The organism is Streptomyces cyaneofuscatus, from assembly GCF_042718795.1.
In the GTDB taxonomy this organism is placed as follows: Bacteria; Actinomycetota; Actinomycetes; order Streptomycetales; family Streptomycetaceae; genus Streptomyces; species Streptomyces cyaneofuscatus_A.
On the sequence record NZ_JBHXOX010000018.1, the window covers coordinates 1 to 54,882 of the forward strand.

General features: G+C 71.3%; 56 protein-coding genes and 2 pseudogenes (1 of these 58 only partly in view). 33 read left to right on the forward strand and 25 right to left on the reverse strand.

Annotation, left to right across the window (positions count from 1 at the left end):
• The 3 genes from ACFWRT_RS21100 to ACFWRT_RS21110 form a co-directional block, all read right to left on the reverse strand.
• Nucleotides 1–162: DUF2637 domain-containing protein (locus tag ACFWRT_RS21100; protein WP_380950392.1), on the reverse strand; the 162-nt coding region annotated here is incomplete at its 3' end.
• 180 nt (nt 163–342) lie between these two features.
• Nucleotides 343–1,197, reverse strand: a complete 855-nt coding sequence (locus ACFWRT_RS21105) for a DUF3558 domain-containing protein (RefSeq protein ID WP_380950372.1) — start codon at nt 1,195–1,197, stop codon at nt 343–345.
• 131 nt (nt 1,198–1,328) lie between these two features.
• Nucleotides 1,329–2,219 (reverse strand): DUF3558 domain-containing protein, encoded by an 891-nt coding sequence (locus tag ACFWRT_RS21110; RefSeq protein ID WP_380950371.1) that lies wholly within the window; start codon nt 2,217–2,219, stop codon nt 1,329–1,331.
• Between the two features lie 183 nt (nt 2,220–2,402).
• Between ACFWRT_RS21110 and ACFWRT_RS21115 the strand changes: the two genes are divergently transcribed.
• Entirely contained in the window at nt 2,403–3,596 is a 1,194-nt protein-coding gene (locus tag ACFWRT_RS21115; RefSeq protein ID WP_380950369.1) for an RtcB family protein, read from the forward strand.
• A 48-nt stretch (nt 3,597–3,644) separates the two neighbouring features.
• On the opposite strand, the gene ACFWRT_RS21120 is transcribed toward ACFWRT_RS21115, so the two are convergent.
• Nucleotides 3,645–4,403, reverse strand: a complete 759-nt coding sequence (locus ACFWRT_RS21120; protein ID WP_380950368.1) for an SDR family NAD(P)-dependent oxidoreductase — start codon at nt 4,401–4,403, stop codon at nt 3,645–3,647.
• Between the two features lie 210 nt (nt 4,404–4,613).
• On the opposite strand from ACFWRT_RS21120, the gene ACFWRT_RS21125 reads away from it, so the two are divergent.
• Nucleotides 4,614–5,153, forward strand: coding sequence for a hypothetical protein (locus tag ACFWRT_RS21125; protein WP_380950391.1), 540 nt, complete (start codon nt 4,614–4,616; stop codon nt 5,151–5,153).
• Nucleotides 5,154–5,174: 21 nt separating this feature from the next.
• Here the strand turns inward: ACFWRT_RS21125 and ACFWRT_RS21130 are convergent, their stop codons facing one another.
• Nucleotides 5,175–5,909, reverse strand: a complete 735-nt coding sequence (locus ACFWRT_RS21130) for a Mut7-C RNAse domain-containing protein (RefSeq protein WP_380950366.1) — start codon at nt 5,907–5,909, stop codon at nt 5,175–5,177.
• An 83-nt stretch (nt 5,910–5,992) separates the two neighbouring features.
• Complete coding sequence (locus tag ACFWRT_RS21135) at nt 5,993–6,823, reverse strand: AraC family transcriptional regulator (RefSeq protein ID WP_380950365.1); 831 nt, start codon at nt 6,821–6,823, stop codon at nt 5,993–5,995.
• Nucleotides 6,824–6,903: 80 nt separating this feature from the next.
• On the opposite strand from ACFWRT_RS21135, the gene ACFWRT_RS21140 reads away from it, so the two are divergent.
• A complete protein-coding gene (locus ACFWRT_RS21140) occupies nt 6,904–7,482 on the forward strand; it encodes a TIGR03086 family metal-binding protein (protein ID WP_380950364.1) in 579 nt (192 codons plus the stop codon).
• On the opposite strand, the gene ACFWRT_RS21145 is transcribed toward ACFWRT_RS21140, so the two are convergent.
• The 3 genes from ACFWRT_RS21145 to ACFWRT_RS21155 form a co-directional block, all read right to left on the reverse strand.
• On the reverse strand, nt 7,412–7,732 hold the full coding sequence (locus ACFWRT_RS21145) for a hypothetical protein (RefSeq protein WP_380950362.1): 321 nt from the start codon (nt 7,730–7,732) through the stop codon (nt 7,412–7,414). The genes ACFWRT_RS21140 and ACFWRT_RS21145 overlap by 71 nt on opposite strands.
• A 150-nt stretch (nt 7,733–7,882) precedes the next feature.
• A complete protein-coding gene (locus tag ACFWRT_RS21150) occupies nt 7,883–9,373 on the reverse strand; it encodes a DUF2252 domain-containing protein (RefSeq protein WP_380950361.1) in 1,491 nt (496 codons plus the stop codon).
• A 128-nt stretch (nt 9,374–9,501) separates the two neighbouring features.
• Entirely contained in the window at nt 9,502–10,086 is a 585-nt protein-coding gene (locus ACFWRT_RS21155) for a hypothetical protein (RefSeq protein ID WP_380950360.1), read from the reverse strand.
• Nucleotides 10,087–10,381: 295 nt separating this feature from the next.
• On the opposite strand from ACFWRT_RS21155, the gene hemL reads away from it, so the two are divergent.
• The 8 genes from hemL to ccsB all read left to right on the forward strand — a co-directional run bounded on the left by hemL (nt 10,382) and on the right by ccsB (nt 20,068).
• A complete protein-coding gene (hemL, locus tag ACFWRT_RS21160) occupies nt 10,382–11,689 on the forward strand; it encodes a glutamate-1-semialdehyde 2,1-aminomutase (RefSeq protein WP_380950359.1) in 1,308 nt (435 codons plus the stop codon).
• Nucleotides 11,686–12,378, forward strand: a complete 693-nt coding sequence (locus ACFWRT_RS21165) for a histidine phosphatase family protein (RefSeq protein WP_380950358.1) — start codon at nt 11,686–11,688, stop codon at nt 12,376–12,378. Before hemL ends, ACFWRT_RS21165 begins: the two co-directional genes overlap by 4 nt.
• 252 nt (nt 12,379–12,630) lie before the next feature.
• Nucleotides 12,631–14,076: an enterochelin esterase gene (gene fes / locus ACFWRT_RS21170; protein WP_380950357.1), complete on the forward strand. Its 1,446-nt coding sequence runs from the start codon at nt 12,631–12,633 to the stop codon at nt 14,074–14,076.
• Nucleotides 14,077–14,207: 131 nt separating this feature from the next.
• On the forward strand, nt 14,208–15,503 hold the full coding sequence (locus ACFWRT_RS21175) for a polysaccharide deacetylase family protein (RefSeq protein WP_380950355.1): 1,296 nt from the start codon (nt 14,208–14,210) through the stop codon (nt 15,501–15,503).
• A gap of 67 nt (nt 15,504–15,570) precedes the next feature.
• Nucleotides 15,571–16,173: a TlpA family protein disulfide reductase gene (locus ACFWRT_RS21180; protein ID WP_380950354.1), complete on the forward strand. Its 603-nt coding sequence runs from the start codon at nt 15,571–15,573 to the stop codon at nt 16,171–16,173.
• Between the two features lie 37 nt (nt 16,174–16,210).
• A complete protein-coding gene (locus tag ACFWRT_RS21185; protein WP_380950390.1) occupies nt 16,211–17,026 on the forward strand; it encodes a cytochrome c biogenesis CcdA family protein in 816 nt (271 codons plus the stop codon).
• Between the two features lie 4 nt (nt 17,027–17,030).
• Nucleotides 17,031–18,989 carry a cytochrome c biogenesis protein ResB gene (gene resB / locus ACFWRT_RS21190; RefSeq protein ID WP_380950353.1) on the forward strand — a complete coding sequence of 653 codons (1,959 nt, stop codon included), beginning with the start codon at nt 17,031–17,033 and terminating at the stop codon, nt 18,987–18,989.
• The gene (gene ccsB / locus ACFWRT_RS21195; protein ID WP_380950352.1) at nt 18,986–20,068 is read left to right on the forward strand and encodes a c-type cytochrome biogenesis protein CcsB; all 1,083 of its coding nucleotides are present in this window, start codon (nt 18,986–18,988) and stop codon (nt 20,066–20,068) included. Before resB ends, ccsB begins: the two co-directional genes overlap by 4 nt.
• Nucleotides 20,069–20,135: 67 nt before the next feature.
• On the opposite strand, the gene ACFWRT_RS21200 is transcribed toward ccsB, so the two are convergent.
• The gene (locus tag ACFWRT_RS21200) at nt 20,136–21,473 is read right to left on the reverse strand and encodes an aldehyde dehydrogenase family protein (RefSeq protein WP_380950351.1); all 1,338 of its coding nucleotides are present in this window, start codon (nt 21,471–21,473) and stop codon (nt 20,136–20,138) included.
• Between the two features lie 143 nt (nt 21,474–21,616).
• Nucleotides 21,617–22,027 (reverse strand): PLD nuclease N-terminal domain-containing protein, encoded by a 411-nt coding sequence (locus tag ACFWRT_RS21205; protein WP_380950389.1) that lies wholly within the window; start codon nt 22,025–22,027, stop codon nt 21,617–21,619.
• A gap of 157 nt (nt 22,028–22,184) precedes the next feature.
• Between ACFWRT_RS21205 and ACFWRT_RS21210 the strand changes: the two genes are divergently transcribed.
• Both ACFWRT_RS21210 and mqnP read left to right on the forward strand, forming a co-directional pair.
• Entirely contained in the window at nt 22,185–23,642 is a 1,458-nt protein-coding gene (locus ACFWRT_RS21210) for a menaquinone biosynthesis decarboxylase (protein ID WP_380950350.1), read from the forward strand.
• The gene (mqnP, locus tag ACFWRT_RS21215) at nt 23,639–24,559 is read left to right on the forward strand and encodes a menaquinone biosynthesis prenyltransferase MqnP (protein ID WP_380950349.1); all 921 of its coding nucleotides are present in this window, start codon (nt 23,639–23,641) and stop codon (nt 24,557–24,559) included. The genes ACFWRT_RS21210 and mqnP overlap by 4 nt, the downstream gene beginning before the upstream one ends.
• Before the next feature lie 21 nt (nt 24,560–24,580).
• Here the strand turns inward: mqnP and ACFWRT_RS21220 are convergent, their stop codons facing one another.
• A complete protein-coding gene (locus ACFWRT_RS21220) occupies nt 24,581–25,213 on the reverse strand; it encodes a rhomboid family intramembrane serine protease (protein ID WP_380950388.1) in 633 nt (210 codons plus the stop codon).
• A gap of 120 nt (nt 25,214–25,333) precedes the next feature.
• Here ACFWRT_RS21220 and ACFWRT_RS21225 point away from each other — a divergent pair, with 120 nt between their 5' ends.
• Nucleotides 25,334–26,017: a UbiX family flavin prenyltransferase gene (locus ACFWRT_RS21225; RefSeq protein ID WP_380950348.1), complete on the forward strand. Its 684-nt coding sequence runs from the start codon at nt 25,334–25,336 to the stop codon at nt 26,015–26,017.
• A 40-nt stretch (nt 26,018–26,057) separates the two neighbouring features.
• On the opposite strand, the gene ACFWRT_RS21230 is transcribed toward ACFWRT_RS21225, so the two are convergent.
• Nucleotides 26,058–26,204, reverse strand: coding sequence for a hypothetical protein (locus tag ACFWRT_RS21230; protein ID WP_018512700.1), 147 nt, complete (start codon nt 26,202–26,204; stop codon nt 26,058–26,060).
• A 121-nt stretch (nt 26,205–26,325) separates the two neighbouring features.
• Here ACFWRT_RS21230 and ACFWRT_RS21235 point away from each other — a divergent pair, with 121 nt between their 5' ends.
• The 6 genes from ACFWRT_RS21235 to ACFWRT_RS21260 all read left to right on the forward strand — a co-directional run bounded on the left by ACFWRT_RS21235 (nt 26,326) and on the right by ACFWRT_RS21260 (nt 31,808).
• The gene (locus ACFWRT_RS21235; protein WP_010063935.1) at nt 26,326–26,781 is read left to right on the forward strand and encodes an Lrp/AsnC family transcriptional regulator; all 456 of its coding nucleotides are present in this window, start codon (nt 26,326–26,328) and stop codon (nt 26,779–26,781) included.
• Between the two features lie 94 nt (nt 26,782–26,875).
• On the forward strand, nt 26,876–28,039 hold the full coding sequence (mqnE, locus tag ACFWRT_RS21240) for an aminofutalosine synthase MqnE (protein ID WP_380950347.1): 1,164 nt from the start codon (nt 26,876–26,878) through the stop codon (nt 28,037–28,039).
• Nucleotides 28,040–28,158: 119 nt separating this feature from the next.
• Nucleotides 28,159–28,695: a GNAT family N-acetyltransferase gene (locus ACFWRT_RS21245; protein WP_380950346.1), complete on the forward strand. Its 537-nt coding sequence runs from the start codon at nt 28,159–28,161 to the stop codon at nt 28,693–28,695.
• Between the two features lie 102 nt (nt 28,696–28,797).
• Nucleotides 28,798–29,091, forward strand: a complete 294-nt coding sequence (locus ACFWRT_RS21250; protein ID WP_380950345.1) for a DUF4229 domain-containing protein — start codon at nt 28,798–28,800, stop codon at nt 29,089–29,091.
• A gap of 435 nt (nt 29,092–29,526) precedes the next feature.
• Complete coding sequence (locus ACFWRT_RS21255; protein ID WP_380950343.1) at nt 29,527–30,924, forward strand: dicarboxylate/amino acid:cation symporter; 1,398 nt, start codon at nt 29,527–29,529, stop codon at nt 30,922–30,924.
• Between the two features lie 233 nt (nt 30,925–31,157).
• A complete protein-coding gene (locus tag ACFWRT_RS21260; protein WP_380950341.1) occupies nt 31,158–31,808 on the forward strand; it encodes a TetR/AcrR family transcriptional regulator in 651 nt (216 codons plus the stop codon).
• A 15-nt stretch (nt 31,809–31,823) separates the two neighbouring features.
• Here the strand turns inward: ACFWRT_RS21260 and ACFWRT_RS21265 are convergent, their stop codons facing one another.
• The 3 genes from ACFWRT_RS21265 to ACFWRT_RS21275 are packed head-to-tail and all read right to left on the reverse strand — an operon-like array spanning nt 31,824 to nt 34,490.
• A complete protein-coding gene (locus tag ACFWRT_RS21265; protein ID WP_380950340.1) occupies nt 31,824–32,207 on the reverse strand; it encodes a VOC family protein in 384 nt (127 codons plus the stop codon).
• A gap of 40 nt (nt 32,208–32,247) precedes the next feature.
• Nucleotides 32,248–33,141, reverse strand: coding sequence for a MaoC family dehydratase (locus ACFWRT_RS21270; RefSeq protein ID WP_380950387.1), 894 nt, complete (start codon nt 33,139–33,141; stop codon nt 32,248–32,250).
• 5 nt (nt 33,142–33,146) lie between these two features.
• On the reverse strand, nt 33,147–34,490 hold the full coding sequence (locus ACFWRT_RS21275) for a 3-oxoacyl-ACP reductase (RefSeq protein ID WP_380950339.1): 1,344 nt from the start codon (nt 34,488–34,490) through the stop codon (nt 33,147–33,149).
• Between the two features lie 154 nt (nt 34,491–34,644).
• Between ACFWRT_RS21275 and ACFWRT_RS21280 the strand changes: the two genes are divergently transcribed.
• Together ACFWRT_RS21280 and ACFWRT_RS21285 are read left to right on the forward strand one after the other, a co-directional pair.
• On the forward strand, nt 34,645–35,904 hold the full coding sequence (locus ACFWRT_RS21280; protein ID WP_380950338.1) for an acetyl-CoA C-acetyltransferase: 1,260 nt from the start codon (nt 34,645–34,647) through the stop codon (nt 35,902–35,904).
• Between the two features lie 74 nt (nt 35,905–35,978).
• Nucleotides 35,979–37,907 (forward strand): AMP-dependent synthetase/ligase, encoded by a 1,929-nt coding sequence (locus tag ACFWRT_RS21285; protein ID WP_380950337.1) that lies wholly within the window; start codon nt 35,979–35,981, stop codon nt 37,905–37,907.
• Between the two features lie 82 nt (nt 37,908–37,989).
• Here the strand turns inward: ACFWRT_RS21285 and ACFWRT_RS21290 are convergent, their stop codons facing one another.
• On the reverse strand, nt 37,990–38,436 hold the full coding sequence (locus ACFWRT_RS21290; RefSeq protein ID WP_380950336.1) for a PIN domain-containing protein: 447 nt from the start codon (nt 38,434–38,436) through the stop codon (nt 37,990–37,992).
• Nucleotides 38,433–38,675 (reverse strand): type II toxin-antitoxin system Phd/YefM family antitoxin, encoded by a 243-nt coding sequence (locus ACFWRT_RS21295; protein WP_380950335.1) that lies wholly within the window; start codon nt 38,673–38,675, stop codon nt 38,433–38,435. The genes ACFWRT_RS21290 and ACFWRT_RS21295 overlap by 4 nt, the downstream gene beginning before the upstream one ends.
• A 210-nt stretch (nt 38,676–38,885) precedes the next feature.
• On the opposite strand from ACFWRT_RS21295, the pseudogene ACFWRT_RS21300 reads away from it, so the two are divergent.
• The 7 genes and pseudogenes from ACFWRT_RS21300 (at nt 38,886) to ACFWRT_RS21330 (ending at nt 45,038) form a co-directional block, all read left to right on the forward strand.
• Nucleotides 38,886–39,411: pseudogene (locus tag ACFWRT_RS21300) on the forward strand (MepB family protein).
• A 438-nt stretch (nt 39,412–39,849) separates the two neighbouring features.
• Nucleotides 39,850–41,049, forward strand: coding sequence for a MarR family transcriptional regulator (locus ACFWRT_RS21305; RefSeq protein ID WP_380950334.1), 1,200 nt, complete (start codon nt 39,850–39,852; stop codon nt 41,047–41,049).
• A 253-nt stretch (nt 41,050–41,302) separates the two neighbouring features.
• Nucleotides 41,303–42,697, forward strand: a complete 1,395-nt coding sequence (locus ACFWRT_RS21310; protein WP_380950333.1) for a Mucin-2 — start codon at nt 41,303–41,305, stop codon at nt 42,695–42,697.
• Nucleotides 42,698–42,817: 120 nt separating this feature from the next.
• A complete protein-coding gene (locus ACFWRT_RS21315) occupies nt 42,818–43,045 on the forward strand; it encodes a hypothetical protein (protein ID WP_380950332.1) in 228 nt (75 codons plus the stop codon).
• Between the two features lie 64 nt (nt 43,046–43,109).
• A pseudogene (locus ACFWRT_RS21320) lies at nt 43,110–43,313 on the forward strand (M20/M25/M40 family metallo-hydrolase); the annotation flags it as partial.
• A 90-nt stretch (nt 43,314–43,403) separates the two neighbouring features.
• Nucleotides 43,404–44,027, forward strand: coding sequence for a TOPRIM nucleotidyl transferase/hydrolase domain-containing protein (locus ACFWRT_RS21325; protein ID WP_380950386.1), 624 nt, complete (start codon nt 43,404–43,406; stop codon nt 44,025–44,027).
• 141 nt (nt 44,028–44,168) lie between these two features.
• Complete coding sequence (locus ACFWRT_RS21330; protein WP_380950331.1) at nt 44,169–45,038, forward strand: M23 family metallopeptidase; 870 nt, start codon at nt 44,169–44,171, stop codon at nt 45,036–45,038.
• Nucleotides 45,039–45,132: 94 nt separating this feature from the next.
• Here ACFWRT_RS21330 and ACFWRT_RS21335 read toward each other — a convergent pair whose 3' ends face one another.
• Nucleotides 45,133–45,645 carry a hypothetical protein gene (locus tag ACFWRT_RS21335; protein WP_380950330.1) on the reverse strand — a complete coding sequence of 171 codons (513 nt, stop codon included), beginning with the start codon at nt 45,643–45,645 and terminating at the stop codon, nt 45,133–45,135.
• 331 nt (nt 45,646–45,976) lie between these two features.
• Here ACFWRT_RS21335 and ACFWRT_RS21340 point away from each other — a divergent pair, with 331 nt between their 5' ends.
• Nucleotides 45,977–46,198, forward strand: a complete 222-nt coding sequence (locus tag ACFWRT_RS21340; RefSeq protein ID WP_380950329.1) for a DUF397 domain-containing protein — start codon at nt 45,977–45,979, stop codon at nt 46,196–46,198.
• 29 nt (nt 46,199–46,227) lie between these two features.
• Here the strand turns inward: ACFWRT_RS21340 and ACFWRT_RS21345 are convergent, their stop codons facing one another.
• Together ACFWRT_RS21345 and ACFWRT_RS21350 are read right to left on the reverse strand one after the other, a co-directional pair.
• Nucleotides 46,228–46,557 carry a hypothetical protein gene (locus ACFWRT_RS21345; RefSeq protein ID WP_380950327.1) on the reverse strand — a complete coding sequence of 110 codons (330 nt, stop codon included), beginning with the start codon at nt 46,555–46,557 and terminating at the stop codon, nt 46,228–46,230.
• Nucleotides 46,558–46,778: 221 nt separating this feature from the next.
• Complete coding sequence (locus ACFWRT_RS21350; protein WP_380950326.1) at nt 46,779–47,081, reverse strand: DUF6087 family protein; 303 nt, start codon at nt 47,079–47,081, stop codon at nt 46,779–46,781.
• Nucleotides 47,082–47,459: 378 nt separating this feature from the next.
• Between ACFWRT_RS21350 and ACFWRT_RS21355 the strand changes: the two genes are divergently transcribed.
• The gene (locus ACFWRT_RS21355) at nt 47,460–47,636 is read left to right on the forward strand and encodes a hypothetical protein (protein ID WP_380950325.1); all 177 of its coding nucleotides are present in this window, start codon (nt 47,460–47,462) and stop codon (nt 47,634–47,636) included.
• A 37-nt stretch (nt 47,637–47,673) separates the two neighbouring features.
• On the opposite strand, the gene ACFWRT_RS21360 is transcribed toward ACFWRT_RS21355, so the two are convergent.
• From ACFWRT_RS21360 to ACFWRT_RS21375, 4 genes are all read right to left on the reverse strand, one after another.
• On the reverse strand, nt 47,674–48,774 hold the full coding sequence (locus ACFWRT_RS21360; RefSeq protein ID WP_380950324.1) for a glycoside hydrolase family 43 protein: 1,101 nt from the start codon (nt 48,772–48,774) through the stop codon (nt 47,674–47,676).
• Nucleotides 48,775–48,996: 222 nt separating this feature from the next.
• Entirely contained in the window at nt 48,997–49,386 is a 390-nt protein-coding gene (locus ACFWRT_RS21365) for a VOC family protein (protein ID WP_380950323.1), read from the reverse strand.
• Nucleotides 49,387–49,521: 135 nt separating this feature from the next.
• Nucleotides 49,522–50,346 carry an NAD-dependent epimerase/dehydratase family protein gene (locus ACFWRT_RS21370; protein WP_380950322.1) on the reverse strand — a complete coding sequence of 275 codons (825 nt, stop codon included), beginning with the start codon at nt 50,344–50,346 and terminating at the stop codon, nt 49,522–49,524.
• Between the two features lie 230 nt (nt 50,347–50,576).
• Complete coding sequence (locus ACFWRT_RS21375) at nt 50,577–51,908, reverse strand: COG1361 family protein (RefSeq protein WP_380950320.1); 1,332 nt, start codon at nt 51,906–51,908, stop codon at nt 50,577–50,579.
• A gap of 401 nt (nt 51,909–52,309) precedes the next feature.
• Here ACFWRT_RS21375 and ACFWRT_RS21380 point away from each other — a divergent pair, with 401 nt between their 5' ends.
• Together ACFWRT_RS21380 and ACFWRT_RS21385 are read left to right on the forward strand one after the other, a co-directional pair.
• Nucleotides 52,310–54,574, forward strand: coding sequence for a hypothetical protein (locus ACFWRT_RS21380; RefSeq protein WP_380950319.1), 2,265 nt, complete (start codon nt 52,310–52,312; stop codon nt 54,572–54,574).
• A gap of 291 nt (nt 54,575–54,865) precedes the next feature.
• Nucleotides 54,866–54,882, forward strand: partial view of an LLM class F420-dependent oxidoreductase gene (locus tag ACFWRT_RS21385; RefSeq protein ID WP_380950385.1) — the beginning only. The gene runs 892 nt beyond the window's last position; only the first 17 of its 909 coding nucleotides appear in the window; the start codon lies at nt 54,866–54,868; its stop codon lies beyond the right edge, outside the window.

Genomic DNA, 54,882 nt, shown 5'->3' on the forward strand with positions numbered 1-54,882 from the left:
GATGGGGAACACCAGGGAGAACTGGCCGAACCCCTTGGCCTCGGCCAGCTCGCGCACGGCCGCGTAGGAGCCCGCGAAGCCGATCGCGGCGATGATCACCGCACCGGCGACGACGATCCCGATGAGTATCCGGTGTGTGCGTGTCAGCGGTATGGCGGCCACCGGCGCTCCCCTCCCCGACTTCTGCTCTCCGCCCGGCATCCACGTCCGGCGCTGGCACAGCCTGGCACATGTGTGCGAGTCGTGTTGCTCGGGGAGGGGCGGAGCCCGTCCCTCGGCGGAGGGACGGGCTCCGGAAAACGCTGCGCGGCCTGGGAGTTCGGGGTTCCGGGCCGACTCAGGTCACGACTTGGGCGTGGCCTTCGACGTGGGCTTCGCGGCGCCCTTCGCGTCGTCCTTCTTCTCTTCCTGCTTCTCCTTCTTCTTGGCGTCCCCGGCCGACGGGGAGGCCTTGGCGCTGCCGGCACCGGCGGTGGCGTCGACCTTGCCGACCGCTTCCTTCGCCGCCTTCTGGGCGCCCTTGAGGATGTCCGCCGCGGAGGGGGTCTTCGCTCCCGCGTAACCGGCGCCGTTGTACGTCAGGGTGACGACGACGTTGCCGGTACGGGCCACGACCGTGGCGTACTCGAAGTCCTCGTCCGTCTTGTTGAGCTTGTACGTGATCGCCGTGGCCGCGTCGCCGATGCCGGGGGCGGCGGCCGTGGCGGCCTTCTGCGCGCCCTCGCTCGCCTTCTCCTTGGCCACCCGCTTCGTGTAGTCCTCGGTGGCGCGCGCGGCGCCGCTGCCGAGCGACTGGTCCGAGTCGAAGCGGGTGAAGGCGACGGAGAGCCAGCGGTACTGGGAGCCCTTGACGCCCTTGTCGTCCAGCCCGTTCCACGAGCAGCTACCGCGCACCGAGAGGTCGCTGGAGCGGCCGGCGGCGCCGCCCTCCTTCTTGGCCTCGGGCACCAGGTCCTTGACCGTGTCCTTCGCGATCGAGGTGCAGGCGTCGGGCAGGTCGGTGAACTTCGCCGGCTCGACCGCGGGCTTCGTCGGCTCGGCGGCCCCGGCGGAGTCGGACGACGAGGAGGAGGAGCCAGCGTTCTTCTCGGCGTCGGAGTCGGACCCGGAGTCCGACGAGCAGCCGACGGCTACGAGCATCACCGGAACGGCGGCGCAGGCGAGTATGCGGGACAGTCGCGGAGCTGATCGGTGCATGGTTCCTTCACTCGGACGGCACGGAGGTCTCGTTCGTGGTGCCACGTTACGACGGGCGGCGCCCCGGAGGCGCCCTCGTCCCGCACCCGGACGGCCGGCGGACCGGCCGCCCGGAGGGCCCGTACGCGCCCCTATTCGCTGATCACCTCGGCCAGCTTCCGGGCCAGTGCCTGGGCCTTGTCCTGCAGTTCCTTGCTGTCGGGCACCTTGGTGACGAGGGCGGGCTGCTCGCCGTACCGGACGGTGACGATCACGTTCGATGTGCGGAATACCACGCTCACCGTGCGGTGCTGTGCGGTGGAACCTGCCCGAGTGAGCAGATCGTCCAGAAACGCCGCATCTCCGAGCCCGCTGACCACCCGGGGCCGCAGGTCCTCTCCGCCGCTGCCGCCCGGCGTTCCCGGGGTGCCGGAGGAGGGGCCCACGGAACCGGAGGCGGAGGTGCCGGCGGAACCGGAGGCGGAGGGCGAGGGGTCCGCCGGGCCCGTGCCGTCACCGGGCTTCCCGGTCTCCTTCTCCTTCTCCTGGTCCTTCTCCCCTCCCCCCGTGCTGGTCGGCGCGTCCTTCTCCGGGCCCGAGCCGGGCGTGGAGCTCCCCGGCAGCTCGGCCGCGTCCTCCTTCTTCAGGTACAGGGCGCGGGCCCGGTCGTCGTCGCTCACGAGGGGGTCGTACGACACGACCCGTTCGAAGTCGATCGAGAGGTTCCGGGTGGAGTCCGGGGCGTCGGCCTTCCAACTGCACCCGACCTTGCGGTCGGTGTCGTACGTGATGGTCGGCGACCCCCGCAGCGCCTTCTCCTGCTGCTGCCGGGGCAGCTCCGCGACGCCCGGGAGCAGGTCCTTGAGCGTGGAGCCCGGTACGGCGCGGCAGGGCGCGGGCAGGGTCCGGTACTTGCCCGGGGGCGCGGTGGTGACGGTGGGGCCGCCCGGCTTGCTGTCGGCGTCGGTGGCGCCCCCGTCGGAGCCGGCACTGCAGCCGACGGCGAGCGCTGCGAGGAGCGCGACGCCGGGTACGTACGCCATGTGTCGCACCGTCCCAGGCTCCCTTCGGTACGGAAAACATGTTGCCGCTCGGAGGCGGCCGATGGACACAATGTGTATCGCACGCGCCGCTGTGAACGCCGGTCGGCCGACTTGTTTGCCGACCTTGGGCCCGGTTTTGCGCTATCAGTCTTTTCGGGGGAATCTCGGGGGAATCGAGGAGTTATGTCGTACGTGGAGGTGCCGGGGGCGAAGGTCCCCATCCGGATGTGGGCCGATCCGGCGTCGGTCGAGGACGGGGCGATGCAGCAGCTGCGGAACGTGTCCACGCTGCCGTGGATCAAGGGTCTGGCCGTCATGCCGGACGTCCACTTCGGCAAGGGCGCGACGGTCGGTTCGGTGATCGCGATGCAGGGCGCGGTCTGCCCGGCCGCGGTGGGGGTCGACATCGGCTGCGGGATGTCCGCGGTCCGGACGTCCCTGACGGCGAACGATCTTCCCGGCGACCTGTCACGGCTGCGCTCCAAGATCGAACAGGCCATTCCGGTGGGCCGCGGGATGCACGACGAGACGGTGGCCCCGGGGCGGCTGCACGGGTTCCCGACGTCCGGGTGGGACGACTTCTGGGGACGGTTCGACGGGATCGCGGAAGCGGTCAAGTTCCGTCAGGAACGCGCCACGAAGCAGATGGGAACGCTCGGATCGGGCAACCACATGATCGAGTTCTGCCTCGACAGTGACGGGAGCGTGTGGCTGATGCTGCACTCCGGCTCCCGGAACATCGGCAAGGAGCTGGCCGAGCACCACATCGGCATCGCGCAGAAGCTGCCGCACAACCAGGGCATCGTCGACCGGGACCTGGCGGTCTTCATCTCGGACACCCCGCAGATGGCCGCCTACCGTAACGACCTGTACTGGGCGCAGGAGTACGCCAAGTACAACCGCGCGATCATGATGGCGCTCTTCAAGGACGTGGTCCGCAAGGAGTTCAAGAAGGCGAAGCCGGTCTTCGAGCAGGAGATCTCCTGCCACCACAACTACGTGGCGGAGGAGCGGTACGAGGGCGCGGACCTGCTGGTCACCCGCAAGGGAGCGATCCGCGCGGGCTCCGGTGAGTACGGGATCATCCCCGGCTCGATGGGCACCAGCTCGTACATCGTGAAGGGCCTCGGCAACGAGAAGGCGTTCAACTCGGCCTCCCACGGGGCCGGTCGCCGGATGAGCCGGAACGCGGCCAAGAGGCGCTTCACGGTGCGCGACCTGGAGGAGCAGACGCGCGGTGTGGAGTGCCGCAAGGACTCCGGGGTCCTGGACGAGATCCCGGCCGCGTACAAGCCGATCGAGCAGGTCATGGAGCAGCAGCGTGACCTGGTCGAGGTCGTCGCGAAGCTCAAGCAGGTGGTGTGTGTGAAGGGCTGAGGCCCCATTGCCCCAGCCGCCTCACCACCGCCCGGTCCACCGCATCCGCTACAGGGTGCGGTGGACCTTCGTGTTGGAGGCCTGGGCGCGGGGGCGGACGACCAGGAGGTCGATGTTGACGTGGCTGGGGCGGGTGACGGCCCAGCCGATCGTGTCGGCCACGTCCTCGGCGGTGAGGGGGGCGTCCACGCCCGCGTAGACCTTGGCGGCCTTCTCGGTGTCGCCGCGGAAGCGGGTGGTGGCGAACTCGTCGGTCTTGACCATGCCGGGGGCCACCTCGATCACGCGGACCGGGGTGCCGACGATCTCCAGGCGCAGGGTCTCGGCGAGGACGTGTTCGCCGTGCTTGGCGGCCACGTAGCCGCCGCCGCCCTCGTAGGAGGAGAGCGCGGCGGTGGAGGAGAGGATCACGATGGTGCCGTCGCCGCTCGCGGTGAGGGCGGGGAGCAGGGCCTGGGTGACGTTGAGGGTGCCGATCACGTTCGTCTCGAACATCTGGCGCCAGTCGGCGGGGTCGCCGGTCGCCACCGGGTCGGCGCCCAGTGCGCCGCCCGCGTTGTTGACCAGAAGGGCCAGGGAGCGGAAGGCGGTGGCGAACTCGTCGACGGCGGTGCGGTCGGTCACGTCCAGGGCGTAGGCCGTGGCCTCGTGGCCGGCCTCGGTGATCTCGGCGGCGAGCGCCTCGATCCGGTCCTTGCGGCGCGCGGTGAGCACGACCCGGAATCCGGCGGCGGCCAGCGTGCGGGCGGTCGCGGCGCCGATGCCGCTGCTCGCGCCGGTGACGATGGCGATGGGGGTGGCGGTCATGGCGATCTCCTAGGGCAGTTGATCGGTAACGGGGAAAGGATAGGCAGCCGTTGCCCGCCCGGTCCGGGCGTCCCAGGTTCGCGATACGTGACGTACATGACCCGCGTGGGCTGTGTGGGTGGGGGAGAGCGCGTCGGATCTGTCTTTTGGTCTGCTTATCGGGTTTATCCGTATCTTTCGGGCATGGGACTGACGCGTAGAGGACTGCTGATGCCGCTGTCCGCCGCTGCGGCGATCGCGGCGACGACCGTACTGGTGGCGGCCGGGCCGGCCGCTCCGGGCACCACCGCTGACGTGGCGCCCCACTCCGAAGCCGCCCCCGCTCCCGCGCCTGCCTCGGCCCCCGCGCCTGCCTCCGCCCCCGCGCCCCGGGCGGATCTCTCCCACCACGGGCACGTCACCCTCTGGGGGGACCGCATCGCCATCCGGATCCGGTCCGAGAACCGGGGGCCCTCCGATGTGACCGCCTCGACCGTCCGGCTGCGCTTCTCCGTGCCGCTCGCCGCGAGCCAGGAGCTGCCGCACGGCTGCCTCCGGGGCGGCAAGGCGACCGTGCTCTGCGAGACGGGCGGGCTGCGTTCCGCCGGCGGGGCCCGGCAGACCGCGCTCGACCTGACGCCGGCGGGCAGCCCCGACGAGGTGGTCGTACGGCTCGACACCGTCTGGAGCGGCGGGGCGCGGGACACGGACCGCACGAACGACGTGCACGAGGTGCTCGCGCCCGCCACGGGGGACGCGTACGCCTTCTGAGCCGGTGAAGTCCCGGCGGGGCTACGCCGCCGCGCCCCCGAACTCCCGTACCGCTTCGGCCACGATCGTCTCCAGGTGCCCAAGGTGCGCGCCCCGCCAGTACACCCGGGCGCACTCCGTGCACTGCGCGAACACGTCGTACGCCTGCTGGGTGCCGTGCTCCAGCAGGTCGCTCACGGCGTCCTTGTCCGCCACCGCCAGCGTGCCGTTGCAGGCCGTGCAGCGGGTCCACGGGGCGAGGGCCGGGGCGAAGCGGCCGAGGATGTCGCGGAGCTGCTCCTGGGGGCGGTCGCTGTAGACGTACGCCCCCGCCCAGATCTCCCGGCGGCGCAGCAGCCCGCGGTCCCGGGAGAGCAGGACGCGCCGCTCGCGCGCGGAGAGGGCGGCGAGCGCGGGGTCGCCGATGTCCTCGCTCTCGTACGCCGCGTCCACGCCGAGCAGCCGCAACCTGCGGGCCAGCGTGCCCAGATGGACGTCGAGGAGGAAGCGCAGGGGTGCGCCGGGGACCTGCTGGGGGCGCTCGATCGCCGTCACGTCGATGTGTTCGCCCGGCCCGGGGATGTGGGAGCGGTGCGCCGGGGCGCCGTTCACCAGGAGCGGGCCGGCCTCGGTGAGCGGGATGCCGAGGGACTCGATGACATGGCCGAGGGTGGAGGCGCCGTCGGTGGTGAGCGGTGTGGCGCCTTGGCGTCGGTCGTGCGGGACGAAGAGCCGCAGCTCAGGGGCTACTCCGAGGGTGATCTCGGGTCCGTTCACCCGGTCAGGATGCCACCGGGGCGGGGTGCGCTGCCAGGGAATTGGGGGCCTACGGCGGGGGCGCCGCCACGGAATTGGGGGGGCTACGGGGGTGGCGTGGCGTACGCCGTCGGGGGCACGCCCACCGTGGCGGTGAAGTCCCGTACCAGGTGGGCCTGGTCGCTGTAGCCGAGGTCGGCCGCCAGCCGCGCCCAGTCCACCGCCGGGTCGGACTCCGCGCGTTCCAGCGCCTCGTGGATGCGGTAGCGGAGGATGACCCACTTCGGGCCGACCCCGACGTACGCGGAGAAGAGCCGTTGCAGGGACCGCGGGGTCAGGCCCGCGTCCCGGGCGAGCTGCCCGGCCCGGCACACCGAGCGGTCCGTACGCACCCGGTCGGCCAGCTCCATCGCCAGCGTGGCCTGCGGGTCGGGGCGCGGCTCCAGGGCGAGCAGGCAGGCGTCCAGCGCGGCGACCCGGGCGTCCTCGTCGGCCGGGTCCAGGACCGCGCCGACGGGCGGCGGTGTACGCAGCACCTCGGCGGCGTCGACCTGGCGTCCGGTCAGGTCGCTCAGGGCGTGCTCCGGCGCGAACGGGCGGAACCCGCCGGGCCGGAACTGCACCCCGCAGACCCGGCCGCGCCCCGTCAGCTTCCGGGTGAAGAGGCCGAGGCCGATACCCGCCACCTCGGCGTACCCGGCCCGCTCGCGGGCGCTCTCCCCGGCCTCGTACCGCTGGAGGACGAGGTTGACCGACGGGTGCGGGACGACGTGGGCCGCGTACGGCTGGTCGAGGTCCCAGTCGATGAGCCAGTAGTGCTCCAGGTAGGGGCGGAGCGCGGGGGCGGGCTCGCGGCGGCGGAAGCGGACGTGGGTGAACAGGTCCGGGGCGTCCACGATGCCCCGGGTGTCGCGGCGAGGTCCGGCGGCGGCCATGACATCGATCCTAGGGAGCTGGTGGAGGGCTGTCGCGTTTCTTCAAGACGCAGCGGGTCCGGAAAGGGAGCGTGGGAGCCATGACACAGACGATCGGTGCACTGCTGGAAGCCGCCGCGGGCCGGGCCCTGCCCGTCGTGCGGGGGATCGACGACGGGCAGTTGGGCCGCCGTACGCCATGCGCGGAGTACGACGTACGGGCGCTGCTGAACCACCTGTTCCTGGTGGTGGTGAACTTCCAGGCCCTCGCGGCCCGGGAGGAGGCGGATTTCGGCCATCAGCCGGAGTTCGTGACGGGCGACTGGCGGGGCAGGTTCGGTGAGGAGACCGCCCGGCTGGTGGAGGCGTGGAGCGTGCCGGGGGCCGAGGAGGGCACGACCGGGCAGATGGGGCTGCCGGCCCGGACGGTGGGGCTGATGGTGCTGGGCGATCTGACCGTGCACGCGTGGGACCTGGCGCGGGCGACGGGCGCGGAGTTCGTGCCGGATCCGGGGGTGGTCGAGGAGGTGGGGCCGGGGCTGGCGGCCCTGGCGCCGCAGGCCCGGGAGATGAAGGTGTTCGGCGAGCCGTTCCCGGTGGGGTCGGGGGCTACGGCTTTCGAGCGGGTGCTGGCGGTGACGGGGCGGGATCCGGGGTGGCGCCGTCCGGCTGGGAGCTGAGTGCGGCGGGCGGGGCGGTGGGGCAGGGGGCGGGCGGGGCGTCGTAGAGGGGGCCGAGTGCGGCGTACGCGTTGTCCACGATCTCCTCGGCCCGTACCAGCATGGCCTGCTCGGCGAGGCGGGCGGCGTGGCGGGTGTACGGGGACGGTGGCGCCGGGTGTCCGCGGCGCCACCGGCAGGCGCAGGCGGTGTAGAGGCCGCTGGCGAGGAGCAGTGCGGGGATGGAGAGGACCAGCAGCGCGTCGCCCACGGCAGGCCTCCTGGAGGGTCGATGCCGGCCGTAGCCTCGGCTGTCGTCGGTCGTCCTCCTCAGCACCGGCGTTCCGGGCAGGTCTGCTGAAGATCGGACTTCAGCCATTTATTTGGCGTGATCCGACCGAATCGGTGCAGGTGGGCCCTGTCAGGCAGGCGTTCGGGCGGGCGGGTCCGCCGCGGGCAGCCGCCCCGCGCGTACGGCGTCGACGAGGGCCCGGTGGTCGCGCTCGTTCTGGTCGGCGTACGCCTCCGCGAAGGTGGCGAGCGCGCGGTCGAACGTGTCGCCGCCGCCCAGGTACGCGGCGATCGCGACGCGGTCGCCGGACCGGGCATGGGCGCGGGCCAGCGTGGCCCCGCACAGTTCGCCGAACGCCCGCATGTCCTTGGGCCGCATCTTCTCCGGCACGGCGATGCCCTTCCAGTCCCGTAGCTGGCGGACGTAGAAGTCGCGCCGCTTGCCGTCGATGCCGTCCACCCGTTCCCAGCCGAGGAAGATGTCGCTCGTGGCCTGCATCAGCCGCTGTCCCGAGACCACCCGCTCGCCCTGGTTGCGGTACCGGCTGGGGCCGGTGTGCGCGGCGAGTACCGAGGTGTCGGCCTCCTTGGCCTGCAGGAGGAGCGGGTCCCGGTCGTCCCGGCCGAGGAGGAGGAAGATCCAGCACCGGGTGCCGACGCTGCCCACGCCGACCACCTTGCGGGCGACGTCGGCCAGGCGGTAGTCCGCCAGGAGCGTGCGCCGGTCGGAGGCGAGGGTGCGGCCGTACCGCTGGAGCAGGTCGCGGAAGCGGTCCTCCAGGGCGCTGCGTTCGAGGTCGGGCAGCAGGTCGGCGGCCGGGACGAGCAGCGGGGGGTCGGGGGCGATCCTGGGGCGGCCGTCGACCGTCCGGGTGAGCTTGTCGAAGGCCTGGAGGCTGTCGCGGGTACGGGCCTTCGCCATCGCGCGGACCAGGTTGCGGCGGCCGTGCTTCGTCCCGTGGCGCCCGGCGGCCAGGGACTCCAGGAGGTCCGCGTCGATCTTCGCGTACCAGACGCCGAGGTTGCCCGTCTCCGCGAAGCGGATCATCGCCGTGCGGTACGAGCGGACCGTGGCGCGCACGACGCGGGCGCGCTCGGTGTCGTCGAAGCCGCCCGCCCGGCCCGCGATGACGAGGCTCGCCGCGAGCCGTTTGACGTCCCACTCCCAGGGCCCCGGCAGGGTCTCGTCGAAGTCGTTGATGTCGAACATCAGCCGCCTCTCCGGCGAGGCGAGCAGGCGGAAGTTCAGCAGGTGCGCGTCGCCGCAGAGCTGGGCCGTGATCCCCGAGACCGGGCTGCCGGCCAGGTCGGACGCCATGATCGCGGCGGCGCCCCGGTAGAAGCGGAACGGGGACTCCGTCATCCGGCTGTAGCGGATCGGTACGAGCTCGGGCACCCGGGCCGCGGACTGCGCCTCCAGGACCGCCAGCGGGTCGGGGCGGCCGGGGGGCGGCTCGTACCCGGCGTGTCCGGACCGCGGTGAGCGGCGCCGTGCCTCCTTGCCGAGCGCCGCACGCTCCTGGGGTGTGAGGCGGGGCGCGGCCCGCAGGGCGGCGGCGGTGTCGTGGGACCGGGACTTGGACTGGGACCGGGACTTGGACCGGGACTTGGACTGGGACATGGGAGGCCCTCCTGCCTGGTCCCACCGTAGAACCGGCCGGGGACTCGCGCAGGGCGCGCCTCGTGCCGTCGGCGTGCTGCCGCCACGTCACCCGGCTCAGGGCTGGACAGGCGGTACCCGAACCCGGCTCAGGGCCAGACCAGGCAGTACGCCTGGTGTCCCGCGTCATGCAGCCGGTGGGAGAAGTCCTGCCACTCGTGGAGCAACTGGTAGACGTTGAAGGCGTCGCGCGGGCCGCCGCGGTCGGGGACCGTGGACCAGATGAAGGCCGCCGCGCCGACGGACTCCTCGCCGACGCCGCGCAGCGGGTCGACGACGGTCATCGGGAGCTTGACCACCGCGTAGTCGGGGTGGAGGACGACCAGCTCCAGCGGGGGGACCTTGTGCAGGGGTATGCCCTGGATGCCGGTCAGCACCATGGCGGCCACCGTCTCCGGCTTGATCTTGGTGAACATGCCGCCCGTGCCCAGCTCGTCGCCGCCCAGCTCCTCCGGGCGCATCGAGATGGGCACCCGTGCGGCGGTCGCCCCGTCCGGGGCGCCGAAGTACTTGTAGGTCACCCCCATCCCGCCACCGCTCCTGATCCCGGGGGGCGGTGTGCTCTCCGCGCCCCTGCCCTGGGCGTGCTCGGCCTTTCGCCGGTGCCGCCCTCGCCGGGCAGGCTCGGGCCCCAGGTCGTCGGTCCCTTCGCCCACTCCGCCACCGCGATGCATATCTCATCCACCCGACTACTTCTTAGGAGACACAGCCCCCGCCGCGCAACCCGATCATCGTGTCAGTGACCTCCCCCACGGGCGTGCGGTGAAACACCCGTCCGCAAGACCGTGCGTGCCTCTGACACCATGGCATGTGTGAGCTTTCCCTATGTCGCCCCAGTTTCGCAGACGTGAGGGTGCCGACGCTCTTCCGTGATACGGGGGCAGCGCGCTGACTGCTCACCGGTGGCCGGGATTACCTTGGATTCTCCGGCCCGGCCTCCCGACACCCGAATCGCAGATCAGGACCAAAGTGGCGTATTCATACGAAGCCCCAGTTTCGCAGTCGCTGTTCGACCGGGCGTCCGTCGTGACGCCCGGCGGCGTGAACTCACCCGTGCGTGCCTTCCGGGCCGTGGGCGGTACGCCCCGGTTCATGGTGTCCGGCACCGGTCCGTACCTCACCGACGCCGACGGCCGTGAGTACGTCGACCTCGTCTGCTCGTGGGGGCCGATGATTCTCGGCCACTCCCACCCCGAGGTCATCGCCGCCGTCCAGGAAGCCGTCTCCCGGGGTACCTCCTTCGGTACGCCGGGTGAGGGCGAGGTCGCGCTGGCCGAGGAGATCGTGGCGCGGATCGAACCGGTCGAGCAGGTCCGCCTGGTCTCCTCCGGCACCGAGGCGACGATGTCGGCGATCCGGCTGGCGCGCGGTTTCACCGGCCGGTCCAAGGTCGTGAAGTTCGCCGGCTGCTACCACGGTCACGTGGACGCCCTGCTCGCCGCCGCGGGCTCCGGCCTCGCCACCTTCGGCCTGCCGGACACGCCCGGCGTCACGGGCGCCACGGCCGGGGACACCGTCGTGCTGCCGTACAACGACCTGGACACCGTGCGGGCCGCCTTCGCCGCGCACCCCGGCGAGATCGCCTGTGTGATCACCGAGGCCTCGCCCGGCAACATGGGCGTCGTCCCGCCCGCCGACGGCTTCAACGCCGGCCTCAAGGAGCTGTGCGCGGCCGACGGCGCCCTGTACATCTCCGACGAGGTCATGACGGGCTTCCGTACGTCCAAGGCCGGCTGGTACGGCATCGACGGCGTCCGCCCCGACCTGATGACCTTCGGCAAGGTCATGGGCGGCGGCTTCCCCGCCGCGGCCTTCGGCGGCCGTGCCGACGTGATGGCGCACCTGGCCCCGGCCGGCCCGGTCTACCAGGCGGGCACCCTCTCCGGGAACCCGGTCGCCACCGCCGCCGGCCTCGCGCAGTTGCGGCTGCTCGACGACGCGGCGTACGCGAAGATCGACGCGGTCTCCGCCGAACTGCGCTCCCTGGTGGGTGACGCGTTCACCAAGGAAGGCGTCGCGCACACCGTGTCGGCCGCGAGCAACATGTTCTCCGTCTTCTTCACCGACCAGCCGGTGCGGAACTACGACGACGCGAAGAAGCAGGAGGCCTTCCGCTTCACCGCCTTCTTCCACTCGATGCTGGAGCAGGGCGTCTACCTGCCGCCCTCCGCCTTCGAGTCCTGGTTCGTCTCCACCGCCCACGACGAGCGGGCCATCGAGCGGATCGCCGCCGCCCTGCCCGCCGCCGCCCGTGCCGCATCGGAGGCCACCGCATGAGCACCGAGAGCGCCCGCAAGGACATCACCGTGGTGCACCTGATGCGCCACGGCGAGGTGCACAACCCGGACGGTGTGCTGTACGGGCGGCGCACCGGGTTCAGCCTCTCCGAGCTGGGCCGGCAGATGGCCGACCGGGTCGCCGAGCACCTGGAGAAGCGCGACATCACCCATGTCGTCGCCTCGCCGCTGGAGCGCGCCCAGGAGACGGCCGCGCCCATCGCCAAGTCGCACAGCCTGGCCGTGGCCACCGACGAGCGGCTCATCGAGGCCGCCAACGTCTTCGAGGGCAAGACCTTCGGCGTCGGTGACGGGGCGCTGCGGAAGCCGGAGAACTGGAAGCACCTCACCAACCCGTTCAAGCCGTCCTGGGGTGAGCCGTACATCGAGCAGGTCGTCCGCATGATGAGTGCGCTGGACGCGGCCAAGGACGCGGCGCGTGGGCACGAGGCGGTCTGCGTCAGCCACCAGTTGCCGATCTGGATCGTCCGCTCGTTCGTGGAGCGCCGCCGGCTCTGGCACGACCCGCGCAAGCGCCAGTGCACGCTGGCCTCGCTGACCAGCTTCACGTACAAGGGCGACCGGATCGTCTCGGTGGGCTACTCGGAACCGGCCCGGGACCTGGTGCCCGCGCACCTGCTGGCCGGGGCGAAGCCGGTGAAGGGGAAGTCGAAGGCCTTCGGCGCGTAATCCTCGTACGCACGCGCCGTGAGCAGCGCGTGACCTCCACGCGCCGTGAACATACGGGACCGACCGCCACCGCGGTCGGTCCCGTTCCCGTTGCCGGTGGCGTACGGATCGGAAGTGCCGGTGCATTAGATTAGGTAAGCCTAAGCTAAGTTGACTCTGACGAGAACGGTGGAGCGATGACGCACCCTGCCCCGACCACCCGCCCCGACCCGAGACGGGCGCCGCGGTGCGGCCCGGTGAGGCGGCCGGCCGATGAGTGACTGTACGGACGTGGACGCCGCCCCCCGGCCGGTCACCGGCCCCCGCATCGCCCGGCTCGCCCGGCAGCTCGAAGGGGCCCTGGACGCCGAGGCCAGGGACGCCCTCACCGAGGCCTTCTGGGCCGAGGCCGCCCGCACCGGCACCCCCCTCGTCGAGGAGCTCGACGACGCCCCCGGCCACCGCGCCGTCACCTTCCTGTGGCGCGGCCACCGCGCCACCCGCCGGGTCCTGCTGATGGCCCCGGGCATCACCGACCCCGAGCGGCTCGCCGACTCGCTCCTGCATCATCTGCCGGGCACCGACATCTGGTACCTCGGCCACCGGCTGCGCGCCGACCACCGCGGCTCCTACCGAATGGTGGCCGACATCTCCGCCGGGCCCGCCCCCGCCGATCCGGCCCTGCTCCAGCGGCGGCTGCTGGCGCTGCGGGCGCACGGCGGGGCCGATCCGCTCAACCCGGCCCGGCTGCCGACCCGGTGGCGGGACGCGCAGGACTCCGTCTTCGCCCTGCCCGAGGCCCCGCCCCAGCCCTGGGCCGGCCGGCGCCCCGCCGTCGCACGCGGCGGTGTCGAGCGGCACACCGTCGCGGCCGGTGTGCTGGGCGCCGCGCGGGACGTGTGGGTCTACCTGCCGCCGGACGCGCTCCCGTACCGGCCGGCGTACGAGCCGGGGGAGCAGGGCCGGCTGCCGTTGCTGGTGCTCTGCGACGGGGACATGTGGTTCGACCGGCTCGGCCTCCAGGACACGCTGGACGCCCTGATCGCCGACGGGGTCCTCCCGCCGCTCGCCGTCCTCGCCCCGGACGCCGTCGGCACCGCCACGCGCCGGCTGGAGCTGGGCGGGCGGGAGAGCTACGTCTCCTTCCTGGCCGACGAGGTGGTGCCCTGGGCGGGCGCCCGGTGGCCGCTGACCGCGCGGCCGGACCGGACGGTGGTGGCCGGGCAGGGGCTCGGCGGGATGACCGCGCTGTACGCGGGCCTCACCCGGCCCGAGCGGTTCGGCGCGGTCGTCGCGCAGTCCCCGTCGCTGTGGTGGCGGCCGGGCCTGGAGCCCGGGGCCGTGGTGCCGGACGCGGTCGGGACCCCCTGGCTGGCCACGCTCGCCGCCGGACTCCGCGACGGGCTGCCGGGCGGGGCGCGCGGGGCCGCCGTCCACTTCGACGTCGGCCTGCACGAGGGGGCCCTGGCAGAACACACCGAGGCCCTCCAGGCGGTGCTCCGCGCCCGGGGCCACCGGGTCACCCGCAACCTCTACAACGGCGGCCACGACTACGCCTGCTGGCGCGGGTTCCTGGCGGACGCCCTGGTGGAGCTGATGGGCACCGGCCTTGACGTGAACGCGGCAGAGTCGCAGGGTGGGATGGGCCCGCCCGGCCGCCCCGCCGACCGCCCGGCCGTGTGCTCCGCCGGGCTGCCCGGACGCCCCGCCACAAGGTGACCGGACGCCGCGCCACAAGGTAAAGCGTAGAGAAACTCCCCAATTGCACGGAACCGTCGCGTCGCTCAAGGCCTCTCACTGTCCAGCAGTTTGTATGGCCTTGAGATAAAACGACCGCAGATGGGGACGACATGCGCGACATCAATCGAAGGGGACTGCTCGGCGCGGGGCTCGGCACGGCGGCGGCGGTCGGACTCGCCGGCTGCGGTTTCTCCGGTTCCTCCGGTTCGGCGGAGGGCGGCACATCCGGCAGCGGCAAGGGTGACACCGGCGCAGGCACCGGCGGCAAGGGCGACACCGGCACCGGCGGCGGTGGCGAGCGCGGAAACGGTTCGCCGAAGGACAAGGTCCGGCTCATCGGCGACGGCTCCACCGCCGACACCGGGAAGCAGCCGCACCAGCCCGCCGACCCCGTCCCGCTCGAACCCGGCGAGACGCCGCCGCAGTTCGTGATCTTTTCCTGGGACGGGGCGGGCGAGGTCGGCAACGGCCTCTTCCCGCGCTTTCTGGAACTGGCCAAGGACCATGACGCGGCGATGACCTTCTTCCTCTCCGGGCTGTATCTGCTGCCCGAGTCGAAGAAATCCCTCTACCGTCCCCCGAACAACCCCCGCGGCGCCTCCGACATCGGCTATCTCACCGACGGCCACGTCAAGGACACACTGACGTACGTACGGCAGGCCTGGCTCGACGGCCATGAGATCGGCACGCACTTCAACGGGCACTTCTGCGGCGGCTCCGGATCCGTCGAACGCTGGACCCCCGCACAATGGCGGAGCGAGATCGATCAGGCTGTGTCGTTCGTCACGGAATGGCGGACCAACACCGGCTGGGAGAACGAGGACCCGCTGCCGTTCGACTACCGAAAGGAGTTGATCGGCGGCCGCACCCCCTGTCTGCTCGGCCAGGACAATCTCCTGCCGACCGCGAGCAAGCTGGGATGGCGTTACGACGCCAGCTCGCCCGGCGGCCGCCAGACGTGGCCCGTCAAGCGCGGCGGCGTCTGGGATCTGCCGCTCCAGGCCATGCCGTTCCCCGGCCACTCCTTCGAGGTCCTCTCGATGGACTACAACATCCTCGCCAATCAGTCGCAGAATTCGACCAAGGGGATGCCGTCGCGTTATCCGGGCTGGCGCAAGCAGGCCACCGGCGCGTATCTGAACGGTTTCGAGCGCGCCTACACGACGAATCGCGCGCCCTTCTTCATCGGCAACCACTTCGAGGAGTGGAACGGCGGCATCTATATGGATGCCGTGGAAGAAGTGATCAAGAAGACCGCCGGTAAGAAGGATGTGCGCCTCGTCTCCTTCCGGCAGTTCGTCGACTGGCTGGACGCGCAGGATCCCGCCGTCCTCGCCAAGCTCCGCACCCTGGAGGTCGGACAGTCGCCCGCGGGTGGCTGGAACTCCTTCTTTAAACAGGCTTGACAAGGGGCTTTACGGGCACCGAGGGGGGTGCGGGAGATCCCCGGAACTGCCATGCGAAACTTTTCACATGAGCTTTGGCCGCCCGTCCCGACGCCGCTTCACCCTGCTCGCCGCCACCGCCGTAGCCGGTGCCCTGACGCTGTCCGCGTGCGGGGACGGCAACACGGCCCAGGGCGGCGGCAACACCAACTTCGTCACCGGCAAGGGGGGCATCTCCACGGTCGCGAAGGGGGAGCGCCCCGACGCTCCGAAGCTCCAGGGCGAGAGCCTGGACGGCAAGCCGCTCGACCTCGCCGACTACAAGGGCAAGGTCGTCGTGCTCAACGTCTGGGGCTCCTGGTGCGGCCCCTGCCGCCTGGAGGCGAAGTACTTCGCCAAGGTCGCCGAGGAGACCGCCGACCAGGGCGTGCAGTTCATCGGCATCAACACCCGGGACGCGCAGAAGGACCCCGCGATCAACTTCGAGAAGGACTACGGGGTCACCTACCCGAGCTTCTTCGACCCGATCGGCAAGCTCATCCTCCGCTTCCCCAAGGGCACCGTGAACCCGAAGGCCATCCCGTCCACCGTGGTGGTCGACCGGGAGGGGAAGATCGCGGCCCGCACGCTCCAGCCGCTGGACGCCGAGCAGCTGCACGCGATGATCGACCCGATCATCGCGGAGAAGTGATCCGGTGATCCCGCTCGCCGCGTACAACGGCACGCTCATGCCGGCCGCGTACCACGGCACGCTCACGCCGGCCGCGTACAACGACGCCGTCGTGAGCACCGTCACGCTGGCCTCGTACAACGACACCGTCGTCAGCGGGGCCCTGCTGCTGGCCGTGCCCATCGCCCTGCTGGCCGGGCTCGTCTCCTTCTTCTCGCCCTGCGTCCTGCCGCTCGTCCCCGGCTACCTGAGTTACGTCACCGGGGTCAGCGGCACCGACCTGGCCGACGCCCGGCGCGGCCGGGTGGTGGCGGGCGCCTCGCTCTTCGTCCTCGGCTTCACCGCCGTGTTCGCCTCCACCGGGGCGCTCTTCGGCTACTTCGGCGACGAGCTCCAGATGCACTCCGAGGTGCTCAACAAGGTCCTCGGCGGGCTGATGATCCTCATGGGGATCTTCTTCATGGGGCTCCTGCCGGGAGTGACGCAGCGCGAGTTCCGCCTCCACAAGCGGCCGGTGGCCGGACTGGCCGGAGCACCGCTGCTGGGCGCCCTGTTCGGGATCGGCTGGACGCCGTGCATCGGCCCGACGCTCTCCTCCGTGCTGTTCCTCTCCGCCGAGAGCGCCACCGCCGGACGTGGCGCGATACTGACGGTCGCGTACTGTCTCGGACTCGGCGTCCCGTTCATCCTGGCCGCAGTCGCGTTCCGTAAGGCGCTCGGCGCGTTCGGCTGGGTCAAGCGCCACTACGCCTGGGTCATGCGGATCGGCGGCGGCATGATGATCGTGACCGGACTCCTGCTGCTGACGGGCGTGTGGGCGACGCTCATGCAGCAGATGCAGGGCTGGTCCAGCGGCTTCGTTGTGGGGATCTGAGTTCATGAGCAAGGCGAACAGCAGCACGGACACCGGCGCGCGTACCGACGCCGACGGGACCGGGACCGCGGCCGAGCGCGAGCAGGAGCGCGTCGACCACGCGGCCGGCGAGCGGCTCTCCACCGCGCCCCGCGAGGAGCGCCCCGAGACCGAGTCCGGGAGCGGTGTCCCCGCCATGGGCGTGGTCGGCTGGGTCCGCTGGTTCTGGCGCCAGCTCACCTCGATGCGGGTCGCGCTGATCCTGCTCTTCCTGCTCTCCCTCGGCGCCATCCCCGGCTCGCTGATCCCGCAGACCAGCGTGGACGACCTGAAGGTCCAGAACTTCAAGGACCAGCACACCACGCTCTCCCCGATCTACGAGAAGTTCCAGCTCTTCGACGTCTACAGCTCGGTGTGGTTCTCCGCGATCTACATCCTGCTGTTCGTCTCGCTCATCGGCTGCATCGTGCCGCGCACCGGCCAGTTCGTCGGCCAGCTCCGCAGCCGCCCGCCGGGCGCCCCGAAGCGGCTGACCCGGCTGCCCGCGTACACCACCTGGCGCACGGAGGCCGAGCCCGAGGCGGTCCGCGAGGCGGCCCTCGGCGTGCTGGGCAAGCGGCGCTTCCGGGCGCACGCGGTGGGCGACGCGGTCGCCGCCGAGAAGGGCTACCTCCGCGAGGCCGGGAACCTCGTCTTCCACATCGCCCTGATCGTGATGCTGGTGGCCTTCGCCGCCGGGCAGCTCTTCAAGTCCGAGGGCGGCAAGCTGGTCGTGGAGGGCGACGGCTTCGCCAACACGCTCACCCAGTACGACGACTTCAAGTCCGGCTCGCTCTACGACTCCGACTCGCTGGCCCCCTTCAGCTTCGTCCTGGACGACTTCGTCGGTACGTACGAGGAGAGCGGCCCGCAGCGCGGCACACCCCGCACCTTCGAAGCCCGGGTGAAGTACACCGAGGGCGCCGAAGGACCCGAGCGCAACGGGGTCATCCGCGTCAACGAACCGCTCGTCGTGGACGGCACCAAGGTCTATCTGATCGCCCACGGCTACGCCCCGGTCGTCACCGTCCGGGACGGCAAGGGCAAGGTCGTCTCGCGGAACTCCGTACCGCTGCTGCCGATCGACAACAACATCACCTCCACCGGCGCGATCAAGGTGATGGACGGCTACCGCGACAAGAACGGCGTCAAGACGCAGCTCGGCTTCAAGGCCTTCTTCGTGCCGACCTTCGCGGGCCACGGCAAGGGCCAGATGTTCTCGCAGTTCCCCGGCGCGGAGTTCCCCGTGCTGGCGCTGAGCGCCTACCGGGGCTCCCTCGGGGTGGACTCCGGGCTGCCGCAGAACGTGTACCAGCTCGACACGTCCAAGATGAAGGAGTTCAAGGACGAGGACGGCGAGCTGCTCAAGAAGATGCTGCGCCCCGGCGAGAAGCTCGACCTGGCCGACGGCGAGGGCTCCATCACCTTCGACGGTATCGAGGAGTGGGCGAGCTTCCAGATCTCCCAGCAGCCGGGCAACGGCTGGGCGCTCGGCGGTGCCGTCGCCGCCATCGCCGGACTCGCCGGATCGCTCTTCATCCAGCGCCGCCGGGTCTGGGTCCGGGCGGTCCGGGGCGCGGACGGGGTGACCGTCGTGGAGATGGCGGGCCTCGGCCGCAGCGAGTCCGCGAAGCTGCCGGAGGAGCTGGGCGACCTCGCGGCCGCCCTGATCACGACGGCGCCGGTCGCGCCGGACAAACCTGACGCGCCGGGGAAGTCCGCCGCGCCGGAGAAAACTGACGCGCCGGAGAATGCTGACGCGCCGGAGAATCCTGACGCACCGGGGAAGCCTGCCGCGCCGAAGGAACCTGACGCGCCGGGGAAGCCCGCCGCGCCGAAGGGACCTGACGCCCCCGGGACGTCCGCGTCCGACGATGCCACGAACGAGGCCGGGAGCCGGCCCGTACACCCTGCTGAAGCACCTGCCGAAGGGGCTGAGAAGTGAATCTCGCCGCCGCAACCAACGAGAGCCTGGCGCACACCAGCAATGTGCTGATCTATTCGTCGATGGCCGTCTACACCCTGGCCTTCTTCGCGCACATCGCGGAGTGGGTCCTCGGCAGCCGCAGCAAGGTCGGCCGCACGGCCGCCGCGCTGTCCGGCTCCGCGGCCGGCGGTTCCGCCGCCTCCCCGGTGGTCGTCGCCCAGGGCGGCTCCACCGCCGTACTGGAGCGGCCGAAGGTCGTCACCCGCTCCGCCGCCGGGACCCGCGACGTGCCGGACGGTCCCGGCGCCGCGGGTGGCACGTTCAAGGGCGACCTGTGGGGCCGGATCGCGGTCTCGCTGACCGTGGTGGCCTTCGCCGTGGAGGCGGGCGGCGTCATCACCCGCGCCCTCTCGGTGCAGCGGGCGCCGTGGGCCAACATGTACGAGTTCTCGATCACCTTCTCCACCGTGGCCGTCGGCTCCTACCTGGTGCTGCTCGCGCTGAAGAAGAACGTCCGCTGGATCGGCCTCCCCCTGGTCACCACGGTCCTGCTGGACCTCGGCATCGCGACCACGACGCTCTACACCGACAGCGACCAGTTGGTGCCCGCGCTGCACTCCTACTGGCTGTGGATCCACGTCTCGACCGCGATCATCTGCGGCGCGGTCTTCTACCTCGGCGCGGTCGGCACGGTGCTCTACCTCTTCCGCGACAGCTACGAGAACAAGCTCGCGGGCGGCGGTACGCCCGGGAAGTTCGCCGCCTCCGTCATGGAGCGGCTGCCCTCCGCGTCGTCGCTGGACAAGTTCGCGTACCGGATCAACGCGGCGGTCTTCCCGCTCTGGACGTTCACGATCATCGCGGGCGCGATCTGGGCGGGCGACGCCTGGGGCCGGTACTGGGGCTGGGACCCCAAGGAGGTCTGGTCCTTCATCACCTGGGTCGCCTACGCCGCCTACCTGCACGCCCGCGCCACGGCCGGCTGGAAGGGCCGCAAGGCCGCCTACCTGGCGCTGGTCGCCTTCGCCTGCTGGCTGTTCAACTACTACGGCGTGAACATCTTCGTCACCGGTCTGCACTCGTACGCCGGGGTCTGAGCGACCGTACATAAGAAGGCGCCCCGGACGGTATCCGAAACCGTCCGGGGCGTCTTCGTCCGTGTCCTCAGCTCAGCGGGGTGTCCAGGACCGCCTTGCGGTGGCTGAACGTCTCCAGGGAGTAGCGGCCGTGGTAGCTGCCCATGCCGCTCTCGCCGACCCCGCCGAACGGCAGGTCCAAGACGGTCAGATGGGCCAGCGGCAGGCCGATGCCGACCCCGCCCGACGAGGTCTCGGCCAGCAGCCGGTCCCGTACGGCGGGGGAGTCGGTGAACGCGTACAGCGCCAGCGGCTTGTCCCGGTCGTTGATGAAGGCGATCGCCTCGTCCAGGCCGTCCACCGTGACCAGCGGCAGGATCGGGCCGAAGATCTCCTCGCCCATCACGGGCGCGTCCGGGGCGACCTCGGCCAGGACGGTCGGCGCGATGTACTTGGTGTCCCGGTCGTGGGCGCCGCCGGTCACCGTACGGCCGGAGTCCAGCAGGCCGGTGAGCCGGTCGAAGTGGCGCTCGTTCACGATCCGCCCGTACTCCGGGTGCTCGGCCGGGTCCGCCCCGAACAGCCCCTCCACCGCGCCCGCCAGCGCCTCGGCGAGGGCCGGGGCGGTCTCCGGGTCGGTCAGCACGTAGTCGGGGGCCACACAGGTCTGCCCGGCGTTGAGGAACTTCCCCGAGGCGAGCCGGCCCGCCACGGCCGTCAGGTCCGTACCCCGGTCGACGAAGACCGGGGACTTGCCGCCGAGCTCCAGGGTGACCGGGGTGAGGTGCTTGGCGGCGGCGGCCATGACGATCCGGCCGACCGTGCCGTTGCCGGTGTAGAAGATGTGGTCGAAGTGCTGCTCCAGCAGGGCCGTGGTCTCCTCGACCGCGCCTTCGACGACCCCGACCGCGTCCGTGTCGAGGTACTGCGGCAGCAGCCGGGCCACGGCGGCGGAGGTCGCGGGCGCCAGCTCGCTGGGCTTGGCGACCACGCAGTTCCCGGAGGCCAGGGCGCCGACGACCGGGGCGAGCAGGAGCTGCACCGGGTAGTTCCAGGGCGCGATGACCAGGACGACCCCGAGCGGGTCGAGCACCGTGTGCGCGGTGGCTCCGGTGGGGGCGAGATGAGGCGGTACGGGGGCGGGTTCGGGCCGCAGCCAGTCGGCGAGGTGCTCCAGGGTGTGGTCGATCTCCCGGACCGTGAAGTCGATCTCGGTCCGGTACGCCTCCTTGCGGCTCTTGCCCAGGTCGGCGCGGAGCGCGTCCGCGAGGTCGTCGCCGTGCTCGGTGAGGAGGGCGCGCAGCCGCTCCAGTTGACCGGTGCGCCAGGCGAGGTCCTTGGTGCGGCCGGTGCGGAAGGTGGCGCGGAGGCGGGCGACGAGGTCGGCGGGGGACTCGGTGGGGCTCTCGGTGGGGGTGGCGGGCATGTGGGGGCTCCTCAAGAGGGTCACGCGTGACCGTAAAAGAAGGACGCGCGCTGCGTTACCCCTTCGAGGATGGCCGACGCCACCGCGCCGACGCGCCCACCGCGCCGGTCGGAAACATCACCCCCGCCAGGAGGAATAGCCCGTCAGGACGTTGGCGGGGTCTTGTCGTCGGGGCTGCTGCCGGTGTCGCGGCGTCCCCGCTCCTCTTCCTCGGCGGCCGCGCGCTCGGCGTCCTTGCTGTCCTTGCTGTCCTTGTCGGCCTTGGCGGCCTTGTCGTCCTTGCTGTCCTTGAGGGACTTCAGGAAGTCGGGGTTGTCGTCCGGGGCCACCCACTGCTGCCGCCTGCCGCCCGGCTGCCAGGAGGAGAACCCGGCACCCCCGGCCGCGCTGTGCCGCACCTTGCCCGCGAAGAGCCAGCCGATCGAGCCGACGACCCAGAACAGCAGGATGATGAAGACCCAGGCGATCTTGGGCAGGTGCTTGGTGTCCTCCTCCGGGGTGTTCAGGCAGTCGATGAAGGCGTAGATCATCAGCGCCAGCGGCAGGATGAACATCAGGGCTCTCATGGCGCGTCCCCCAGTGGAGCGGGCGGCGGGGCTCGGTGTTCCCCGGTGTCGCGGCCAGGGTACCGGCTGGCCGCCGTGAATCCGGGGCCCGGAGCCGGGGGAGCCCCGGCGGGGGCGCGGAGGCGGGGATGACAAACTGGACCGCATGGCTTACGACGATCTCCGCTCCCTGCTCCGGGCTCTTGAACGCGATGGTGATCTCAAGCGCGTCAAGGCCGAGGTCGATCCTCACCTGGAGGTCGGCGAGATCGTCGACCGGGTGAACAAGGCGGGCGGCCCCGCCCTCCTCTTCGAGAACGTCAAGGGCTCCTCGATGCCCCTGGCCATGAACGTCTTCGGCACCGACCGGCGCCTGCTGAAGGCGCTCGGGCTGACGTCGTACAGCGACATCAGCGACAAGATCGGCGGGCTGCTCAAGCCGGAGCTGCCGCAGGGCTTCGTCGGCGTCCGGGAGGCCTTCGGCAAGCTCGGCTCGATGGTCCACGTACCGCCGAAGAAGGTGAAGTCGGACGACGCGCCGGTCCAGGAGGTCGTGCTGAAGGGCGACGAGGTCGACCTGGAGAAGCTGCCCGCGCTCTTCACCTGGCCCGGCGACGGCGGCTCCTTCTTCAACCTGGGCCTCACCCACACCAAGCACCCCGAGACCGGCGTCCGGAACCTGGGGCTCTACCGGCTCCAGCGCCACGACAAGCGCACCATCGGGATGCACTGGCAGATCCACAAGGACTCCGCCAACCACTACCAGGTCGCCGCCCGGCGCGGTGAGCGGCTGCCCGTCGCCATCGCCTTCGGTGCACCGCCCGCCGTGACGTACGCCTCCACCGCACCGCTGCCGGGGGACATCGACGAGTACCTCTTCGCCGGGTTCGTCCAGGGCAAGCGGATCGAGATGGTCGACTGCAAGACCGTGCCGCTCCAGGTCCCGGCCCAGGCCGAGGTCGTCATCGAGGGGTGGCTGGAGCCGGGCGAGATGCTGCCGGAGGGCCCGTTCGGGGACCACACCGGCTTCTACACCCCGCAGGAACCGTTCCCCGCACTGACCATCGACTGCGTCACCATGCGGAAGCGGCCGCTGCTCCAGTCCATCGTGGTGGGCCGGCCGCCGACCGAGGACGGGCCGCTGGGCCGGGCCACGGAGCGGTTCTTCCTGCCGCTGCTGAAGATCATCGTGCCGGACATCGTGGACTACCACCTCCCCGAGGCGGGCGGCTTCCACAACTGCGCGATCGTCTCGATCGACAAGAAGTACCCGAAGCACGCGCAGAAGGTGATGAGCGCGATCTGGGGCGCGCACATGATGTCGCTGACCAAGCTGATCGTGGTCGTCGACTCGGACTGCGATGTCCACGATCTGCACGAGGTCGCCTGGCGGGCGCTCGGCAACACCGACTACGCCCGGGACCTCACCGTCACCGAGGGCCCGGTCGACCATCTGGACCACGCCTCCTACCAGCAGTTCTGGGGCGGCAAGGCGGGCATCGACGCCACCCGGAAGCTGCCCACCGAGGGTTACACCCGGGACGGCGGCTGGCCGGAGATGGTCGAGTCCGACCCGGAGACGGCGGCGAAGGTCGACCGCCGCTGGAAGGAGTACGGACTGTGAGCAGCGCGGCAGAGGCGGCGTCCGTCCAGGGCCCCGCACCGTCGAGCGGCAAGGTGAAGGCGTTCCTGCGGCTGGTGATGATCGAGCACTCGGTCTTCGCGCTGCCCTTCGCGTACATCGCCGCGTTGACCGCGATGTTCCAGCTCGACGGCACGATCCACTGGGGCGTCCTGCTGCTCGTCACGCTCGCGATGGTGGGGCTGCGGACGTTCGCCATGGCCGCCAACCGGATCATCGACCGGGAGATCGACGCCCGTAACCCGCGCACGGCGGGCCGCGAGCTGGTCACCGGTGCGGTGTCGGTGAAGTCGGCCTGGACGGGGGCGCTCGTCGCGCTCGCCGTCTTCCTGGGCGCCGCCGCCCTGCTCAACCCCCTCTGCCTGATGCTGGCGCCGCTCGCGGTCGTCCCGATGGTGGTCTACCCGTACGGCAAGCGGTTCACGAACTTCCCGCACGCCATCCTGGGGCTCGCGCAGGCGATCGGGCCGATCGGCGCCTGGCTCGCGGTGACCGGTAGCTGGTCGTGGGACGCGGTGATCCTGGGGCTGGCCGTCGGCATCTGGATCGGCGGCTTCGACCTGATCTTCGCCTGCCAGGACGTGGCTGCCGACCGGGCCCACGGGGTGCTCTCCTTCCCGGCGCGCTTCGGTATCCCGGCGGCGCTCTGGGGCGCGCGAGTCTGTCATGCGGTGACGACCGGGCTGCTGGTCTGGTTCGGCCTGGCGACGGACGCCGAGATCTTCTACTGGATCGGCATGGTGATCGTCGCGGTGGCGTTCGTCTACGAGCACCGCGTCGTGCGGCCGCACGACCTGTCCCGGCTGAACCGCGCCTTCTTCTCGGTCAACGGCTTCATCGGCATGGCGCTCTTCGCCTGCGCGCTGCTGGACCTGCTGGTGCGCGGCCTGACCCCGTAGGTCCGGTTCCGGGCGCGTGGCTCAGACCGTGACCAGGTTGTCCGGGCCGCGGCGCGCGGGCGGGCGGCGGAAGAAGAAGGCCGCCGCCACGCCGCCTATGAGCCCGAAGAGGTGGCCCTGCCAACTGACGCCCGAGTCGGTGGGCAGGACGCCCCAGAGCAGCGAGCCGTAGACCACGGCGACGCCGATGCCTATGAGGACGTCCCGGGGGCGGCGGTCCACGAAGCCGCGGACCAGCAGATAGCCCAGCAGGCCGAACACCACGCCGGAGGCGCCGAGCGTCACCGTGAACGCGGGGGCGGTCAGCCAGACGCCGACCCCGCTGATCAGGATGATCGTCACGACGACGGCGGCGAATCTGCGCAGCCCGCCGAGCGCGGCGATGAAGCCGAGGACCAGCAGCGGGATGCTGTTGGACGCGACGTGCTCCCAACCGCTGTGCAGGAACGCGGCGGGTATGACGTCACGCAGCTCGGCCATCTCGCGCGGGCTGATGCCGTAGGTGTCGAGGGCGTGTCCGGTCGCCACGTCGATCCCTTCGAGGATCCACAGCAGCGCGACCCAGCCCACCATGAGGATGCCGGCCGTGAGCGCCCGTGCGCTGCCGGTCGTGGTGGAGCCGCTGTTCCGGTCGGTCGTCCAGTAATCGCCCATGGTCTGCCCCTGCCCCCGGGTTGCCGTCATCTGTGGAACGTCCCGGGCCGCCGCCCGGTTCCGGGTGCGGGGTGCGAGGGCGTGCCGGATAGGCTCGCAGATGTGGAATCCGGGACTTCAGTGACTCATCAGCAGCGGCGGCCTTGGATTGTCGGGGTATCCGGTGCTTCGGGTACCCCCTTCGCGGCCGCCGTCCTGCGCGGGCTGCTCGCGGGCGGCGAGAGCGTGGACCTGGTGGTGAGCCGGGCCTCGCGGCTCACCCTGCTGGACGAGACCGGCATCGCGTTCCGGGACGCGCACTGGCGCGAGGACCTGCGGTGTTGGCTGGAACGCGGCGCCGACGGGAAGCCGGACGCCTTCACGGTGGGCGATGCGGAGCTGGAGCGCGTACGCCACTGGCCGGCCGGTGATCTGGCCGCCGGGCCGTCCTCCGGGTCGTACCCGGCGCAGGGGATGCTCATCGTGCCGGCCTCGACGGCCTGTGTGGCCGGAGTGGCGCTCGGACTGTCGAAGGACCTGCTCCAGCGGGCCGCGAGCGTGACGCTCAAGGAGCGCCGGCCGCTCGTCGTCGCGGTGCGCGAGACCCCGCTGAGCGGCCAGACGCTGAAGCAGATGGTGGCCCTGGACGAGGCGGGCGCGGTCGTGCTGCCCGCCTCTCCGGCGTTCTACGCGGGCGCGACGCACATCCAGGACCTGGTGGACTTCGTCGCGGGGCGGGTGCTGGACGCGGCCGGGGTGGAACACCGGCTGTACCGCCGCTGGGAGGGAGAGCTCGGTGGCGGCTCCCGCAGCCCGGCTGGGTGAGGGCCCGGCCCGGAGGACCGAGCGGACCGGAAGGTCCGGGTCAGCGCTTCTTGGTGGTGCGCGGGGCGCGGGTCTTGTCCACGCGGTGCGCGGCGGCGGGCTGGTGGGCACGCGAGCGGTTGGCCAGGTCCTGCAGCTCGCGCATCCGGGCGTAGGCCATCTCGATCGTGTACACGGTGAAGTTCACTCCTGAAGATTCGAAAGCTTTTCTTGGATGTTCTAGAAGATTTGCAGGGTGTGGGCCCTGCATGCCTTAGATTCTACACGTAGACTCGCGGTACTGCTGAACAATGGAAGGTTTCAGTCATATGGACGCGGTGGACAGGCAGCTCATCCAGGCCCTCAGAGAGAACGGCAGGGCCTCGTACGCCGAGCTGGGACGGCTCGTGGGGCTCTCCGGGCCCAGCGTCACCGACCGCATCAACCGGCTGGAAACCGCCGGTGTCATCACCGGCTACCGCGCCACCGTCGACTCGGCCTCGCTCGGCCTCGGCGTCACCGCGCTGATCGGCATCTCGCTCTCGGACGCCGCAGACCACGAGGACGTGGCGCGCCGGCTGAAGGACCTCGCGGAGATCGAGGACTGCTGGTTCATCGCGGGCGACGACTCGTACATGCTCAAGGTCCGGGTCGGTGACGTGGACGGCCTGGAGAAGACGATCCGGCGCCTGAGCGGTACGAAGGGCGTCTCCCGGACCCGTACCACGATCGTGCTCTCCACCAAGTGGGAGAACCGGGTCGGGGAACTTCCGGAGGAGTCGTAGGCGCGGAGCGCCGTAGAGGGGGCCACTCCCGCCCGGAGGGTGGGGGAGTACGGTGGATCGGGTCTGTTTGTACGGAGGAATGGGAGGCGGCCAGGTGGACGCGGGACTCAAGCGCGAGCTGGAGCAGAAGGTCCGGGCCGGCGAGCGGCTGACCCGCGAGGACGGGATCGCGCTCTACGCGTCCGACGACCTGGCGTGGCTCGGCGGGCTGGCGCACGAGGTGCGCACCCGTAAGAACGGCGACGTCGTGCACTTCAACGTCAACCGCCACCTCAACATGACCAACGTGTGCACCGCCTCGTGCGCGTACTGCTCGTTCCAGCGCAAGCCGGGCGAGAAGGACGCGTACACGATGCGGATCGAGGAGGCCGTCAGCCTGGCCAAGGCGATGGAGGGTGAGAACCTCACCGAGCTGCACATCGTCAACGGCCTGCACCCCAACCTCCCGTGGCGCTACTACCCGCGCTCGCTCAGCGCGCTGAAGGAAGCCCTGCCGGACGTGGCGCTGAAGGCGTTCACGGCGACGGAGATCCACCACTTCGAGACGATCTCGGGCCTGTCGGCCTCCGAGATCCTCGACGAGCTGATCGCGGCCGGTCTGGAGTCGCTGACCGGCGGCGGTGCGGAGATCTTCGACTGGGAGGTCCGCCAGCACATCGTCGACCACCGCACCCACTGGGAGGACTGGTCGCGCATCCACCGCCTCGCGCACGAGAAGGGGCTCAAGACCCCGGCGACGATGCTGTACGGGCACATCGAGGAGCCCCGTCACCGCGTCGACCATGTGCTGCGGCTGCGGGAGATGCAGGACGAGACCGGCGGCTTCCAGGTCTTCATCCCGCTGCGCTACCAGCACGACTTCGTGGACATGAAGGACGGCAAGGTCCGCAACAAGCTCCAGGCGCGGACGACGATGGCGACCGGCGCCGAGGCGCTGAAGACCTTCGCCGTCTCCCGGCTGCTGTTCGACAACGTGCCGCACGTCAAGGTGTTCTGGGTGATGCACGGCGTGCAGACCGCGCAGCTCGCGCTCCAGCACGGCGCGGACGACATGGACGGCTCCGTCGTCGAGTACAAGATCACGCATGACGCCGACGACTTCGGTACGCCGAACAAGCTCGGCCGTGAGGACCTGCTCGACCTGATCCGCGACGCCGGTTTCCGGCCGGTCGAGCGGAACACGCGGTACGAGATCCTGCGCGAGTACCCGGGCCCGGAGGCGGACCGGCGCGAGTCGCCGCAGCCGATGCGGGTCTGACGCACCTCTCTGACGTACGAGTCTGATGTACGAGAGCCCCGGCCACCGTCCCCGGCCGGGGCTTTCTCGCGTTCCGGACCGGGTTGAGCTGATAGTTAGGTAATGGTTAGTCTGCCTCTATGCCACTTACCTTCGAGTTGGATCCCGCGTTCTCGCCGACCCTGCGCGACGGCATCACCGCCCTGTGGGCCGACGTCACCAACGCGGGCGGCGCCGTAGGCTTCGTCCCGCCGGTCACGGCCGAGGAGATCCGGCCCGACCTGCTCAAGCACCTCGTCGCCATCGAGCAGGGCCGTACCCGGCTGCTCGTCGGCCGCGACGAGGACGGAGAGGTCGCCGCCACCGCCTTCCTCACCCTCAACGACCACCGGCTGCTGCGGCACTGGCTCTGGCTCTACACCGTGATGGTCCACCCCCGCCACCAGGGCAAGGGGTACGGCCGCGACCTCATGGCCGCCACCGCTGACGCGGCCCGCTCCATCGAGGGCATCGAGGCGATCCGCCTCACCTGCCGCGGCGGCACCGGCGCCGACCGCTTCTACGCCGCCTGCGGGTACAAGGAGGTCGGCCGGGTCCCGGGCGGTATCCGGGTCGCCCCGGGCGACGACCGCGACGACATCGTCATGCTGCTCCCGCTGGGACCGGGAACCCCCTGAACCCTGAGAATTCGGGCCATGCTTCACTGGACGGGCAGGAGTGTGTGAAGAGACCGAGTGCGTGAAGAGACCGAGAGTCCACGGGAAGAGAGAGGGCCTGCCGTGTCCGCTGCCAAGCCGAGCGCGATGATCCGGTACACGGCGTTGCGTCTGTTGATCTTCGTGGGCTGCTTCTTCGTCGCCGGTGTCGCCGTCCACTTCGGGGTGGTGCCCTCCGGTCTCGGCGGCTCCAACTTCGTCTGGGTGATGCTGCTCGGCCTCGTCCTCTCCGCCCCGCTGAGCTTCGTACTGCTGCGCAAGCAGCGCGACGAGATGTCCGAGCAGATCGTCACCAAGGTCGACCGGACGAAGGCCCGCCTCGACGCCAACCGCACCCGCGAGGACGCCGTTCAGTAAGCTTCCTCACACGCGCGCCCGCCGCCGGGCGCGCCCCGTGACGCCATCCCGCAGGGCCCCGGACCGGAGCAGCCGCTCCCGTACCGGGGCTTTTGCCGTTTCCGGGCCACCGGAAGGCGTTTTTCCCGCCTCCTGCCCGTCTCACCCATGTCTCATGGTCAAAGAAAGGCTTTGAGGTTCCCAAAGTTCAAGTGTTAACGTGTTCGACATGAAGACAGCAGTGCGCCTCCGCCATGCCGCGAGCATCCCGCTCGTGGCGCGCCTGCATGTCGATCTCTGCCGCTGTATGTCCGCGGTCTGTTGCCGCGAAGTCTGAATACGGCATCATGCAGCGGCGCCGCCCTTGGCGCGGGCGCCGCGACCCCGTCCCCGTTCCACCGCACGACCGTACGTCTGTCCTCGTACGTCCCGATGCGTCCCCACTGGAGTGTGTCCGTGTCCGCGAATTCCGCGTCCGCCGCCCCCGAGGCCGAGCAGCCGTCCACCGGCTCCGGCCCCGGTCCGCGTATACCCAAGGTCCCCTTCTGGGCCCAGATCGTCGCCGGTCTGGTCCTCGGTGTGCTGCTCGGCTGGATCGCCCGTAGCCAGGACGTCTCCTGGCTCGTCACCACGCTCGACCAGATCGGCTCGATCTTCGTCCAGCTCCTGAAGCTGGCCGTCGCCCCGCTGGTCTTCTTCGCGATCCTGGTGTCGATCACCAACCTGCGCAAGGTCAACAACGCCGCCCGGCTGGCGACCCGCACCCTGCTCTGGTTCATGATCACCTCGCTGATCGCGGTCGCCATCGGCCTGGCCATCGGCCTGATCACCAATCCGGGCTCCGGCACCGGCCTGACGCCCAAGGACGGTGAGCTCTCCGAGACCAAGGGCAGTTGGATCGACTTCCTGACCGGCATCATCCCTACGGACGTGATCACGCCGTTCACCGAGCTGAACGTGCTCCAGATCGTCTTCATGGCGGCCGTCGCCGGTGTCGCGGCCCTGAAGCTCGGTGACAAGGCCCAGCCGATCCTCACGCTCAGCCAGTCGATCCTGGAGCTGCTCCAGAAGGCCCTGTGGTGGGTCATCCGCCTCGCCCCGCTCGGCACGGTCGGCCTCATCGGCTACGCCATCGCCGACTACGGCTGGGACCTGATCGGCAAGTACGCGACCTTCACCGCCGACGTGTACATCGGCTGCCTCCTGGTGATGTTCGGCGTCTACCCGCTGCTCCTGGCCACCGTCGCCAAGGTCAGCCCGCTCCAGTTCTTCAAGGGCGCCTGGCCCGCGATCCAGCTCGCCTTCGTCTCCCGCTCCTCGGTCGGCACCATGCCGGTCACCCAGCGGGTCACCGAGCGCCTCGGTGTTCCGAAGGAGTACACCTCCTTCGCCGTCCCGTTCGGGGCGACCACGAAGATGGACGGCTGCGCCGCGATCTACCCGGCGCTGGCGGCGATCTTCATCGCGCAGATCTTCGACGTCCAGCTGGGCATCGGTGACTACCTGCTCATCGCGTTCGTCTCGGTGATCGGCTCCGCCGCCACCGCCGGTCTCACCGGCGCGACGGTCATGCTGACCCTGACCCTCTCCACGCTGGGCCTCCCGCTGGAGGGCGTGGGCCTGCTGCTGGCGATCGACCCGATCCTGGACATGATCCGCACCGCCACCAACGTGGCCGGTCAGGCACTGGTCCCGGTCATCGTCGCGGCCCGCGAGAAGATCCTCGACCACGACGCGTACAACTCCGCCTCGTCCTCCTCGATCGACGCGTTCGGCCCGTCCGACGACGCCGGCCGGGACGAGGACGGCGACCGCGCCGCAGCACCGAAGGACGCGGTTCCGGCGACCGCCTAGCGGCGGGGCCGCCCGTACGGTCCGAGCGCCCCCGGCCCACCTCACGAGGTGGGCCGGGGGCGCTCGCGTGTGGGCGGAGGCGCGGAGGCTCCGTACGGCGGGGGCCTGTCCGGCGCCGTACTCTTGGCCGGGGAGCGGGACCGTGACTCGCGGCCGGGGAGCAGGGCCGTGGGGCGGGGAGGACGTCGGACGTGGGTGCGGTGGCATGGGCACAGTGATGTGGGTGCGGTGACATGGGTGCGGTGAAGAGCAAACGGATGCCACGCGCCGTGCGTGAGCGGCAGATGATGGACGCCGCGGTGCAGACCTTCGGGCAGCGTGGGTACCGAGCCGCGTCGATGGACGAGATCGCGGAGCTGGCGGGCGTCTCCAAGCCGTTGGTCTACCTCTACCTGCACTCCAAGGAGGACCTGTTCTCCGCCTGCATCCGGCGCGAGGCGGAAGCCCTGGTGGCGGCGGTGCGGGCCGGGGTGGAGCCGGAGCTGCCCGCCGACGGCCAACTCTGGTCGGGGCTGCGGGCGTTCTTCACCCACACCGCGGAGAACCCGGACGGCTGGGCGGTCCTGCACCGCCAGGCGCGTTCCCACGGGGAGCCGTTCATCAGCGAGGTCGTGGTGATGCGCGACGAGATCGTCGCGTTCGTGACGGGCCTGATCGGCGCCGCCGCCCGCGAGGCGCACCGCGACCCCGCCCTCGCGGACCGGGATGTGGCGGGCCTCGCACAGGCCCTGGTGGGCGCCGCAGAGTCGCTGGCGGGCTGGGCCAACGACACCCCGGGCGTCTCGGCGAAGGAGGCCGCGGCGACCCTGATGAACTTCGCCTGGGCCGGCCTGGAGAACCTGATGCACGCCCGGCCGTGGCAGCCGCCGGCGGAGGCGTCGTAGACGTCCGTACGAGGGTCAGAGCGGCTGGAGCCGGGTGCGCAGGAGGCAGAACAGGTTGCCTTCCGGGTCGGACAGGACGTGCCAGCTCTCGTTCCCGGTCTGGCCCACGTCGGCGGGCCTGGCGCCCAGGGCGAGGAGGCGCTCCAGCTCGGCGTCCTGGTCGCGGTCGGTGGCGCTGACGTCGATGTGCAGCCGGAGCTGACCGGTCCGGGGCTCGCTGTTGGGGCTCAGGACGAGGGTGGGCTGCGGGCCGCCGAAGCCGGTGTCCGGTGGCCCGATCTCGATGGACCCGTCGCTCTCCCGGCCGATCTCGGCATAGCCGAGGACCTCGCCCCAGAAGGCGGCGAGCCGCTCGGCGTCGGCGGCTTCGATGACCAGTTCACTGATGCGGCATGCCATGGCGGCCAGTGTAGGAACCCGGGGCGCGGAAGGGTCTGCCTCAGAGCGCTCGCGTCGCCGCCCCCGTGAGGTGCACGCGCCCGTTCCCATTCCCGCTCGCGCTCCGCAGGATGAAGGCGTTTCCGGCCGGGTCGGCGGCGTACGTCACGGTGGCGGGCAGCAGGACGGGGGCCCTGAACTCGGCTCGTACGGCACGGAGTGCACCGGCCTGCCGGTCCGCCTCGGCCAGGCAGCGGGCCACCGTCCACATGCCGTGCGCGATGGCCCGGGGGAAACCGAAGAGGCGGGCGGTGAGCGGGTGGAGGTGGATCGGATTACGGTCGCCGGAGACGGCTCCGTACCGCCGGCCGAGATCGCCGGGGAGCCGCCACTCGGCGAGGGCGGGGAGAGCGGGGGCCTGCGCCTCCTCGGCCTTCAGGCCCGCCTCGCCCTTCGGGGCTTCCTCCCCGACTCTTGCGGCCGCCGTCTCGGCCTTCGGCGCGTGCCGTGAGAGATAGCCGCTGCGCGACTCCCACACCAGCTCCCCGCCCACCCGTGCCTCGGTCACCATCGTGACCTCGGTGCCGCGCCGGTGAGGCGTCAACCCGGCTGCGTGCAAGGTCAGTTCGAGGGGGTCGTCGGGCTGCACCGGCCGGTGGGCGCTGATCTCGATCCAGGTGTGGACGAGCCCGACGACCGGCAGCGGGAAGTCCCGCCCGGTCATCAGCCGCATGGCGAGCGGAAAGGCGAGGACATGGGGGTACGTGAGGGGGAGCGGTCCGGATTCCGTCTCAGGGAAGCCGCAGATCCTGCGGTACGCGGCCAGGCGGCCGGGGGTGGCGGGGGCGGCCGGGAGGGTGAGGCGGTCGGTGGGCAGGGTGGCGCCCGGCCGGCCGGGGCGCTTGAACGGCGAGGTGACGGCCCCGCGGACGAGGGAGGCGCTGAGGGAGGTCATCGCGCTCACGCCCCCAGCAGGCTCTGGCCGCAGACCCGCAGCACCTGGCCGTTGACGGCGGTGGAGCCGGGCTGGGCGAACCAGGCGACGGCCTCGGCGACATCGACCGGAAGGCCGCCCTGGGAGAGGGAGTTCATGCGGCGGCCCGCCTCGCGGATGAAGAGCGGTACGGCCGCCGTCATCTTCGTCTCGATGAAGCCGGGCGCGACCGCGTTGACCGTCACGCCGTGGTCGGCGGCGGCGCGCGGGCCGAGCGAGCGGACGAGGCCGATGATTCCGGCCTTGCCGGCGGCGTAGTTGGTCTGCCCGGTGTTGCCGGCGATGCCCGCGATGGAGGCGGTCGCGACGATCCGGCCGCCGCGCGGGATGGCCCCCGCCTTGAGCAGCTCGTCGGTGGTGCGGAGCACGCTGTCCAGGTTGACCTCGATGACCGACGCCCAGCGGTCGGCCGGCATGTTGGCGAGGCGGCGGTCGCGGGTGATGCCCGCGTTGTGGACGAGGATGCCGAGCCCGTCGGGTGCGGCTGCGGCGATGCGGTCGGCGGCGTCGCGTGCGGTGATGTCCAGGGGGAGGGCGGTGGCGCCGAGGCGGTCGGCGGTACGTTCCAGCTCCTCTCGGGCTCCCGGTACGTCCAGGGCGATGACCTGGGCCCCGTCGCGGGCGAGCACTGAGGCGACGGCCGCGCCGATGCCCCGGGCGGCGCCGGTGACCAGGGCGGTGCGGCCGGTGAGGGGGGCGGCCGGGTCCGGGGCCGGGGTGGCGGCCTGGTCGGCCGCCTGGTCAGGGGTGGCGGAGGTCAGCTCGATGACCTGGCCGCTGACGTAGGCGGAGCGGGGCGAGAGCAGGAAGCGGAGGGTGGACTCGGCGGCGTGGGCGCTCGCCCCACCGGGAATCCGTACGAGCTGGGCGGTCGAGCCGCGCCCGATCTCCTTGCCCAGGGACCGGACGAACCCCTCCAACGCCTGCTGGGCGGCGGCCTGGTGGTGGTCGTCGGGCGACGGCACCGTACCGAGGACGACGATCCGCCCGCCCGGCGCGAGGGACCGGACGACCGGGTGCAGGGCTGCGTGGACGTCCCCGAGCCCGGCGGCGGTGGCGACCCCGGTGGCGTCGAGGACGATCGCGGCGGGCCGGTCGGAACGGCTCACCACCGGGAGCCCGGCCCGGGAAAGCGTCTCCGCCACCTCCGTGACCGTCGGCACCCCGGCCGTCAGGTGCAGCAGCGGCCCGTCCAGGTGCGGGGTCTCCAGGGTCCAGCGGCGCAGCGGGGCGGGCTGCGGGAGGCCGAGGCGGCGGGTGAGGAAGCGGCCGGGCGCTGTGCCGGTGAGGTGCAGATAGCGATCGGCCATTGTCCTGACTCCCTGCTCGGTCGTAGATTTACTTCGGAGTAAGGTTACTCAAGAGTCAGGAGCTGGTCGAGATGAACAATCCCGGACGGACCGCCGTTGGACGGAACGCCGTTGGACAGACCGCCCCTGGACGGCTCGCCCCCGGACGGACCGCATGAGCATCCCCGCCCCCCGCCGCGTAGCGGTCATCGGCGGCAGCCGTACCCCCTTCGCCCGCTCGGACGGCCCGTACGCGACCGCCTCCAACCAGGACCTGCTCACTGCCGCGCTCGGCGGGCTGGTCGAGCGGTACGGCCTGGCGGGCCAGCGGGTCGGGGAGTTCGTGGCGGGCGCGGTCCTCAAGCACAGCCGCGACTTCAACCTGGCCCGCGAGACCGTCCTCGGCTCCGCGCTGGACCCGCGCACACCGGCGTACGACATCCAGCAGGCCTGCGGTACGGGCCTCCAGGCCGTGATCGCCGCCGCCAACAAGATCGCCCTGGGGGCCGTGGACTCGGCCATCGCGGGCGGCTCCGACACGACGAGCGACGCCCCGCTCGGCGTCAACGACGACCTGCGCCGCATCCTGCTCGCCGCCCGCCGCGCGAGGACGACGGGCGCCCGCCTCAAGGTCCTGTCCGCCGTACGCCCCCGCCACCTCGTCCCCGACATCCCGCGCAACGCCGAGCCGCGCACCGGCCTGTCCATGGGTGAACACGCGGCCCGCACCGCCCGCCACTGGGCCGTGACCCGCGAGGACCAGGACCGCCTGGCGGCCACGAGCCACCAGCGCCTGGCGGCGGCGTACGAACGCGGCTTCCTGGACGACCTCGTCGTCCCGTACCGGGGCCTGACCCGCGACCAGAACCTCCGCCCGGATTCGACGGCCGAGAAACTGGCCGCCCTGAAACCGGTGTTCGGCACATCCGGCCCCAACCCCACCATGACGGCGGGCAATTCGACGCCGCTCACGGACGGCGCGGCGACGGTCCTGCTGGCGAGCGAGGAGTGGGCGCGGGAGCGCGGCTTCGAGCCCCTGGCCTACCTCACCCTCTACGAGACGGCGGCGGTGGACTACGTGGACGGCGACGACGGCCTCCTCATGGCCCCGGCGTACGCGGCGCCGCGCCTGCTGGAGCGGGCGGGCCTGGGCATCGAGGACTTCGACCTGTACGAGATCCACGAGGCGTTCGCCTCCCAGGTGCTGGCCACCCTCGCCGCCTGGGAGCAGCAGGGCCTGTCGCCGCTGGACCGGACCCGTCTGAACGTGGCCGGCTCCTCGCTGGCCACCGGCCACCCCTTCGCCGCCACGGGCGCCCGGATCGTCGCGACGCTGGCCAAGCTGCTGGCGGAACGGGAGGCCCCGGGACGGGGCCTGATCTCGGTCTGCGCGGCGGGCGGCCAGGGGGTGACGGCCATCCTGGAACGCCCCTGAGCACGTCGGTGATCTGCCGGACGGACGACCCGGCGACGAAGACCCGCCCGACCCCCGCCACTGAGGAGCCGCACGTGTCAACGCCTTCATCCGCCCTGACCTCCGGATCCACGCCCACCGCGCCCACCCTGGTGGAACCGACGAAGACGAGAGGCCAGGACGGCCGGGTCCAGGAGGTCTCCGTACCGGCGTTCGCGCCCCCGGTCCTGCGGGGTTCGCTGGCGGAGATCCCGTTCGACAACGCCCGCGAGGCCCCGGCGGAGGCGGTGTTGAGCCGCAAGGACGCCGACTCCACGTGGCACGACGTGACCGCCGCCGAGTTCGCCGCCGAGGTGCTGGCGGTGGCGAAGGGCCTGATGGCGGAGGGGCTGCGGGCGGGCGACCGGGTCGCGATCATGGCCCGTACGACGTACGAGTGGACGCTGCTGGACTTCGCGTCCTGGGCGGCCGGCCTGGTGACGGTCCCCATCTACCCGACCTCCTCCGCCTTCCAGGCCCGCTGGATCCTCCAGGACTCGGGCGCGGTGGCGTGCGCGGTGGAGACGAAGGAGCAGGGCCGCCTGATCAGCCAGGAGCGCAAGCAGTTGGCCGGACTGGCACATCTGTGGCAGTTCGACACGGGTGCGATCGGCCACCTGAAATCCCTCGGCAAGGACATCCCCGACGCGGCGGTGGCGGCCCGCCGGGCGACCTTGGAACCGGAATCCCCCGCCACGCTCATCTACACCTCGGGCACGACGGGCCGCCCCAAGGGCTGTGTCCTCACCCACGGCAACTTCTTCGCCGAGGTGGACAACGCGATCGAACTCCTCCATCCGGTCTTCAAGTCGGTCTCGAAGGACCCGGCGTCCACGCTCCTCTTCCTCCCGCTCTCGCACGTCTTCGGGAGGATGGTGGCGATCGGCTGCCTGCGGGCGCGGGTGCGCCTCGGCCATGCCCCGTCCATCCAGACGGACGACCTCCTGGCCGACCTGGCGGGCTTCCGCCCGACGTTCCTGCTCGCCATCCCGTACGTACTGGAGAAGGTCTACAACACGGGCCGGGCGACGGCGGAGAAGATGGGCCGGGCCTCGTCGTTCGACCGAGCGGCCCGCATAGCGCAGCGCTACGGCAAGGCGGTTGAGGCCGCCGAACACGGTACGGGCCCCGGCCCCGGCTTCGGCCTGCGCGCGGCCCGCGCCCTGTACGACCCGCTGGTCTACCGCCGTATCCGGGCGGCGCTGGGCGGCAGGGTCCGGTACGTGATCTGCGGCGGCTCCCCGCTGGGCCGCCGGCTCGCCGCCTTCTACGAGGGCGCGGGCATCGGCATCTTCGAGGGGTACGGCCTCACGGAGACGACGGCGGCCCACACGGTCACCCCGCCCCTCAAACCCCGCCTGGGAACGGTGGGTTGGCCGCTTCCAGGGACGTCGGTACGCATCGCGGACGACGGCGAGGTGCTGCTGCGGGGCGGCCAGGTGTTCCGGGGCTACTGGGACACCGAACGCGCGGAGCCGGTCCCGCACCTCCTGGACGGCGACTGGTTCCCGACGGGCGACCTGGGCGCGCTGGACGAGGACGGCTACCTGACGATCACGGGCCGCAAGAAGGACATCATCATCACGTCGGGCGGCAAGAACGTCACCCCCGCCCCCTTGGAGGACTGGCTCCGCGCGCACCCCTTGGTCAGCCAGTGCATGGTGGTCGGCGACAACCGCTCGTACATCACGGCCCTGATCACCCTGGAGCCGGACGGCCTCCAGCACTGGCGCCAGATGGTGAAGAAACAGGACGTGCCGCTGAGGGAGTTGGTCCACGACGAGGAGCTGCGCGCGTCGCTCCAGAAGGCGGTGGACGAGGCGAACCGCCTGGTGTCGCGGGCGGAGTCGATCCGCAAGTTCACGGTCCTGCCGGTGGACTTCACGGAGGAGCGGGGCCACTTGACGCCGTCGCTGAAGCTGAAGCGGGACGCGATCGCGCGGGACTTCGCGGAGGAGATCGAGGGGTTGTACCGGAGGAGGTGAGCAGCCGACCGGATGGAGCACGGGTGCAGCGACTCCGGTTCCTGAGCCCGGAGCCGTCGCGGATGTGGCGAGTCGCCACCCGTCACAGGTCGTCGGGCAGCAACCTGAACGCCTTGTGCCCTGTCAGAGGCCGGACCATACGGAAGTGGCGGTCCGAGGTGAAGATGATCTCGGTACGGTATGCGGCGGCCAGGGCGACGTTCATGGCGTCAGCCATGCCGATGCCCTTGCCTCCGTCCGCGTCCACGTATCCCTCCGCGACGGCGATCGCGGTACTGAGATGCACACCGACGGACGGGACCTCGAACCGGCGGGTGGCGACATTGCGTTCGATGAACCGTGCTGCCAGCAAGGCCTGGCGGGCCCCGGCCTTCGTGGTGATCAGGTAGTCCAACTCGGCCAGGACGAAGGGGGAGATGATCAAGTGGCTGATCGACGCCAGTCCCTCCCTGTGTGCCTCGTGGCCGGTGAGTCTCGGGTCGAGGAGCCGGTAGAGGGCGTTGGTGTCGGCAATGGCGACCAGGCTCACGATCCCATCCCGCTGAGCGCGTCCTCGATCTCGTCGTCGCTGAGGTCGGGCAGGCCGAGATCGGGGAGCGCTATGGCGCCCATGGGGTCGGTGGGGTACGGGGGGATGTCGTCGTCGGTGATGGGTACGACGCGTGCGACGGCTGTGCCGTTCTTGGTGACGGTGATGGTCTCCCCGCGCGCTGCCGCGGCAAGGATCTGTGACGATTTCTGGTTGAACTCGCGCGCGGTGGTCTCCATGTACTACATGTTACTACGTAGCGGGTGGGGCCTCCACTGGTCACAGCGCGGGTGGAGAGGAGGAGGCCGCTCGGGGCTCGCCGGACGTGTATGTCCTGGTCAGATGCCATGACTGCTTGGCGCGAGGCCCTCGCCTGGGTGTTCCCCGCGCTGACGCTGGGCGGCGGCGAGCGTGCGGTGCTGCGTGGCGGGCGCGGGCGGGATGGGCAGGTGGAGGCGAATCGGCTGTGGGCAGGACTGCATGGTGAGCTGCTGGCGGCGAAGGCCTTGGCGTATGACCCGAAGGACTTCGTCTGCTCACAGCCGGTGCCCGAACCGGAGAGTGCCAAGTGCGCGGCTCACCGGTTCACGCTGGACGGGCAGTCGGCCGCGTTCCGGGTGGCCAGGACCACCCTGACCAAGGCCGGCCAGTTCGTCACCGTGTGGCAGCGATCAACGCAGGGCCCGATCCGGCCCTCCGACGCTGACGACGGGGTCGATCTCTTTGTCATCAGCAGTCGGGACAGCGGCCGCTTCGGGCAGTTCGTGTTCCCGAGTGAGGTGCTGTGCGAGCGCGGCGTCGTATCCCGGATCGGGGCCGGCGGGAAGCGGGGGTTCCGCGTCTACCCCCCGGTGGGCGACCACGACCAGTCGCCAGGCGAGCAGCACGCGGGTGTGGCAGATGAAGCACTTCCTGAGCCTCGGAGAGGAAGGGCCTGCCGACCTGGCGGGTGCCCGAGCCCTCTACCGCCCGTAGCACCCGCGAGGGGCGAGTGAGCCCGTTCGACCTCTTCTCCCATGAGCGTGGGCGCCCTGAGGGGCCGGGTCCGGGGCCGGTGTCGGGGCTCGGGTCCCGGGGCTCAAGGTGCGGTTGTCGAGCTTCGGGGGCGGCCGGTTCGCTCTTCTGGGTTACGTGGGCGGGGCCCTGGCCCGAAGCTCGGGTCCCGGGCTTCGGGCGTCGGGATGCGAGCTTCGGGATTCGAGCGCCTTCTTTAACCGGCGGGTGAGTGAGGGGGGTTGGGGAAACCTCCCCTACCTCCCTGACCTGTCACGGTGAGCAAGTATGACTAATCGTGACAGCTTGCGGCGGAGCGTCACGAGTGCCTACGGTTCGAGAACTAAGCGACCCCGACGCGGTGTAGCAAGCACCAGGCCGGGGTCTGACCGCAAGATCGATCACGTGAAAGGCGATCCCGTGGCTACTCAGCACACTAGCTCTGCCCTGCCTGCCCCCGCACGCTCCGCCGCGTACCCGATGGCGAAGCCCGGCTACGGCAAACGCTCCGCACCCGACCAACCTGAGCGCACGCCGCGCGACTTCGGCGTGCTCCCGGTGCGTGAGCGGTACGTCGCCGCGTACGTCGACCATCTCCCGGAGGGGGCGGCGATGGGTGTGAAGGAGCTGGCCAAGCAGCTCCCGCTCTACGGGCAGCAGGCCATCAGCAGCGCCCTGACCGCCCTGTCCGTGGCCGGGCACCTGCGGCGCGTACGGTGCGCGGTCGGCGCGGGTGAGGAGATGCGGTGGGTGTTCCGCACGTTCTGGTCCCGCACCGCCCGCGACAACGAGTGGTGGACCACCCACCTCACCACCGAGAAGGCGGCCCACACCGTGAACCCCGCACCGGATGCCCCGGCCGCCGACGCGACTCCGCCGCCGCCCTGGGTCCCGGACGAGGAACCGCCGCCCTGGGTCCCGGACGAGGAACCCCCGCCCGGGGTCCCGGGCGAGGAACCCCCGCCCTGGATCCCGGGCGAGGAACCGCCGCCCGCGCCGGAGGACGCCGGAGCGGAACCCGACCCCGAGGCCACCGCCGTACCGCGCCAACGCACTCAGGCTGAGGCGCCGGACGCGGAGACCGCGCCTCCCGCCCAGGACACGGCCCCCGGTCCGGCTCAGGCCCCGGCTGCACCCCACTCCGCCGAAGTCGGGCCTTCGCCCGCCTACCTCGCCCTGGCCCGGCTCGGCCACGAGGACCGCCGGCTTCCCCTCTCCGCCGGCGACTGCGCAGCACTGGAACCGCAGGCGGCGGAGTGGCTCGCCCGAGGCGTCGGCGTGGACTACCTGATCAGCGCCCTCACCGCAGGACTCCCCGCCCAGGTCGACAGCCCCCTCGGCTTCATCCGCAAACGCCTCACCGACAAGATCCCACCCCGCATCCCCACCACAGACAGCACCACCCCCGGCACCCCCGGCACCGCCCCAGCCCGCCGCATCCTCATCGAATGCACCGACTGCGGCCGCCCCGGCCAACCAGAAGCCCTCCCCGACGGCCTCTGCCGCCCCTGCCGCACCACCCACCAACCCGATGCTGACCAGGCCCTGATCGACCCCACCGAGGCCGCCGACATCAAGGCCCGCATGACCGACCTCCGTAGCCTGCTCAAAACCGCCTGAGGCCGATGGCACAGGGTCTCCTGAGGGGCCCCTGCCCAGCCGCTGACACGTGCGCCAACTCGGAGGAGGGGGATGTCCCTGCTGAAGTGGTCCCCGCGCACGCGGGGGTGGTCCCTCGTCGCCGCCGTCCGCAGCGACGTCGACGCCGTGGTCCCCGCGCACGCGGGGGTACCCCCTGGACCCGGCGGAGTCCCTGGCCGTCGGGGCATCATGGCTGCGTACCAGCCGCCGGAGGCACAGTGATGGGGGAATCATGGTCGCGGTCCACGCGCCCGCGCTCGACGGACTCGCCCGCAACCCGGCGCTCCCGACACCGCTGTTGCTGCGCCTGCTCGCGTTCGACGGCGGCGGTGACGGCCCGCCCCGACACGCCATGCATCGGCCCGGACTCCCCGAGTCGGCCGTCGCGGTGATCCTGGCCCACCCGAACCCCTGGGCCCGGATCGATTACGCGAAGAGCCAGTTGGCCGACCCCGCGCAGCGGGCCCGGCTCGTGGACGACCCTTCCCCCAGGGTGCGGGCCGCGCTCGCGTACGGACCGCAATGGGGCGGCCTCCGTGCGCCGGCGGCGCCCCTGTCGGACGACGTGTGCGCCCGCCTGCTCGACGACCCTGACCCTTCCGTACGGACGGCCCTGCTGGACTCACCCCATCTCGCGCCGTCGTTCGTGGCCTCCTTGACCGCGCATCGCGATCCGGCGGCGCGCCGAAGCGCGGCCCGCGCGTGGGAGAAGCTGTCGCCGGACGAGCGGTCGGCGCTGCTGGCCGACCCCGACCCCGAGGTACGGCGGGCCGCCGCACTGGAGGAGAGCCGACGGGACGCGCACCTCACCGCCGAACTCCTCCGCGACCCGGAGTCCGCCGCCGAGGCGCTACGCCACGGGCTCCTCCACCGCGCCGACGCCGAACGGTGCGTCGCCGAGCGTACGCACCTGGCCGCCCTCGCCGAGAACCCGTCGCTCCCCGCCTACCTCGTGGAGCGGCTCGCCGTCGACCCCGACGAGGACGTACGTCTCGCGGTCTCCCTCAGGCCCGAGCTGGACGAGACGCGGCGCATGGCGATCGACTTCACGGTCGGGGACCTCTACGGGGGCGAGGACGTTCAGTGGGTACGGGAAGGGCTCGCCGACCCCGAGGTGCTGCGACGGGCCGCGACCTCCGCCCACCCGCTGCTCCGCCGCACCGCCGCCCTGAGCCCCCATCTGCCGCCCGACCTGCTGCTCCTGCTGGCACGCGTCGAGGACGAGGTGGTGGAGAACTGCCTGGCCCTCCACCACCCCGACACCCCGGAGGAGGTCCTGATGCGGGTGTACGCGCGGCTCGGCGGCACCTTCTCCGCCTGGATGGCGGAGGCACACCCCCGCTTCCCCCGCGAGGGCCTCGCGGCGCGCTACGCGGACCACCCGGACGGCCACTACCGGCGGCTGGCCGTCCGGGACCCGGCCGCCACCCCCACGCTGATCGAACGGCTCAGCCACGACACCACGGTCTGGACGCGCCAGGAGGCGGCCGGCGACCCGCGCCTCCCGCTCCACCGGCTCATCGAGGCACTCCACATCCCCGAACTCGCCTCCAGCGCGGCCGGCAACCCTGCGCTCCCCGAGGACGAGATGGCCGCGGTCCTGGACCGGGCCGGTGTTCCCGCGTGACCGCCCGGCGGAGACACCCTCCCTGGTCTCCACCGCGTCTCCGCAGGCGGGCTCGGCTTCGCCCGGCGCAGATCCCGCCTGCGGCTTCGGAGCCGCCGAGACGCTCCGTACCATGCGCAGGTGATCTCTTGGATAGCCGCCGACAACCGTCGGCTCTTCCTCATCGTCTCCATCATCGCGGCCCTCGGCCTGTTCAGCGCCCAGACCGTGCGGCCGAGCTGCACCTACGTGGTGATGTCGTTCGGGGGCGAACCGCAACAGGAGGCCGCCGAGCGCGGTTACGAGGCAGCCGTCGCCGCCGGCGACTGTGCACCGCCCCACGCCCGCTGGCAGTTCTGGCGCGGCTGACAGGGGAGGGCGACAAGCCCTCTCCCCGGCCCGCATGACCACTACGCTCGCGCAGCAGTGGATGCCAGGAAACGAAGCCGTGGCCGTCGGTGGCGGCAGCGACGGCAACCTCACCGCCGCCGTGGGCGTGCCGACGCTGGACGGTCTGGGAGCGGTCGGCGGCGGCGCCCACGCCGACCACGAGTACGTCGTCGTCGACGCCATGGCCGAGCGCGCCCACCTGGCGGCCGGGCTGGTGAAGGCCGTCCGGCACGCGCCCCGGGGGTAGGGGCCGCACCGGCGCGCGCCCGCCCAGCGTGTCGGCGGAAATTCGATACCGTACCGGCCGCGAAGAGCGGAGACTCGCCCCATGGCTGACCTGGGTGACATGGGCGCGTTCCGGGAGGCGGTCACCGCATGGGCGGCCGGTGGGCCCGGCGATGGCCTCGCCCGTGAGCTGGCCGGACAGCTCCCCGTACGGACCGCCGTCCTCCTCGAAGGCCCGAGCGACGCCGCCGCGGTCAACGCGCTGGCCGAGAGCCGTGACCGGGACCTCGCCGCCGAGGGCGTCTGCGTCCTCCCCATGGGCGGCGCGATGAGCGTCGCCCGCTTCGCAGGTCTCCTCGGCCCCTCCGGCCTGGGCCTCCGCCTCACGGGCCTCTGCGACGAGCGGGAGCGCGGCTTCTACAAACGGGGCTGGGAGCGGGCCGGTGCGGGGGCGGAGCAGGAGTTCTTCGTCTGCGCGGCCGACCTGGAGGAGGAGCTGATCCGTGCCCTCGGTGTGCCACGCGTGGAGCAGCTCGTCCAGGCGGAGGGCGACCTCCGCGCGCTCCAGATCTTCCTGCGGCAGCCCGCCCAGCAAGGCCGTTCCCCGCAGCAGCAGTTGAGGCGCTTTCTCGGTACGAAGAAAGGGCGCAAGATTCACTACGGCCGCGTCCTCGTCGAAGCCCTCGGCGCCGACAACGTGCCCGCCCCGCTCGACGGCCTGTTCGCCATCCTCTGACGCGAGACGGCCAGGTCGCGGGGTCTGTCGGCCGGGCCCGACTTACGGCACTCTGGTGTCCGTTCAACTCGCGTAGATTCCACGGCACTTCGCGCACCCCGCACCCCACTGCCCGGTTGTCGACCCGGAGGATCCCCGCTCATGCGATCGCCCAGAACCAGTACTGGAACCCGTACTCGTACTCGTACTCGTACGAGCCTCCTCGCCCTGCTGACACTCCTTGGCGGCCTGCTCACCGTCACCGCCGCCGCGTCTCCCGCCTCCGCCGCGCCCAACTTCAAGGCCCCGTACGCCTGCGGCCAGCAGTGGACCTACAGCCACCACTCCGCCGAGGTCAGACGAGCCCTCGACTTCGTCCGCACCGACGGCGGCGCCACCTCCGGCTCCCCGGTCCTCGCCTCCGCCCCCGGCACGGCCTACCGCCACTCCCAGCCCAGCGGCGCGGGCAACTACATCTCCATCGACCACGGCGGCGGCTGGCAGACCTACTACTTCCACCTCAACGCCTTCTCCGTCGCCAACGGGGCGCGAGTCGGCCAAGGTCAGCAGATCGGCACCACCGGCTCCACCGGCAACAGCTCCGGCGCCCACATCCACTACGAGCAGCTCCTCAACGGAGTCGGCCAGAACATCGTGATCAACGGCCAGTCGCTGAGCCCTTACCCGGGCTCGTACTACGCCAAGTACCTGACCAGCGACAACGGTTGCGGAGGCGGCGGAGGCGGAAAGCACTGGGTCGATACCTTCGCCAACGCCACCGGCTACGCGGCCCCCAACACCGCAGACGCGCAGGGCATCCTCAACGCCGGTACGAACTATGTCTATTGCAAGGTGTGGGGCGCCCGCGTCGGTACGGCGACCCAGTTCAACCACTGGTGGCTGCGCACCGACCTGGACAGCGTCTACGCGGGCAAGAACGGCCGCAACGCCTACGTCTCCGCGTACTACCTCTCCCGCTGGGGCAACGACGAGGCCCGCGACAACAACGGCACCGTGATCCCGAACTGCTGACCGCACCACCCCCCCCATGACCCCGTGCGCGGGAGGGCCGCGGCGGCTTCCTTCCCGTGCACGGCCTGCGGCGTACGGGTGCACCTCCGCGGGGTCAGAACCGCAGCGCCCCGATCAGCCGCCGGGCCGTACGAGCGTCGAGAGGCCCCAACTCCACTACACCCGGCGCCTCTTCACGTACGGAGACGTCGAGGACCCCGCCTCCCGTGGCAGCCGGGAAGGCCTGCGCCAGCAGGTCCCGTACCGCCTCGGCCTCCGGTACGTCCGGCCCCGGCGAGGACGCACCCAGCAGCCGCGCGAGCCGTACGGCGTCGTCGAGCCGGCAGGGCCCGAGCGTGATGCGGCCCTGCCGTACGCGCAGCTCGGGCAGGTCGATCCCGTACGCCTCGCAGATCTCCCGCAGCGCGCGGGCGGCCTTGAGGGTGCGCTTGGTCCCGGTACGGATGAGACGCGCCAACTGCCGTGCGTCGGACGCCTTGAGGGCGCTCAGCTGCACGTGGTCGTCGGCGCCGGCGGCCCCCACGTGCAGCCCGGCCTCCCGGAGGGCGGCCCGCAGCTCGGCGGCGACGCCGGACGAGGAGGCGGTCGTGGCAGTCATGGCGGTCATGCGTGGGTCCTGACGGGGTGGTGTTCGCCCGGTAAGTGACACAGGGGGAGCGGGGCGGGGAGTACGGAGACGGGATAGGCGGTCCAGCGCCAGCGGGGGTGTCCAGCTCGTACGCGTACGGCTGCCCTCGGCGCAGGGTCTGCACGGCCGCCTGCGCGCCCTGGTGGTCCCCCAGCCAGGCCCATGCCCGGTGAGCTGAAGTCCGCCCTGCCGATCGAGCAGTACGTGTCGTTCTCGATCCTCGGGCTACAGGCCGATCCGCCGGTGGAAGTGGTGTGGTTGGAGCACATCACCGGTGGTACATTCGCGACCTTATCGAGGAAAGCAGATCTTGATCGAGGGATCGGCTCGCGTTCCGAAGACCGAGCTTGAATGTGCGCGCTGGCACACGAGCACATACAGCGGGTCGAACAACAACTGCGTCGAACACGCCGCCCTCCCCTCCGGCCGCCACGCAGTCCGCGACACGAAGGACCGCACCCTCGGCGCCCACACGTTCGCCCCCGCCCCCTGGCAGGCCTTCGTCACTGCCGTACGGGACGGGGCCCTCTAAGAACCCCTGGCAGTCGGGCCCGCGCGGCCTTACATCCGGGATCTCAGAACGTCGACCTCGCAGCCCGGTGCGAACGGGTCGAAGCCGTGCTCGGTCAGCCAGCGAACCGCCAGCAGGCTGCGCACCGACCACCACGCGTGGATCACGTCGAGGTCGGCGTCGGCGCCGTAGCCGGCGACGGCGATCGCGAGCACGGGCGGCTCGCGCCACAGCACCTGCGGTGTCGGGACCGGTGCCAGGGACATGGCATCGACCTCGGCGTCGATGCGCGCCTGGTCGGCGTCCACCTTCAGGAACACGTCACCGACGCGCAGCGTCGCACGCTCGGAATGGGCGACGACGACTTCGACCTCATCCATGGGCGACCAGTATTCCGGGGAGATCCCCGACGTCGTCGGCTTTATCGCGTGCGCTTTCGGCCCCGCGACGGTCGACGGCCCCGGCTCGCCGCCACGGTCTGCGGGCCGTCCACCTCAGGTCGCACGTGCGGATCATGCTTCCCTCCGCGAATCGATCAGTGCCGTCCGAAGGCGCCTCGGCCGTCCGCCAGGGCCGAAGGCGGACTGATCACTGCCCCGCGTCATTCCCCCGGCCGAGGCTTACGGTGCCTGCCGCGACCGGCCCGCAGCGGCTGAGCCCGCGGCGCCGTCACCGTCGGCGGTTCCTCGGCGCGCGGGTGCAGGAGGCGTTGCGCCTCGGCCAGGTTGGCCGCTGTCCCGTGCGGCTCCCAGGTGTAGCCGTTCCAGCGCTGGATGGCGCGGGGTGCGTCCGGGTTGAGGTGTGAGGCCTTCGGGCCGTCGCCGGGCACGAGTGGCACGGCTCGGAGCCGGCCGATCTTCGCGTCGCGGCGCTTCGCCCAGTCCGACAGAGGTTCGTCGTCCATCGTGCTGCTTTCCTCGTTCCGGCGGTTCCTGGCCCAGCAGCGTAGTGGAGCGCTGTCAGTGGTCGCGGGGGTTTCGGCCACGCGCGGAGCCGGGGTTCGGCTGGGCTCCTGGGAGATGGCGGCTGCGGGCCGCTTTCGGTGTGCCAGGGATCGTCCTACCCTCGGTCCGTGCCTTGGGTGACGCTGGTCAGCGTCGTTGTCGGCGCCTGACAGCGACCTTCCTCAGAGTGAGATCCTCCCTACATGTGCCGCAGGAACCCGCCCGGAAACCCGCCCCTGGACCCGTCCGGTGCCCTTGTCCGCTCCGTCGCCCTACGCATGATCCGTCGGCTGGCTGACCGGCCGCAGCCGGTCAGTGCCCTCACATCGGTCGTTCAGATGGTGGAGAACGACGAGACCGAATTGGCCATGGACGACATCGGGTTGCTGATCCAGTACTTCCAGTTCCCCGTCCTTCGCTCGGAGTACGAGGATCTCGTCCGTGCCGCGCAACAGCTCGGCTCCCTCGACTCGCTCACCGACACGGGGGTGGAGCGGTTGGTCGTCGACGGGTAGGGGCGATGAGGGGGCGGCTGCTTCGGGGCGGCTTCCCTCACTCGAAGAACTTCAGGCTCCACCCCGTGTCCGTGTTCGGGCCCGGCACGTTGGCCCGTGAGTACGTCGTGTTGCCCCACCACGCGAACGTGCCCGTGTACCAGTGGCGGTTCGCCCACTCGTACGGCGTGCCCTTCGGGACCGCGTGGAACATCGACGGGAACCTCTGGCCGGCCGGCGGGCTCGTGTTGATGTCCCCGTGCAGCAGGACGAACGTGTGGTGGCCGGGGCCGTTCACGTACAGCGTCGGGTCCCAACCCGCCATCATCGTCGACCGGTTGGAGCCGAACAGGCAGCCGTTCGACTTGTACCAGTCCCATACGTTCGTGGGGTCGCCGCCCGCCCGTAGGCGCAGGTCCGCCAGGCAGTACTGCTCGCTCCAACTGCCGTTGGCGGAGTACACGATGTGCAGTTGGCCGTTCGGGTCCTTGATGGCTTCCGGGCTCTCGTTGATGAACGGGTTGCCCACCACCCGCTCCCAGCTCTCGCGCGGCTGGGAGATGATGTGGCGCGCGCCTGTGGGCTGCGTCGGGCTGCTCATGCGGGCGATGTAGAGGTTCTGCTCCACGTTCGTGTCGCCCGCCCAGCCCGACCAGACGAACCACCGCTGGCCGTTGAAGGTGAAGAGCGTGCCGTCGATCGCCCATTTGCCGTCCGGCAGGGCGAGTTGCGTCTCGGCGCCGTAGCCGCTGTCGGAGGTGGCGGAGCTGATCACGAACATCCGGTGCGCGGCGCCCCGGCCGGCCGTGAAGTAGATGTAGTACCGGCCGCCGTCCATCACGATCTCCGGCGCCCAGACCTCGCCCCGGCCACGGGTGTCCGACCAGACCTGGCGGGCGGGGGCCGTGGCGAGGCCGTCCGTCGACGACGCCTGGCGTACGGCGATGCCTCCGCCGGTCGACTGGACGCCGACGTACGTGCTGCCCACCCGCAGAACGCTGGGGTCGGCCGCGCGCAGGCTGGTCCGGCCCGCCGGTGCCGCCTCGCGGGTGGGGGGTGCGCCTTGGGCGGTGTCGGGGGAGGACAGGAACAGCGTGGCGGCGAGGGCGCCCGCCAGTGCCAGGGCGCCGAGGGCGGACGAGCGGCGGAACAGTCTCATGGGATGGCTCGCTCCCGTGTGTGCCTCCGGTGGGTGGTGCTCGGGCAGGGGCGGGTCGGGTGAGTGGCGGAGGCTGTGGAGGTGGGGGTGGCCCTGTCCCTTGCGCTCGTCCGGGTGGGGTTTACATCGATGGAAGAGCGCTCTCGCAGAATCCCGTCAGGGGTGGTGCCTGTCAATGCCCCTGCGAGGGCGAGCCGTTCAGCTCGACGGCGACCCGTAGTGTCAGGGCGTTTCCGGGCCCTGGAGGATCTGGAGGTAATTGCCCACCGGGTCCACGACCGTCGAGAAGAACCAGCCGCCGCCGACCTCCTCGACCGGGCGCACCCACGTCACCCCGAGGGAGTCGAGGTGCCGCTCGGCCGCCCGGATGTCGCGCACGGTGAGGTTGACCAGGTGCCGGCCCGGTTCGGCGGCCGTCTCCGCCACGTCGTCCCGCCGGTCGAATCCGATGATCGCGCCCGGGCCGACGATCAGGAGGTGCTCCGCCCAGCGGGCACCCAGGGGCTCCAGCGCGGCGCGGTACCAGGCGATCAGGGCGTCGGGGTCCGTGCTGCCGATGACGACTCCGAGGCCGGTGATGGTGTCGGCGTTCTCGCTGGTGGAGGCATTCATGGTCGTTCCTCGCTTCGGTCGGGGCCGGTCTGCGGGGCGCGTCGGGAGCCGGGGCAGGTCGGCCCGGTCGGCCTGCTCGCTCGATGCGTCCCACCACTGATGACCTGCTCCGGGCGGAAAACTCATCGGGGCGGGTCAGTGCGGCCAGATCGGCGGGTCCGTGACGAAGTGGCCGCCGAGCCGGGCGTGCGCCGGGTTCGCCGGGTCCAGTTCGCCCTGTTCGGCGATGAGCTGTGCCGCGTACGGCTCCGAGTCGTCCTGCGGGTCGTAGCCGAGCGCGCGTGCCGTCGTCAGGTCCCACCACAGGCGGGTGTTGGCCGAGGAACCGTGGACGACGGTGTGCCCGACGCTCTCGGCGGTGAGTGCGGCGTGGAAGAGGCGCGCCCCGTCGGCCGGGCTCATCCAGACCGACAGCATCCGTACGGAGGTGGGTTCCGGGAAGCAGCTCCCGATCCGGACCGAGACCGTTTCGAGGGCGTGCTTGTCCCAGTAGAGCTGCGCCAGGTCCTCACCGAAGGACTTCGACAGGCCGTAGAAGGTGTCCGGGCGGCGCGGGGTGTCGGCCGGGATCAGCGGGTCGCCGGGCCGTGGGCGCGGGGTGTAGCCGATCGCGTGGTTCGAGGATGCGGACACGATGCGGGCGACTCCCTCCTCGCGTGCGGCCTCGTAGAGGTTGTACGTGCCCTCGATGTTGGCGCGCAGGATCTTGTCGAAGGTCGATTCGAGGGAGATGCCCGCCAGGTGGATCACCGCGTCCACCCCGCGTACCGCCTCGCGCAGGGCCTTCCGGCCCGCCAAGTCCAAGTCCGCCAAGTCGACCTGGATCGCGTCCGGTTCGCCCGTGATCGGTACCAGGTCGAGGAGCCTGAGCTCGTACCCGTACGCGGGCAGCAGGCCCCGCATCAGGGTGCCCAGGCCGCCGGCGGCGCCGGTCAGCAGGATGGTGCGGGGAGCGGGCATCAGGGGGTCTCCTCGGTGGGCTCCGGCCGTCTTTGCTTCATCAGCATGAGTGGAGTTCACATGCATGGGCAAGGTGGAGGGCCTCTGAGGCCGCGTCAACCCTTCAGGCGGGCCACTGCCGGCAGCGGCTCGTGCGGGATCGGGGCCGCAGGAATGGGCCGGACCACCCATGCCGAAGGGCCCCACCGCAGCGCGCGGTGGGGCCCTTCGGCGTCATGCCCGTACGTTCCTCAGGCGTCGGCGCCGGCCTTGCGGCGGCGCGCCAGGAACATCGCGCCGGCGCCGAGCGCCACGGCCGCGCCGCTCGTGAGGGCGAGCTGCGTGGTGGCGTCGGACGAGCCGGTCGCGGCGAGGGTGCTGCTCGTGGTGGTCGCCGGGACGCTCGTGCCCGAGCCCTGCGGGGTGACCCCGTTGCCCGCGGCGGGGGCGGTGGTGCTCGTGCCGGGCTTCGGCGTCGGCTTGGGGGCGGGCTTGCCGGGTGCCGCCTCGATGTCGAAGTCGTTGACCGCGGCGTCGGGCGTCAGGCCGCAGGTGCCGTCCTCGTTGAGGTAGTCACCCGCGATGAAGGTGAGGCCCTGTCCGGCCGGGGTCTGGGCGTCGACGGTCAGGCGCAGCCTGACGTCCGCCTTCTCGCCGGGCTCCAGCGCGCCGACGGCGTCGTCGATGTAGTGGTCGGCGTCGACGTTCTGCCACTTCGGGGACGAAGCGGTGGACCATGTCAGCTTCAGGTACTTGGCGATGTCCTTGGCGCCGCTCTTGTCGGTCGCGTGGACGGCCGCGTACGTGATGACCTGGTCCAGGTGCTTGTCGGTGCCGTTGGTCACCCGGACCGAGAAGGTGGTGGCGGTACCGGCGGTGACCTTGGAGGGGAGGCCCTTCACGACCGTGGTGAGGCCGGGCTCGTCCACGCAGCCGTCGCCGCCCGGGTTCTCCTCTTCCTCCTGCTTGGCGCGCTCCAGGGCCGCGTCGGCGGCCGTCTTGGCGGTGAGCGCCTCTTCCAGGGCGGTGTTCACCGCGTGGTAGGTGCGGGCGGCCTCGACCCGTGCGTCGTCGGCGAGTTCGCCCGCGGTCTTGGCGTCGGCGTCTGCGGTGGTCTTCGCCGTCGCCGCCGCCGTGGCGGCCGTCTCGGCCTTGGTGACGGTCTCCTGCGCGGCGGCCCGCTGTTCCGCGGTGGCATCCGCGGGCAGGGTTGCGAGCGCGGTCCTGGCGTCCGCGACCGTCTTGTCGGCGGTGGTCTTCGCCGTCGCGGCGTCGTCCGCGGCCTTCCGGGCGGCCCTGGCCGCCACCGTGAGGGGCGCGTCGTCGGAGAGCGCGGCCTTCAGCACCTGGTACGCGGTCTCCTTGGCCGCGAGGGCGGCGTCGTACGCCTTCTGCGCCTCGGCCGCCGCCTTTTCGAGCTCCTTGACGGTCGGCTTGGCCGGCGTCTGCGTCTGTGCGGCGGGCTTGGTATCGAGCTTGGTGTCAGGCTTGGTGTCGGCGAACGCGGGGGTGACGGAGAGCATGACGGCAGGCGTCGTCACGGCGACGGCGACGGCCGTGGCGAGAATGCGGCGAATCTTCACTTGAACCCTTTGTGGTCCGGCAACGCAGAATGGGAGCGGCTGTCCCGGCGGTAGGGATCACGCGGGTGGCCTCGGGTGATGGTAGGGCGGCTGTACGAACGTACGGGGGAATTTCCCGGCCGTGGAGGGCCGAAAGGCCCTCTCGCCGGCAGACAGAGAGAGCGAAAAGGGGCAGTTGCTCTCCAGCGCTGTGCTTTTCCTGTGATCAACGCCATGGGCCGCCCATGTCGGTGGCCATGCCGGGCCCCGGCCGGTGAATTGGCCGCAACTGCACCACCCGTACAAGTGGTTGGCGTGATTCCGCCCAAACTCCCTGTCGCGAGCGATATCACGAATGACACGATCGGCCCGGCGTACCTGACGTACGCCCATCTCCCGATCGAAAGAGTGACGTTCAGCAGATGCGAAGATCCCTCGGTGCGGCGCGCCGGACCGCCGGTGCGGCCGTGCTCTCCCTGGCCACCGCCCTCACCGGACTCGCCTTTCCCACCACCGCTCAGGCGGCCGTGAAATGCTCGGCCGGCGTGTGGAAGGCCCAGTTCTACGCCAACACCACCTTGACCGGCACCCCGAAGGCCACCGTCTGCGATACCGCCATCGCCGAGAACTACGGCACGGGTGACCCCGCAGGCGTCAAGCTGCCGCGCGACAACTTCGGCGTCCGTTGGAGCATGACCCGCGACTTCGGCTCCGGCGGTTCGTTCGACCTCACGGTCGCCGCCCAGGACGGCGTCCGCGTCCACCTCGACGGCTCGCGCAAGATCAACCTGTGGCGCAACGTCTCCAAGGACCAGAAGAAGACCGTCCGCGTCACCGTCCCCCGTGGGGTCCACACCCTGCGCGTGGACTTCGCCGCCTTCACCGGCCGCGCCAACATCGCCTTCTCCCACCAGCCCGTCACCGGCAAGGCCGACAAGACCGCCCCGCTGGCCCCGGCCGGGCTGAAGGCCGGCTACGCGGCGGCCACCCTGAAGGCCACCCTGGCCTGGTCCCGCAACCACGAGCTGGACCTGGCCGGCTACCACGTCTACCGCCGCACCGGTAGCGGCGACGCCTGGAGCCGGCGCACCCCCAAGCCGGTCACCGGTGCCACCTTCACCGAGGCACCTCCGGCCACCGGCGACACGTACGAGTACGTCCTGCGTGCCCTTGACCGCTCCGGCAACCTCTCCCCGCTGACCGGCGTGAAGCGCGTCGTCAGCGCCGACCGGACGGCCCCCGCCGCCGTGACCGGCCTCACCGCCACGCGCGACGGGTCCGTCGCCCGGATCACCTGGTCGCCGGTGAACGGGGCGACCGAATACGAGGTGCAGCGGTCCTCCGCGCCCGGAGGGCCCTTCTCCCTCCTCTCGTTCAGTCCGGGCACCGTTCTGTCGGACTACGGCGCCGCCGCAGACGCGACCTACTCCTACCGGGTGCGGGCCCTGGACAGCGCGGGCAACGCCTCCGCGTACTCCGCGCCCGTCCAGCTCGTCGCGGTCGAGGGCGAGCCCCTGGCGCCGACGAACGTCTCCGCCTACGGCTGGGTCGACCGGAACACCGTCGGCTGGAAGTACCACGGGGACGCGGCCCACCGCTTCCACGTCTACGCCGCTGATGCGGCCACCGGCCCGTGGACCCGGCTGACCGGGACCCCGGTCACCGGCCTCGCCTACGAGGACCACACGGCGCCCGTCGGGCAGGTGCGCCACTACCAGGTCAGGGCGGTCGCGACGGGCGGCACGGAGTCGGGCCCGTCGGCGACGGCCTCGGCCACCCGCACCGGCGACGTCACCCCGCCGCGCATGCCGTACGGCCTGGACGCGTGGAACGGCACCGATGGTGTGCACATCTCCTGGCACGCCAACACCGACGACACCGACCACTACCTCGTCCTGCGCAAGCCGATGTTCGGCGCGTGGGAGCAGGTCGCCGTGGTACGCGACGTCACGTACCTGGACACCAGCACCCCGGCGGACGTGCAGTTCGGCTACACCGTCCGCGCCGTCGACGCGGCCGGCAACGTCTCGCCGATGCCCGAACCCGGTTACGGCACCGTCTACGGCAAGCGCCTCCCGGTCAACGAGAAGCCTGCCGCGCCCGCCTCGCTGACCGCGACGGCGGACGGCGGCAACGTCGAGGTGGAGTGGACCGCGAGCACGTCGGCCGATGTGGCCGGCTACTACGTCTACCGCACCGCCTCCACGAACCCCGAGTCGGCCACCGCGATCTCCTCGCGGATCAGCGGGACGACGTTCACGGACGTGGGCGTGCCCGCCGGCACCACATGGCGCTACGTGGTGCGTGCTGTCAGCAAGCGCAGCATGTGGTCCGACTTCTCGCCGATCGCCGAGGCCACCATCGCCTGCCCCGTCATGACCACTCCGGCCACGCCCCGGATCACCGCGGGCAGCAGGGACGGCGCGAGCTCCGCCCGCCTCACCTGGGCGGCGGCGGGAGCGTGCGACCAGGGTGCCACCGTCTCGTACAACGTCTACCGGTCCACGTCCGAGTCGGACGTCCTCACCCCTGAGCACCGCATCGCTTCGGACGTGACGGCGCTGACCTACACGGACACCGGTCTGGCGCGGGCCACCTACTACTACCTGGTCACCGCCGTGGCCGCCGACGGAACCGAATCGGCGCCGCAGGCCACGCCGGTCCGGATCTCGCTCCAAGCACCTTGACGTCTGACGCTCGGTTCGATCCCTCGGGCCCCCGCCGCCCGGACGCCTCCACGCGTCCGGGCGACGGGGGCCTTTGCCGTCCCCCGGCCCGCCACCTCTTGTCTGATGGTCCGTCAGGTACGACGATGGCGGCCGCCACCCGGGGCGGGCAACGTCCCGGGGGCGCACGGGAAGGAGGCCGCCGTGCCGATACCGCCGACATCGCCGATACCGCCGATACCGCCGCCGACACCGCCGTCGCTACGGTCGATACCGTCGCTGCCGTCAGCCGACGGGCCGCTGGCGTACGGGATGCAGCTCCCGGTCCA

Bases quoted from the DNA above. Each gene is read 5' to 3' on its own strand.
- ACFWRT_RS21120 (WP_380950368.1), bottom strand. From the start codon at position 4,403: ATGACCGCCACCCCCATCGCCATCGTCACCGGCGCGAGCAGCGGCATC.
- ACFWRT_RS21125 (WP_380950391.1), top strand. From the start codon at position 4,614: ATGCCGCTGTCCGCCGCTGCGGCGATCGCGGCGACGACCGTACTGGTG.
- ACFWRT_RS21110 (WP_380950371.1), bottom strand. From the start codon at position 2,219: ATGGCGTACGTACCCGGCGTCGCGCTCCTCGCAGCGCTCGCCGTCGGC.
- ACFWRT_RS21205 (WP_380950389.1), bottom strand. From the start codon at position 22,027: ATGTTCATCCTGCCGCTGGCGCTGATGATCTACGCCTTCATCGACTGC.
- ACFWRT_RS21185 (WP_380950390.1), top strand. From the start codon at position 16,211: ATGCCGGCCGCGTACCACGGCACGCTCACGCCGGCCGCGTACAACGAC.
- ACFWRT_RS21155 (WP_380950360.1), bottom strand. From the start codon at position 10,086: ATGCATCGCGGTGGCGGAGTGGGCGAAGGGACCGACGACCTGGGGCCC.
- ACFWRT_RS21175 (WP_380950355.1), top strand. From the start codon at position 14,208: ATGCGCGACATCAATCGAAGGGGACTGCTCGGCGCGGGGCTCGGCACG.
- ACFWRT_RS21355 (WP_380950325.1), top strand. From the start codon at position 47,460: ATGGTGGAGAACGACGAGACCGAATTGGCCATGGACGACATCGGGTTG.
- ACFWRT_RS21335 (WP_380950330.1), bottom strand. From the start codon at position 45,645: ATGACCGCCATGACTGCCACGACCGCCTCCTCGTCCGGCGTCGCCGCC.
- ACFWRT_RS21135 (WP_380950365.1), bottom strand. From the start codon at position 6,823: ATGGCCGCCGCCGGACCTCGCCGCGACACCCGGGGCATCGTGGACGCC.
- ACFWRT_RS21365 (WP_380950323.1), bottom strand. From the start codon at position 49,386: ATGAATGCCTCCACCAGCGAGAACGCCGACACCATCACCGGCCTCGGA.
- ACFWRT_RS21265 (WP_380950340.1), bottom strand. From the start codon at position 32,207: ATGGCATGCCGCATCAGTGAACTGGTCATCGAAGCCGCCGACGCCGAG.
- ACFWRT_RS21345 (WP_380950327.1), bottom strand. From the start codon at position 46,557: ATGGATGAGGTCGAAGTCGTCGTCGCCCATTCCGAGCGTGCGACGCTG.
- ACFWRT_RS21165 (WP_380950358.1), top strand. From the start codon at position 11,686: ATGAGCACCGAGAGCGCCCGCAAGGACATCACCGTGGTGCACCTGATG.
- ACFWRT_RS21115 (WP_380950369.1), top strand. From the start codon at position 2,403: ATGTCGTACGTGGAGGTGCCGGGGGCGAAGGTCCCCATCCGGATGTGG.
- ACFWRT_RS21245 (WP_380950346.1), top strand. From the start codon at position 28,159: ATGCCACTTACCTTCGAGTTGGATCCCGCGTTCTCGCCGACCCTGCGC.
- ACFWRT_RS21260 (WP_380950341.1), top strand. From the start codon at position 31,158: ATGGGTGCGGTGAAGAGCAAACGGATGCCACGCGCCGTGCGTGAGCGG.
- resB (WP_380950353.1), top strand. From the start codon at position 17,031: ATGAGCAAGGCGAACAGCAGCACGGACACCGGCGCGCGTACCGACGCC.
- ACFWRT_RS21275 (WP_380950339.1), bottom strand. From the start codon at position 34,490: ATGGCCGATCGCTATCTGCACCTCACCGGCACAGCGCCCGGCCGCTTC.
- ACFWRT_RS21270 (WP_380950387.1), bottom strand. From the start codon at position 33,141: ATGACCTCCCTCAGCGCCTCCCTCGTCCGCGGGGCCGTCACCTCGCCG.
- ACFWRT_RS21180 (WP_380950354.1), top strand. From the start codon at position 15,571: ATGAGCTTTGGCCGCCCGTCCCGACGCCGCTTCACCCTGCTCGCCGCC.
- ACFWRT_RS21140 (WP_380950364.1), top strand. From the start codon at position 6,904: ATGACACAGACGATCGGTGCACTGCTGGAAGCCGCCGCGGGCCGGGCC.
- ACFWRT_RS21310 (WP_380950333.1), top strand. From the start codon at position 41,303: ATGGTCGCGGTCCACGCGCCCGCGCTCGACGGACTCGCCCGCAACCCG.
- ACFWRT_RS21295 (WP_380950335.1), bottom strand. From the start codon at position 38,675: ATGGAGACCACCGCGCGCGAGTTCAACCAGAAATCGTCACAGATCCTT.
- ACFWRT_RS21220 (WP_380950388.1), bottom strand. From the start codon at position 25,213: ATGGGCGATTACTGGACGACCGACCGGAACAGCGGCTCCACCACGACC.
- ACFWRT_RS21370 (WP_380950322.1), bottom strand. From the start codon at position 50,346: ATGCCCGCTCCCCGCACCATCCTGCTGACCGGCGCCGCCGGCGGCCTG.
- fes (WP_380950357.1), top strand. From the start codon at position 12,631: ATGAGTGACTGTACGGACGTGGACGCCGCCCCCCGGCCGGTCACCGGC.
- ACFWRT_RS21380 (WP_380950319.1), top strand. From the start codon at position 52,310: ATGCGAAGATCCCTCGGTGCGGCGCGCCGGACCGCCGGTGCGGCCGTG.
- ACFWRT_RS21210 (WP_380950350.1), top strand. From the start codon at position 22,185: ATGGCTTACGACGATCTCCGCTCCCTGCTCCGGGCTCTTGAACGCGAT.
- ACFWRT_RS21235 (WP_010063935.1), top strand. From the start codon at position 26,326: ATGGACGCGGTGGACAGGCAGCTCATCCAGGCCCTCAGAGAGAACGGC.
- ACFWRT_RS21350 (WP_380950326.1), bottom strand. From the start codon at position 47,081: ATGGACGACGAACCTCTGTCGGACTGGGCGAAGCGCCGCGACGCGAAG.
- ACFWRT_RS21150 (WP_380950361.1), bottom strand. From the start codon at position 9,373: ATGTCCCAGTCCAAGTCCCGGTCCAAGTCCCGGTCCCAGTCCAAGTCC.
- ACFWRT_RS21360 (WP_380950324.1), bottom strand. From the start codon at position 48,774: ATGAGACTGTTCCGCCGCTCGTCCGCCCTCGGCGCCCTGGCACTGGCG.
- ACFWRT_RS21330 (WP_380950331.1), top strand. From the start codon at position 44,169: ATGCGATCGCCCAGAACCAGTACTGGAACCCGTACTCGTACTCGTACT.
- ACFWRT_RS21200 (WP_380950351.1), bottom strand. From the start codon at position 21,473: ATGCCCGCCACCCCCACCGAGAGCCCCACCGAGTCCCCCGCCGACCTC.
- ACFWRT_RS21105 (WP_380950372.1), bottom strand. From the start codon at position 1,197: ATGCACCGATCAGCTCCGCGACTGTCCCGCATACTCGCCTGCGCCGCC.
- ACFWRT_RS21280 (WP_380950338.1), top strand. From the start codon at position 34,645: ATGAGCATCCCCGCCCCCCGCCGCGTAGCGGTCATCGGCGGCAGCCGT.